General features: G+C 75.3%; 47 protein-coding genes (1 of these 47 cut by a window edge). 17 read left to right on the forward strand and 30 right to left on the reverse strand.

Annotation, left to right across the window (positions count from 1 at the left end):
* Positions 1-124: 124 nt before the first annotated feature.
* Entirely contained in the window at positions 125-2,110 is a 1,986-nt protein-coding gene (locus tag ACZ7JZ_RS30970) for an acetoacetate--CoA ligase (RefSeq protein ID WP_470945203.1), read from the reverse strand.
* Positions 2,111-2,317: 207 nt separating this feature from the next.
* Here ACZ7JZ_RS30970 and ACZ7JZ_RS30975 point away from each other — a divergent pair, with 207 nt between their 5' ends.
* Complete coding sequence (locus tag ACZ7JZ_RS30975; RefSeq protein WP_470945206.1) at positions 2,318-4,732, forward strand: glycoside hydrolase family 31 protein; 2,415 nt, start codon at positions 2,318-2,320, stop codon at positions 4,730-4,732.
* Positions 4,733-4,887: 155 nt separating this feature from the next.
* Here the strand turns inward: ACZ7JZ_RS30975 and ACZ7JZ_RS30980 are convergent, their stop codons facing one another.
* Positions 4,888-5,463, reverse strand: a complete 576-nt coding sequence (locus ACZ7JZ_RS30980) for an NUDIX domain-containing protein (RefSeq protein ID WP_470945209.1) — start codon at positions 5,461-5,463, stop codon at positions 4,888-4,890.
* 152 nt (positions 5,464-5,615) lie between these two features.
* Between ACZ7JZ_RS30980 and ACZ7JZ_RS30985 the strand changes: the two genes are divergently transcribed.
* Genes ACZ7JZ_RS30985 through ACZ7JZ_RS30995 form a run of 3 tightly spaced genes read left to right on the forward strand, consistent with a single transcriptional unit; the run spans position 5,616 to position 8,244 of the window.
* A complete protein-coding gene (locus ACZ7JZ_RS30985) occupies positions 5,616-6,515 on the forward strand; it encodes a M15 family metallopeptidase (protein WP_470945343.1) in 900 nt (299 codons plus the stop codon).
* A gap of 32 nt (positions 6,516-6,547) precedes the next feature.
* Complete coding sequence (locus ACZ7JZ_RS30990) at positions 6,548-7,057, forward strand: Zn-ribbon domain-containing OB-fold protein (protein WP_470945212.1); 510 nt, start codon at positions 6,548-6,550, stop codon at positions 7,055-7,057.
* Positions 7,054-8,244, forward strand: coding sequence for a lipid-transfer protein (locus tag ACZ7JZ_RS30995; RefSeq protein WP_470945215.1), 1,191 nt, complete (start codon positions 7,054-7,056; stop codon positions 8,242-8,244). The genes ACZ7JZ_RS30990 and ACZ7JZ_RS30995 overlap by 4 nt, the downstream gene beginning before the upstream one ends.
* A gap of 451 nt (positions 8,245-8,695) precedes the next feature.
* Here the strand turns inward: ACZ7JZ_RS30995 and ACZ7JZ_RS31000 are convergent, their stop codons facing one another.
* From ACZ7JZ_RS31000 to ACZ7JZ_RS31015, 4 genes are read right to left on the reverse strand one after another with little or no spacing between them, the layout of a single operon-like run.
* Positions 8,696-9,331, reverse strand: coding sequence for a GTP-binding protein (locus ACZ7JZ_RS31000; protein ID WP_470945216.1), 636 nt, complete (start codon positions 9,329-9,331; stop codon positions 8,696-8,698).
* Complete coding sequence (locus ACZ7JZ_RS31005) at positions 9,312-9,827, reverse strand: DUF742 domain-containing protein (protein ID WP_470945218.1); 516 nt, start codon at positions 9,825-9,827, stop codon at positions 9,312-9,314. The genes ACZ7JZ_RS31000 and ACZ7JZ_RS31005 overlap by 20 nt, the downstream gene beginning before the upstream one ends.
* A gap of 10 nt (positions 9,828-9,837) precedes the next feature.
* Positions 9,838-10,278 (reverse strand): roadblock/LC7 domain-containing protein, encoded by a 441-nt coding sequence (locus ACZ7JZ_RS31010; RefSeq protein ID WP_470945220.1) that lies wholly within the window; start codon positions 10,276-10,278, stop codon positions 9,838-9,840.
* Positions 10,275-13,214, reverse strand: coding sequence for a nitrate- and nitrite sensing domain-containing protein (locus ACZ7JZ_RS31015; protein WP_470945223.1), 2,940 nt, complete (start codon positions 13,212-13,214; stop codon positions 10,275-10,277). The genes ACZ7JZ_RS31010 and ACZ7JZ_RS31015 overlap by 4 nt, the downstream gene beginning before the upstream one ends.
* 322 nt (positions 13,215-13,536) lie before the next feature.
* Between ACZ7JZ_RS31015 and ACZ7JZ_RS31020 the strand changes: the two genes are divergently transcribed.
* The gene (locus ACZ7JZ_RS31020; RefSeq protein WP_470945225.1) at positions 13,537-14,112 is read left to right on the forward strand and encodes a hypothetical protein; all 576 of its coding nucleotides are present in this window, start codon (positions 13,537-13,539) and stop codon (positions 14,110-14,112) included.
* Positions 14,113-14,202: 90 nt separating this feature from the next.
* On the opposite strand, the gene ACZ7JZ_RS31025 is transcribed toward ACZ7JZ_RS31020, so the two are convergent.
* The 3 genes from ACZ7JZ_RS31025 to ACZ7JZ_RS31035 form a co-directional block, all read right to left on the reverse strand.
* On the reverse strand, positions 14,203-18,960 hold the full coding sequence (locus ACZ7JZ_RS31025) for a hypothetical protein (protein WP_470945228.1): 4,758 nt from the start codon (positions 18,958-18,960) through the stop codon (positions 14,203-14,205).
* Positions 18,961-19,048: 88 nt separating this feature from the next.
* Positions 19,049-19,960, reverse strand: coding sequence for a hypothetical protein (locus ACZ7JZ_RS31030; protein WP_470945231.1), 912 nt, complete (start codon positions 19,958-19,960; stop codon positions 19,049-19,051).
* 85 nt (positions 19,961-20,045) lie between these two features.
* Positions 20,046-21,551 carry a hypothetical protein gene (locus tag ACZ7JZ_RS31035; RefSeq protein ID WP_470945234.1) on the reverse strand — a complete coding sequence of 502 codons (1,506 nt, stop codon included), beginning with the start codon at positions 21,549-21,551 and terminating at the stop codon, positions 20,046-20,048.
* A 176-nt stretch (positions 21,552-21,727) separates the two neighbouring features.
* On the opposite strand from ACZ7JZ_RS31035, the gene ACZ7JZ_RS31040 reads away from it, so the two are divergent.
* From ACZ7JZ_RS31040 to ACZ7JZ_RS31050, 3 genes are read left to right on the forward strand one after another with little or no spacing between them, the layout of a single operon-like run.
* Positions 21,728-22,480 (forward strand): LamB/YcsF family protein, encoded by a 753-nt coding sequence (locus ACZ7JZ_RS31040; RefSeq protein WP_470945346.1) that lies wholly within the window; start codon positions 21,728-21,730, stop codon positions 22,478-22,480.
* Positions 22,477-23,133, forward strand: coding sequence for a 5-oxoprolinase subunit B family protein (locus ACZ7JZ_RS31045; protein WP_470945236.1), 657 nt, complete (start codon positions 22,477-22,479; stop codon positions 23,131-23,133). The genes ACZ7JZ_RS31040 and ACZ7JZ_RS31045 overlap by 4 nt, the downstream gene beginning before the upstream one ends.
* Positions 23,130-24,005 carry a 5-oxoprolinase subunit C family protein gene (locus tag ACZ7JZ_RS31050; protein ID WP_470945239.1) on the forward strand — a complete coding sequence of 292 codons (876 nt, stop codon included), beginning with the start codon at positions 23,130-23,132 and terminating at the stop codon, positions 24,003-24,005. The genes ACZ7JZ_RS31045 and ACZ7JZ_RS31050 overlap by 4 nt, the downstream gene beginning before the upstream one ends.
* A gap of 1,187 nt (positions 24,006-25,192) precedes the next feature.
* Here the strand turns inward: ACZ7JZ_RS31050 and ACZ7JZ_RS31055 are convergent.
* Complete coding sequence (locus ACZ7JZ_RS31055) at positions 25,193-26,698, reverse strand: HEAT repeat domain-containing protein (RefSeq protein WP_470945241.1); 1,506 nt, start codon at positions 26,696-26,698, stop codon at positions 25,193-25,195.
* A gap of 279 nt (positions 26,699-26,977) precedes the next feature.
* On the reverse strand, positions 26,978-27,400 hold the full coding sequence (locus tag ACZ7JZ_RS31060) for an ankyrin repeat domain-containing protein (protein ID WP_470945244.1): 423 nt from the start codon (positions 27,398-27,400) through the stop codon (positions 26,978-26,980).
* 414 nt (positions 27,401-27,814) lie between these two features.
* Between ACZ7JZ_RS31060 and ACZ7JZ_RS31065 the strand changes: the two genes are divergently transcribed.
* Positions 27,815-28,009: a hypothetical protein gene (locus tag ACZ7JZ_RS31065; RefSeq protein ID WP_226733415.1), complete on the forward strand. Its 195-nt coding sequence runs from the start codon at positions 27,815-27,817 to the stop codon at positions 28,007-28,009.
* Between the two features lie 49 nt (positions 28,010-28,058).
* Complete coding sequence (locus tag ACZ7JZ_RS31070; RefSeq protein WP_470945247.1) at positions 28,059-29,819, forward strand: P-loop NTPase family protein; 1,761 nt, start codon at positions 28,059-28,061, stop codon at positions 29,817-29,819.
* Positions 29,820-29,901: 82 nt separating this feature from the next.
* Here the strand turns inward: ACZ7JZ_RS31070 and ACZ7JZ_RS31075 are convergent, their stop codons facing one another.
* Entirely contained in the window at positions 29,902-31,401 is a 1,500-nt protein-coding gene (locus ACZ7JZ_RS31075) for an SCO1417 family PLP biosynthesis transcription factor (RefSeq protein WP_470945249.1), read from the reverse strand.
* Positions 31,402-31,546: 145 nt separating this feature from the next.
* On the opposite strand from ACZ7JZ_RS31075, the gene ACZ7JZ_RS31080 reads away from it, so the two are divergent.
* The 3 genes from ACZ7JZ_RS31080 to ACZ7JZ_RS31090 all read left to right on the forward strand — a co-directional run bounded on the left by ACZ7JZ_RS31080 (position 31,547) and on the right by ACZ7JZ_RS31090 (position 34,475).
* On the forward strand, positions 31,547-32,317 hold the full coding sequence (locus ACZ7JZ_RS31080) for a glycerophosphodiester phosphodiesterase (RefSeq protein WP_470945251.1): 771 nt from the start codon (positions 31,547-31,549) through the stop codon (positions 32,315-32,317).
* A gap of 64 nt (positions 32,318-32,381) precedes the next feature.
* Positions 32,382-33,845 carry an MFS transporter gene (locus tag ACZ7JZ_RS31085; protein WP_470945254.1) on the forward strand — a complete coding sequence of 488 codons (1,464 nt, stop codon included), beginning with the start codon at positions 32,382-32,384 and terminating at the stop codon, positions 33,843-33,845.
* Positions 33,846-34,100: 255 nt separating this feature from the next.
* A complete protein-coding gene (locus tag ACZ7JZ_RS31090; protein WP_470945256.1) occupies positions 34,101-34,475 on the forward strand; it encodes an RNA polymerase-binding protein RbpA in 375 nt (124 codons plus the stop codon).
* Between the two features lie 291 nt (positions 34,476-34,766).
* Here the strand turns inward: ACZ7JZ_RS31090 and fxsA are convergent, their stop codons facing one another.
* The 4 genes from fxsA to ACZ7JZ_RS31110 form a co-directional block, all read right to left on the reverse strand.
* Entirely contained in the window at positions 34,767-35,360 is a 594-nt protein-coding gene (fxsA, locus tag ACZ7JZ_RS31095; RefSeq protein ID WP_470945259.1) for an FxsA family membrane protein, read from the reverse strand.
* Positions 35,361-35,458: 98 nt separating this feature from the next.
* On the reverse strand, positions 35,459-36,241 hold the full coding sequence (locus ACZ7JZ_RS31100; protein ID WP_470945260.1) for a polyprenol monophosphomannose synthase: 783 nt from the start codon (positions 36,239-36,241) through the stop codon (positions 35,459-35,461).
* 444 nt (positions 36,242-36,685) lie between these two features.
* Positions 36,686-38,341 (reverse strand): amidohydrolase, encoded by a 1,656-nt coding sequence (locus tag ACZ7JZ_RS31105; protein WP_470945262.1) that lies wholly within the window; start codon positions 38,339-38,341, stop codon positions 36,686-36,688.
* Positions 38,342-38,736: 395 nt separating this feature from the next.
* Positions 38,737-39,177 carry an Lrp/AsnC family transcriptional regulator gene (locus ACZ7JZ_RS31110; protein ID WP_470945349.1) on the reverse strand — a complete coding sequence of 147 codons (441 nt, stop codon included), beginning with the start codon at positions 39,175-39,177 and terminating at the stop codon, positions 38,737-38,739.
* A 214-nt stretch (positions 39,178-39,391) separates the two neighbouring features.
* Here ACZ7JZ_RS31110 and ACZ7JZ_RS31115 point away from each other — a divergent pair, with 214 nt between their 5' ends.
* Entirely contained in the window at positions 39,392-39,844 is a 453-nt protein-coding gene (locus tag ACZ7JZ_RS31115) for a hypothetical protein (protein WP_470945263.1), read from the forward strand.
* Between the two features lie 47 nt (positions 39,845-39,891).
* Here ACZ7JZ_RS31115 and ACZ7JZ_RS31120 read toward each other — a convergent pair whose 3' ends face one another.
* Positions 39,892-40,983 (reverse strand): phosphotransferase family protein, encoded by a 1,092-nt coding sequence (locus ACZ7JZ_RS31120; RefSeq protein WP_470945265.1) that lies wholly within the window; start codon positions 40,981-40,983, stop codon positions 39,892-39,894.
* Positions 40,984-41,090: 107 nt separating this feature from the next.
* Entirely contained in the window at positions 41,091-42,224 is a 1,134-nt protein-coding gene (locus ACZ7JZ_RS31125) for an Rv3169 family protein (RefSeq protein ID WP_470945266.1), read from the reverse strand.
* A gap of 187 nt (positions 42,225-42,411) precedes the next feature.
* Here ACZ7JZ_RS31125 and ACZ7JZ_RS31130 point away from each other — a divergent pair, with 187 nt between their 5' ends.
* Entirely contained in the window at positions 42,412-42,624 is a 213-nt protein-coding gene (locus ACZ7JZ_RS31130; RefSeq protein WP_470945267.1) for a hypothetical protein, read from the forward strand.
* A gap of 49 nt (positions 42,625-42,673) precedes the next feature.
* Here ACZ7JZ_RS31130 and ACZ7JZ_RS31135 read toward each other — a convergent pair whose 3' ends face one another.
* From ACZ7JZ_RS31135 to ACZ7JZ_RS31155, 5 genes are all read right to left on the reverse strand, one after another.
* Positions 42,674-43,846 (reverse strand): acyl-CoA dehydrogenase family protein, encoded by a 1,173-nt coding sequence (locus ACZ7JZ_RS31135; protein ID WP_470945269.1) that lies wholly within the window; start codon positions 43,844-43,846, stop codon positions 42,674-42,676.
* 188 nt (positions 43,847-44,034) lie between these two features.
* Positions 44,035-44,682 carry a TetR/AcrR family transcriptional regulator gene (locus ACZ7JZ_RS31140; RefSeq protein WP_470945271.1) on the reverse strand — a complete coding sequence of 216 codons (648 nt, stop codon included), beginning with the start codon at positions 44,680-44,682 and terminating at the stop codon, positions 44,035-44,037.
* Positions 44,683-44,765: 83 nt separating this feature from the next.
* Positions 44,766-44,933: an SCO1431 family membrane protein gene (locus tag ACZ7JZ_RS31145; protein WP_470945272.1), complete on the reverse strand. Its 168-nt coding sequence runs from the start codon at positions 44,931-44,933 to the stop codon at positions 44,766-44,768.
* 143 nt (positions 44,934-45,076) lie between these two features.
* The gene (locus ACZ7JZ_RS31150; RefSeq protein WP_470945274.1) at positions 45,077-45,496 is read right to left on the reverse strand and encodes an SPW repeat protein; all 420 of its coding nucleotides are present in this window, start codon (positions 45,494-45,496) and stop codon (positions 45,077-45,079) included.
* Between the two features lie 96 nt (positions 45,497-45,592).
* Complete coding sequence (locus ACZ7JZ_RS31155) at positions 45,593-47,005, reverse strand: C39 family peptidase (protein ID WP_470945275.1); 1,413 nt, start codon at positions 47,003-47,005, stop codon at positions 45,593-45,595.
* A 237-nt stretch (positions 47,006-47,242) separates the two neighbouring features.
* Here ACZ7JZ_RS31155 and ACZ7JZ_RS31160 point away from each other — a divergent pair, with 237 nt between their 5' ends.
* Together ACZ7JZ_RS31160 and ACZ7JZ_RS31165 are read left to right on the forward strand one after the other, a co-directional pair.
* Positions 47,243-47,851, forward strand: coding sequence for a uridine kinase family protein (locus ACZ7JZ_RS31160; protein WP_470945351.1), 609 nt, complete (start codon positions 47,243-47,245; stop codon positions 47,849-47,851).
* 341 nt (positions 47,852-48,192) lie between these two features.
* Entirely contained in the window at positions 48,193-50,148 is a 1,956-nt protein-coding gene (locus ACZ7JZ_RS31165) for an AAA family ATPase (RefSeq protein ID WP_470945353.1), read from the forward strand.
* A 46-nt stretch (positions 50,149-50,194) separates the two neighbouring features.
* Here the strand turns inward: ACZ7JZ_RS31165 and ACZ7JZ_RS31170 are convergent, their stop codons facing one another.
* The 7 genes from ACZ7JZ_RS31170 to ACZ7JZ_RS31200 form a co-directional block, all read right to left on the reverse strand.
* A complete protein-coding gene (locus ACZ7JZ_RS31170) occupies positions 50,195-51,289 on the reverse strand; it encodes a hemolysin family protein (protein WP_470945277.1) in 1,095 nt (364 codons plus the stop codon).
* Positions 51,286-52,641 (reverse strand): hemolysin family protein, encoded by a 1,356-nt coding sequence (locus ACZ7JZ_RS31175; protein ID WP_470945279.1) that lies wholly within the window; start codon positions 52,639-52,641, stop codon positions 51,286-51,288. The genes ACZ7JZ_RS31170 and ACZ7JZ_RS31175 overlap by 4 nt, the downstream gene beginning before the upstream one ends.
* 179 nt (positions 52,642-52,820) lie before the next feature.
* Positions 52,821-53,285, reverse strand: a complete 465-nt coding sequence (locus tag ACZ7JZ_RS31180) for a PH domain-containing protein (protein WP_470945281.1) — start codon at positions 53,283-53,285, stop codon at positions 52,821-52,823.
* 44 nt (positions 53,286-53,329) lie between these two features.
* Positions 53,330-54,178 (reverse strand): ATP phosphoribosyltransferase, encoded by an 849-nt coding sequence (gene hisG, locus ACZ7JZ_RS31185; RefSeq protein ID WP_470945283.1) that lies wholly within the window; start codon positions 54,176-54,178, stop codon positions 53,330-53,332.
* Between the two features lie 119 nt (positions 54,179-54,297).
* Complete coding sequence (locus tag ACZ7JZ_RS31190) at positions 54,298-54,570, reverse strand: phosphoribosyl-ATP diphosphatase (RefSeq protein ID WP_030199108.1); 273 nt, start codon at positions 54,568-54,570, stop codon at positions 54,298-54,300.
* Between the two features lie 35 nt (positions 54,571-54,605).
* Positions 54,606-55,091 (reverse strand): 6,7-dimethyl-8-ribityllumazine synthase, encoded by a 486-nt coding sequence (ribH, locus tag ACZ7JZ_RS31195; RefSeq protein ID WP_470945286.1) that lies wholly within the window; start codon positions 55,089-55,091, stop codon positions 54,606-54,608.
* Positions 55,092-55,162: 71 nt separating this feature from the next.
* A protein-coding gene (locus ACZ7JZ_RS31200) for a bifunctional 3,4-dihydroxy-2-butanone-4-phosphate synthase/GTP cyclohydrolase II (RefSeq protein WP_470945290.1) crosses the window boundary here: on the reverse strand, positions 55,163-56,164 show its 3' portion. It continues 297 nt past the right edge of the window; 1,002 of the gene's 1,299 nt are visible here — the last part of the coding sequence; its start codon lies off the right edge, out of view; its stop codon occupies positions 55,163-55,165.

Below are 56,164 nucleotides of genomic sequence, written 5' to 3' on the forward strand. Positions count from 1 at the left end.
TCCGACAACCGCTCACCCGCAGGCGACTTGACCTGCCCCACCCTCGCCACACCACAACCAACGAGCACAGAACATCTAAGTCACCAGCATTGGGGTTAGGCCGGCTCCGCCGGGCGGGCCGGGTTCAGGGCTTGCGGGTGCGGGCCAGGTCCTCGTAGAAGCGCAGCAGGTCGAGGTTGTCCACGGAGCCGGGGTTGACGGCCTTGGCCAGGGGGGTGCCCTGGAGGAGGCGCTTGACGGGGACCTCGATGCGCTTGCCGGTCAGGGTGTGCGGGATGGCGGGCACCTCGATGACCTCGTCGGGGACGTGGCGCGGGGAGAGCTCCTCGCGGATGGTCGCCTTGATGCGGGCGCGGAGGCCGTCGTCGAGCACGGCTCCGGGGGCGAGGTGGACGAACAGCGGCATCCAGTAGCCGCCGTTCGGCTCCTCCAGGCCGATGACCAGGGACTCCTTGATCTCGGGGAGGCGTTCCACGGCCTCGTAGATATCGGCGGAGCCCATGCGGACGCCCTGCCGGTTGAGGGTGGAGTCGGAGCGGCCGTGGATGACCACCGAGCCGTGGCCGGTGATCGTGATCCAGTCCCCGTGGCGCCAGGCGCCGGGGAACATCTCGAAGTAGCTCTCGCGGTAGCGGCTGCCGTCGGGGTCGTTCCAGAAGTGGATCGGCATGGACGGCATGGGGTTGGTGACGACCAGTTCGCCGACCTCGCCGGTGAGGGGCTTGCCGGAGGGGTCCCAGGACTGGAGGTCGGTGCCGAGGCAGGCCGCCTGGAGCTCGCCGATGTGGACGGGGAGGGTGGGGACGGCGCCGGCGAAGCAGCTGCAGACGTCGGTGCCGCCGCTGACGGAGGCGATCCACAGGTCCTCGGCGACCTCGTCGTGCAGCCAGCGGAAGCCGTCGGGCGGCAGCGGGGAGCCGGTGGTGGCCACGCACTTCACGGCGGAGAGGTCGAAGTCGCGGGAGGGGTGGACCCCGGCCTTCTTGCAGGCCATGACGTACGCGGCGGAGGTGCCGTAGAAGGTGGCGCCGGTGCGCTCGGCGATCCGCCACTGGGCGCCGGTGTCGGGGAAGCCGGGGCTGCCGTCGTACAGGACGACGGTGGTGCCGGTGAGGAGGCCGGAGACGAGGAAGTTCCACATCATCCAGCCGGTGGAGGTGTACCAGAAGAAGCGGTCGTCCGGGCCGAGGTCGCAGTGCAGGCCGATCTGCTTGAGGTGCTCCAGCAGGATGCCGCCCTGGGACTGGACGATGGCCTTGGGCAGGCCGGTCGTACCGGAGGAGTACAGGACCCACAGCGGGTGGCCGAAGGGGACGGGCTCGAAGACCGGCTCGGTGTCCGCCGCGGTCAGCTGGTCCCACGCGAGGGCGCCCTCGGGGGCCGGGGTGCCGAGCAGCGGGATGTGGACGACGGCGCGCAGGGAGGGCAGCTCCCGGCGGAGTTCGGCCACGGTGTCGGCGCGGTCGTGCTGCTTGCCGCCGTAGCGGTAGCCGTCGACGGTGAAGAGGACCACGGGCTCGACCTGCTGGAAGCGGTCCAGGACGCTGCGGGCCCCGAAGTCGGGGGCGCAGGAGGTCCAGACCCCGCCGACGGCGGCGGTGGCGAGGAAGGCCGTGACGGCCTGGGGGATGTTGGGCAGGTAGCCGCTGACGCGGTCGCCGGGGCGGACGCCGAGGGCGCGCAGTTCGGCGGCGAGGGAGCCGACCTGGCGGCGCAGCTCCGCCCAGGTGACGGGGACGGGCTCGTGCGTCTCGTCCACGTGGAGGAGGGCCGGCGCGTCGGCGCGGGCGGGGTCCTCGGCGGCGCGCAGGGCCTGCTCGGCGTAGTTGAGGGTGGCGCCCTCGAACCAGCGGGCGCCGGGCATCTCGCGGGCGGCGAGCACTTCCTGGTACGGGCTGGTGAACCGCACGTCGAACCAGGCGGCGACGGCCTCCCAGAAGGTGTCCAGCTCGTCCACGGACCAGCGGTGCAGGGCCGCGTAGCCGCCCTCGGCGGGGGCGCCGTAGCGCTCTGCCGCCCAGTCCTGGAAGCGGGTGACGGCGGCCGCGGAGATCCGCTCCGGGCCGGGCGACCACAGGGGCTCGGGCGTGGCGGGGGTCGCTGAGGTCATGGGTCGGCTCCCGGTTGTGCGGCTCGGCGCTTCGTGTGCGTACGGTGCCACCGCGCGGCGGGTGGTCGCGCGAGGCTCACAGGGACGATGCCATGTGATCGTCTTCCGCACCAGAGCCGTCATCCACAGCCGGAACCGGTCGGGGTGTGGGTGAACGCCAGCTGAACGGGCCCCGCCGCCGGGGGTCGCGGTGGCAGGGTGATCGCCATGGACGCTCGGGACGTGCTGCGGACGGTGAAGGGCCTGGGATCGGCGGGCGGGCTGCGGGCCTGGGGGACGGCCTGGCGGCGGATGAGGGCCGATGCGGCGGCGCTGCCGCCGCGGGGGCCGGAGCGGGCCCGGGTGCCGGGTCCGCTGGCGGGGGCCGAGCCGCGGCCGGGCGGCGGGGTGCTGCGGTTCGCGCGCTCGGAGCTGGAGGTCCGGGTGGCGGTGGGCGGGGCGGTGTTCTGGGGCTGGGACGGGGCCGGGCCCGAGCCCTCGTACGCCCTCGCCGGCGCCGCGCCGGAGCCGGACGCGCGGGCGGTGCTGGAGCCCGATACGGACGGGGGCTGGCGGGTGGTGTCGGAGCGGGTGACCGTGGCGGTCTCCCGCAACGGGGCCGTGGAGGTCCGCACCCCGGGTGGTGCGCTGCTCCGGCGGGAGCTGCCGCCGCGCTGGTGGGAGCCGGTGTCGGGGGCGGGCGGGGCGCGCTGGGTGCAGCGGGCCGAGGTGGCGGCCGACGCGCGGTTCTTCGGGCTGGGCGGGCGGGCGGCGGGGCCGCGGCTGCGGGACGGGGCGTACCGGCTGTGGAACACCGACCCGAAGGGCGGTTTCGGGCCGGGGGACGATCCGCTGTACATCACGATGCCGGTGCAGCTGGTGGTGGCCGACGCGGGCACGCACCTGGTCTTCCACGACAACCCCCGGGACGGCCGGGTCGTGCTGCGGGAGGGCGAGGAGGGGGCGGGTTCCGGGCCGGACCGGGCGGGCTCCTGCGAGCTGCGGATGGCCGGCGGTCCGCTGCGGGCCTGGGTGCTGGTGGGCACGCCGGCCCGGGTGCTCCAGGGGTGGGCGGGACTGACGGGCGGGGCGGCGGTGCCGCCGTCGTGGGCGCTGGGGTACCAGCACGCGCGCTGGGGCTTCGGCAGCGGGCAGGAGGTGCGGCGGGTGGCCGACGGGTACCGGGCGCACGGGCTGCCGCTGTCCGCCCTGCACCTGGACATCGACCACTACGACGGGCACCGGGTCTTCACCGTGGACCGCGAGCGCTTCCCGGAGCTGCCGGAGCTCGCCGGGGAACTGCGGGAGCGCGGGGTGCGGCTGGTGTCGATCGTCGATCCGGCAGTGAAGGCGGAGCCGGGCCATCCGCTGTACGAGTCGGGGCGGGCGGCCGGGGCGTTCGTACGGGACGCGGAGGGGCGGGAGGTGCGGGGCGCGGTGTGGCCGGGGACCTGCGTGTACCCGGACTTCACGCATCCGCCCGCGCGGGAGTGGTGGGGGGAGCAGTACGGGGAGCGGCTCGCGCAGGGCTTCTCCGGAGTCTGGCACGACATGAACGAGCCCGTGTCCTTCGCGCCGTTCGGGGACGCGACGCTGCCGCTGTCGGCGCGGCACGCGCTGGAGGGTGCGGGCGGGGACCACCGGGAGGCGCACAACGTGTACGGGCTGGCCATGGCCCGCGCCGGGTACGAGGGGCTGGTGCGGCTGCGGCCCGGCGAGCGGCCCTTCCTGTTCTCGCGCTCGGGGTGGGCGGGGATGCAGCGGTACGGGGGCACCTGGTCGGGGGACGTGGAGAGCAGCTGGCCGGGGCTGCGGGCCTCGCTGGCGCTCGTCCTGGGGCTGGGGCTGTGCGGGGTGCCGTACTCGGGGCCGGACGTGGGCGGGTTCGGCGGCGACCCCTCCCCCGAGCTGTACCTGCGCTGGCTCCAGCTGGGCGCCTACCTGCCGCTGTTCCGGACCCACTCGGCGATCTGGGCGGGGCGGCGGGAGCCCTGGGAGTTCGGGCCGCAGGTGCTGGAGCACGCGCGGGCGGTGCTGGCGGAGCGGGAGCGGCTGCGGCCGTACTTCGTGACGCTGGCGCAGCTGGCGCGGCGGACCGGGGCGCCGTACGTGCGGCCGCTGTGGTGGGGGGCGCCGGAGGACCGGGCGCTGCGGGACTGCGAGGACGCCTTCCTGCTGGGCGATGCGCTGCTGGTGGCGCCGGTGCTGGAGTGCGGGGCGGACCGGAGGGCGGTGCGGCTGCCGCGGGGGCGCTGGTACGACACGGCGACGGGGGCGGCGCACGAGGGGCCGGGGCAGGTGCTGCTGGACGCTCCGCTGGGGCGGATTCCGGTGCTGGCGCGGGCGGGGGCGGTGTTGGCGGTGCGGGGTGGCGGGGGCCGGGGGGATGGGGGTGACGGCCGCGGGGCGGGTGCGGGTGCGGCGGGGCCTGCGGGGTCGGTGGAGGCGGGGTCGGTGGAGCTTGAGGTGTGGGCGCCGGTGCCGGGGCGGACCGGGGGTGGGCTGGTGGTTCGGGATCCCGGGGACGGGTGGGAGGCGGGGCGGGTGGAGCGGGTCGTCACGCGGTGGCGGGACGGGCGGGTTGTGGTGGAGGGCGAGGACGGGGGCGCGGTGGGGTGGGCGGTGCGGGTGCGGGGGGTTTAGGGGGCGGCTTCTGTTGCGGGGGTGGGGCGGGCGGCGTTGTGCTGTGCTGTGGTGGTGCGCTGCGCGGGGCCTCTCCCCTACCCTCCCCTTCCCGGACTGGGGCTCCGCCCCGGACCCCGCGCCTCAAACGCCGGCGAGGCTGGGGTGGGCTGGATTTAGCCGGGGTGGGGGGTGGACTGGGGTGGGTGGGGGGTGGATGGGGTGTAGGCGCCGGTGAACCAGGCGGCGGCGGCTTGGGTGTGGAGGGGGAAGGCCAGGGCTGCGGGGGCGTGCAGGACGTGCCAGCCGGTGGTTTCGGCGGTGGGGGTGGACGGGGGCAGGTCGGCCGCCGGGCGGGCGGGGAGGAGGCCGAAGAGGAGCAGGTGGCCGGCCGGGGAGCTGAGGGCGTCGGCGAGGGTGACGTCGGCGGCGGGGGCCTCGATGCCGGTCTCCTCGCGCAGTTCGCGGACCACTGCGTCGCGCCAGTCCTCGCCGTGGTCGATGAATCCGCCGGGCAGTGCGGTGCCGCCGCGGGCCGGTTCGATGGTGCGCGTGATGACGACGAGCCCGGCGGCCGCGGGGTCCGGGTCGCCCGGAGCGGCGGCCCCGGTGACGGGGAGCAGGGCGATGGCGACCGGGAGCGGGTTGCGGTAGGCGGCGGTGCCGCAGGCGGGGCAGCGGCGCGGCCAGCCGGTGGCGCCGTACGGGGCTCCGCAGGCGGAGCAGTGCGAGTCCTTCACGGGTGCAGACACCCGGCGATGGTAAGCGAAGGGGCATGAGGATGACGGTTGTTGCTGTCGTGCTGGTCTCCGCCGCCGCTCTGGCCGTGCCGGGCGCCCCTGCCCCTCCCGGCCCGGTCGGGACTCCGGGCACTTCCGCCCCTGCCACCGCCGCCACCGGTTCCGTGGCCGCCGGGGCTGCTGGGGCTGCTGGGGCTGCTGGGGCTGCTGGGGCTGCTGGGGCTGCTCACACTCCCGCGGCGCTCGCGGCTCCTGGCGTTCCCGCTGTTTCCGCGGGTGCCGCGGCTGCCACTGCTCCCGGGGGGCCGGGTGCGGTGGCGGGGGGTCCGTTCGTGGATCTGTGGGAGGTGGATCCGACGGTTGGGCGGGAGATGCGGTATGCGGGGGCGCGGAACTTCACCGGTGGGCCGGTGGACGGGTACGAGGAGCCGGTGTGTCTGCTGGCGCGGCCCGCGGCGCTGGCGTTGCGGCAGGCGCAGCGGGGGCTGTTGGGCCGGGGGTACTCGCTGAAGGTGTACGACTGCTACCGGCCGCAGCGGGCCGTCGACCGGTTCGCCCGGTGGGCTCTGGAGCCCGAAGACCCGCGGGTGCGGGCGGAGTTCCATCCCCGGGTGCCGAAGAGCGAGCTGTTCGCCCGGGGGTACATCGCGGCGCGGTCGGGGCACAGCCGGGGCAGCACGGTCGACGTGACCCTCGTACGGGTGCCCCGGGGACCGGCGGCGGGGGTTCCGGGCGGGGGCGGGGGCTCCTGTTTCGGGGAGCCCGCGGTGCGGTCCGCCGACGATTCCGTGGACATGGGGACGGCGTACGACTGCTTCGACCCGCTGGCCCGCACGGACTCCCCCGACCCGCGGATCGGTGCGGAGCAGCGGCGCCACCGGAAGCTCCTGGCGGAGGCGCTGGCGGCCCAGGGGTTCGTCAACCTGCCCGAGGAGTGGTGGCACTTCACGCTGCGGCCGGAGGCCTACCCGGACCGGTACTTCGACCTGCCGGTGCGGGGGCGGCGGGCAGGTGCTGCGGGCGGCGGGCTCGCCGGGGGCGGGGGCCCCGTGGCAGACTTCTGACGTTCCGTCAGGTACGTTTCCGGGGAGGGGTCTTGGCCCGTACACGCACACCCGTGGTCGCAGGGTGGTTCACGAGCGCGCCGCCGTCGGACGGGGAGGGGGCGGAAGGGTTCCGGCTGCTCGGGACCCGGTGCGGGGCCTGCGGCTCCGTGTTCTTCCCACGCGAGGACTCCTTCTGCCGCAACCCCCGCTGCACCGGGGGCGAGTTGGCGGAGCATCCGCTCTCCCCCCGCGGCCGGGTCTGGTCCTACACGGACGGCCGGTACCGGCCGCCGGCCCCCTACGCCTCCGATCCGGACGCGCCCTGGGTGCCCTACACGATCGTGGCCGTGGAGCTGGAGGCCGAGCGGATGGTCGTCCTCGGGCAGGCGGCGCCCGGGGTCACGGTGGCCGATCTGGCCGTCGGGATGGCGGTGGAGGTGGTGCCGGGGGTGCTCAACACCGAGGGCGGGGACGGCACGGACGGCGCGGAGCCCGGTACCGAGTGGACCACCTGGCACTTCCGGCCTGTGGCGGCGGAGCACGGGGAGGCGGGGCGGTGAGCGGCGAGATCGCGGTCCTCGGGGCCGGGATGCACCCCTGGGGGAAGTGGGGGCGCAGCTTCGTGGAGTACGGGACCGCCGCCGCGCGGGCCGCGCTCGCCGACGCCGGTCTGGAGTGGACGGACGTGCAGTCGGTGGTCGGGGCGGACACGGTGCGCGGCGGGTATCCGGGCTACGTGGCCGGGGCCACCTTCGCGCAGGCGCTCGGCTGGCAGGGCGCCCGGGTGACCAGCGTGTACGCGGCCTGCGCCTCGGGGGCCCAGGCGGTGGGCGCGGCGCGGGCGCAGATCCTCGCGGGCCTGGCGGACGTGGTGCTCGTGGTGGGGGCGGACGCGGCGCCGAAGGGGTTCTTCGCCCCGGCCGGCGGGGACCGGCCCGACGATCCGGACTGGCTGCGCTTCCGGGTGCTGGGGGCGACGAATCCGGCGTACTTCGGCCTCTATGCGCGGCGACGGATGGCGCTGTACGGCGAGACGCCGGAGGACTTCGCCCTGGTGAAGGTGAAGAACGCGGCGGCGGGGGCGCTCAATCCGCTGGCCCGCTACCGCAAGCCCGTCACGGTCGAGGAGGTGGCCGCCTCGGCGGTGGTCGCGGACCCGCTGCGGCTGCTCGACATCTGCGCCACCTCCGACGGGGCCGCGGCCCTGGTACTGACGAGCATGGACTTCGCGCGCTCGCGCGGGGTGGCCGATCCGGTGCGGATCAGGGCGGTGTCGACGGTGACCCCGACCTACCCCAGGACCGTACTGGACCTGCCCGATATCGCCACGGACTCGGCGGTGGCGGTCGAACCCGCCGGGGAGTCCTTCAGGGCGTCGATCGCGCGGGCCGCGTACGAGGAGGCGGGGATCGGGCCGGAGGACCTGTCGCTCGCCGAGGTGTACGACCTGTCCACCTCCCTGGAGCTCCAGTGGTACGAGGACATCGGCCTGTGCGGTGAGGGCGAGGGGGCGAAGCTGGTCCGGGACGGGGCCACGGCGCTCGGCGGCCGGATCCCGGTCAACACGAGCGGCGGGCTGGCCTCCTTCGGGGAGGCGGTGCCCGCGCAGGCCGTCGCGCAGGTCTGCGAGCTGACCTGGCAGCTGCGCGGGACGGCCGGGGCGCGGCAGGTGGCGGGGGCCCGGGTGGGGGTGACGGCGAACCAGGGGCTCTTCGGGCACGGTTCGGCGATCGTCGCCGTGAAGTGAGCCCGGGGGCCGCCGCCGGTCGGGGCAGATCCCGGCGGGTGCGAATCCCGGCGGGGCGGATCCCGGCGGGTGGATTCGGGCGGGTGCAGGCCCCGTCGGGGTGCGGATCCCGCCGGGTGCGGGTTTCCGTACGGCCCGATTCTGGTCGGGGAAGGGCAGCGGGAGGGCCGCTGACGTGGGGCGGCGGCCGGTGGGGCCGTACGGGGCCGTATACGGAGCACAACCTTCTGTGCCGGGGTTCTTGACGGTCCCTCACGGCAGGTGAACACTGCCTCCACAGTCCGCGTACCCCCTCGGGGCCCGCGGACGACGGCCCCCCGCGAGAGCCGCGGCCCGTACCCCAGTCGGCGGGGGTACGGGCCGCCTCCGTGCCCGCGGGCGGGCGGCACCCGGGAGGCGCTGCGGCGGACGCGGGCCGGGACCGGGCGGCCGGCGTGGACGCGGCGGGCGGTCAGGCGTGGGCCGGGCGGCGGCTGCGTGCCATCGACATCGCGTGCTCCACCACCCCGACCAGGACCTCCTTCACCGACTCGCGGGCGCGGGCGTCGCAGAGCAGCAGCGGGACGTGCTCGTCCAGGTCGAGGGCCTGGCGCACCGTCTCGGCGGGGTGGCGGTCCGCCCCGTCGAAACAGTTGACCGCGACCAGGAAGGGGATCGCGCGCCGCTCGAAGTAGTCGACGGCGGCGAAGCAGTCCTCCAGGCGGCGGGTGTCGGCGAGGACCACGGCCCCCAGGGCGCCCTGCGCGAGCTCGTCCCAGAGGAACCAGAAGCGGTCCTGGCCCGGGGTGCCGAACAGGTACAGCACCAGGTCCTCGCGCAGGGTGATCCGCCCGAAGTCCATGGCCACGGTGGTCGTGGACTTGGCCTCGACCCCGTGGGTGTCGTCCACCGGGCGGCCCGCCTCCGAGAGGGTCTCCTCGGTGCGCAGCGGCCGGATCTCGCTGACCGCGCTGACCAGCGTCGTCTTGCCCACGCCGAAACCGCCCGCGACCAGGATCTTCAGGGTCAGGGGCTCGACGGGTGGGGTTGCGGGACCGGTCCCCGTACTGGGTACGGCGGTGAGCCGGCTAGAGCGCCCGAAGGCCATCGATCACCTCACGGAGAATGGATTCGTCCGGCAGTTCGGCCGGGGGTACGGGCCGGGTCACGTGCACCAGCTCGTCCTCGACCAGGTCGCCGATCAGCACCCGGACCACCCCGATGGGGAGGTCGACCTCGGCCGCGAGCTCGGCGACGGACTGGGGCCGCAGGGTGCACAGGTCGAGGATGTCCACGTGCTCCGGCGACAGGGTCTGGTCCCAGACCGGGTCCGCGGCCGCCGGTTCGGCGACCACGAGCGCGATCAGGTCCAGCCGGTGCTGGCCGGTGCTGCTGGTGCGGCCGCGGGTCATCGCGTACGGGCGGACGACCGGGCCCGCGTCGTCGTCGAACCAGTGGTGCGCGGGGTCCGCGGGGTCGGCGGGCCCGGTCCGGGCGCCCGCGGGGGCGCCGGGGTGGGGGAGGTCCCCCGGGTCGAAGGGACGCCGGGGGTCCGCGGGGTCAGGGGAACCCGGCGGGAACTGGTCCTGGCCTGATGCGCTCATGCGGACCGACTCACCCGCCGGCGGGCAGTCCGGTGCGCGGGGCGGTCGCGAGGTGGTCGCCCACCCGCTTGACCATCAGGGTCATCTCGTACGCGACCTGGCCCACGTCGGAGTCGGCGTCGGCCAGCACGGCCAGGCAGCTGCCGTCGCCCGCGGCGGTCACGAAGAGGAAGGCGTCCTCCAGCTCCACCACGGTCTGGCGGACCTTGCCCGCGTCGAAGTGCCGGCCGACTCCCTTGGCGAGGCTGTGGAAGCCGGAGGCCACGGCGGCGAGGTGCTCGCTGTCCTCGCGGGTCAGCGCCCGGGAGGCGCCCGTGGCGAGGCCGTCGCCGGAGAGGACCACCGCCTTGCGGATGCTGCCGACCCGGTCGACGAGCTCGTCCAGGAGCCAGTTGAGGCGGCTGGAGTCGCGGCCAGCGGCGTCGTGCGGTGCGGTGTGCGGTGCGGTCATCGACCGTCCCCCTCCGAAGTGGTTCGTGGTGCGTTCTGAGCATCGTCTCGGGCGGCGGCGTCCCCGTGCCCGCCGCCGCTGTCCGCGCGGTCGCGGTCCTCCGTCTGCCGGCGGGCGGCCGTCCAGCCGCGCTGGAGCGCGGACATGCGGCTGCGCACCAGTTCGGCGTCCCGGTCCTCGGCCGGGCCGTGGTCTTCGGCCGGCCGGGCGGGGGCGTCCTTGAGCTGCGGGGCCAGGCTGGCCTGGCGGACCCGGCGGGGCAGCCCGCCGGTGCCGCCCGCGCCCCCGGAGCCCCCGGAGCCGCCGGTGCCCCCCGGTCCGCCCGTGCCGACCGGGGATCCGTCGCGGTCCCGCCCGCCGCCGCCGGATCCCGGCGCGGAGCCGGAGCCCGGGAGGGTGCCCGTAGCGGAAACTGCTCCGGACCCGCCGGAGTTCCCGGTTCCGCCGCCCGTACCGGGCTCGTGGGCCGGCTGCGGTACGACGGCCACCGGGCGGGTGCCGACGCGGCGGCCGTGCTCGGCGACGAGGGTGGGCGTGCGGCGGCGCCGGGGCAGCGGCACGGGGCCGCCGGGCGCGGGCCGGCCGGAGTCCGGCCGGGCGGAGTCCGGCCTGGCGCTGTCGGGGCGTACGCCGTCCAGGCGCACCGGGCCGCCGGGCACGGCGTCGGACTGCTCGCGTCCGGCGGGGCCGAGGAGGCCGCCGCGCGGGCCGCCCGTGCCGTCGAGGTCGAAGCCCGGGACCGGGCCGAGGATCCCGGCGTCGGCGAGGCCGTCCGCGAGACCGTCGGCGGAGTCCAGGCCGGCGATCGGGCCGAGGGCGTCCACCGGGTCCAGTCCGGCCGCGCCGACGGGGGCTTCGAGCTCCACGGGACCGTCGATCGGGCCGGGCAGTACGACCGGCGCGAGGCCGGGGCGCTCCTGGGCCGGGATGCCGGTGAGGCCCGGGCGGCGGGTGCGCGCGGTGAGGGTGCGGCCTGCGGGGGCGGCGCGGCGGGCGCTGCGGTCGGGGCCCTCGACGCGGAAGCCTGCGCCGTTGGTCTCGGGTGCCTCGGTGAGCAGGGCCGCGGGCAGGAAGACCACGGCCGTGGTGCCGCCGTACGGGGAGGGCTGGAGGGAGACGCGGACGTTGTGGCGCTGCGCGAGGCGGCTGACCACGAACAGGCCGAGCCGGTCGGTGTCGGAGAGCTCGAACTCGGGGGTCTCGGCGAGCCGCAGGTTCGCGTCGAGGAGGGCTTCGGCGGTCATGCCGAGGCCCCGGTCGTGGATCTCCAGGGTGAAGCCGTTCGCCACGCGCTCGCCGAGCACCTGCACGGCCGTGTGCGGGGGCGAGAAGACGGTGGCGTTCTCGATGAGTTCGGCGACGAGGTGGGTGACGTCGGCGACGGCCGGGCCGGTGATGCCGAGCCGCGGCAGCCGCCGGACCTCGATGCGCTCGTAGTCCTCGACCTCGGCGACGGCGGCCCGTACGACGTCCATGAGCTGGACCGGGCGGCGCCACTGGCGGGAGGGCGCGGCGCCGGAGAGGATCACAAGGCCCTCGGCGTGGCGGCGCATGCGGGTGGTCATGTGGTCGAGGCGGAAGAGGTCGGCGAGCTCCTCGGAGTCCTCGGTGCGGCGCTCCATCGTGTCGAGCAGGGTGAGCTGGCGGTGCAGCAGGACCTGGTTGCGGCGGGCGAGGTTGACGAAGACCTCGGCCACCCCGCGGCGCATCTCGGCCTGCTTGACGGCGGCTTCGACGGCGGCGCGCTGGAGGGTGTTGAGGGCCTGGCCCACCTGGCCGACCTCGTCCTGCTCGTACTCCAGGCGCGGGGCCTCGGTCTCCACGTCGACCTGCTCGCCGGCGGCGAGCCGGCGCATCACCGCGGGCAGGCGCACGCCGGAGGCCTCGTGGGCCTCCTTGCGCAGCCGGGACAGGTCGCGGACCAGTTCGCGGCCGATGCGCACGGAGAGGAAGACCGAGAGGCCGAGGGCGGCGAACCCGAGCACGCCGGCGAGGGCGGCCCTGGCGAACACGGCCTCGGCGACGGGCTCCACGCGGGCCTGGTAGCGGTCTCCGGCGGCGGTGCCCATCGCGGCGAGGTCGTCGAGCACCTTGCCCGCGGCGGCGTCCCACTGGGAGGCGCTGATGGCCCGCGGCCGGCGGGTGGCGCCCTGGGTGACGAACGCCTCCTCGGCATCGCGCAGTTGACGCGTGTCAGGGCTGCGCCAGTACTGCTCGAACTCGACGCGTTCGGCGGCGGGGAGGATCGCGAGGTTGAACTCGTAGAGCAGGGTGCGGTGGGCGACGTAGTCCGAGACGAGGCGGGCGTCCTGCACGCTGACGCTGCGGGCGGCCAGGGCGGCGGCGATCACGGCGTCCTGGCGGGAGAGGGTCTCGCGGGCGCGGGTGATGCCGACGAGGGCGCGGCCCTGCTTGTCCATCTCCACGTTCTCCAGGGCGTGGAGGTTCATGAGGAAGTAGTAGCAGGGGTCGACCAGGCGGTTGTACGACTCCAGGGCCTGGGCGGGGTCGATCTCGGTGCGGTCGACGGAGCCGCGGAGGGCGGCGATGCCCTCCAGCCCCTCGATGATCGAGCGCAGGCGCCGGGCGGAGCCGGGCGAGAGCTCCTCGGCCACGTCGGGGTTGAGGGCCTCGGCGCGGATGGAGGCGACCACGCGGTCGGTGTCCGTGCGGCGGCGCTGGAGTTCGGAGGCCGCCTCGGAGGTGCGCGGGTCGCCGAGGAGGACGAGCGTCTGGCGCCGTTCCTTCTGCAGGACGCGTACGACGTCCTCGACGGGGTAGCCCACCTTGTCGATGACGAAGGCCACGTCGAGGAGTTGGGCCGCCTCGCGGCCGGTGATGACGGTGGAGAAACCCCAGAGGGCGGTGAGGGAGACGAGCGGCACGATCAGCAGCGCCACGATCTTCCGGCGGATGGACTTCCCGCGAAAGCGCATGGCCTCCCCCAGCTCAACCCCCGTGAACGGGGTCGGTGTTCCGTCAATAAACGGCGTGAGCCTACTACTGCCCCGGAAGCAACTCGAAGGCGTGTCCGGACGTTTTCGGCCGCCGTCCTGGACGAAGATCACCAGTTGTCCGATACTTCCGGTCAAGAGCGGCCCGAATTGTGGCACATGACACCTGGTGGGGTCCCGGTCGCCGAGACGGGGCAGATGGCTGGAATTCTTCGTTCCGCGGGAATCCCCGGCGGGTGCCGTTCGTCTTTCATGACAAGGCGGCACCGGGGAGCCGCGCGTGGGTTTGGGGAGTGAGCGGGCCATGGGTGGCAAGCAGCAGTACGGATACCGGAGCGACGGGACGTTCGGGTACGTGATCCGGGAGGACCGGGAGGTTCAGGCGGGCCAGGGGGTTCAAGGGGGCCGGGAGGTTCAGGTCGACCGGGAGGTGCAGGAGCAGGTGACGCCGCGCGTGCTGCCGCGGGGCGGTGGGCCGCTGCCCGGGGCGGCGGACGCGGAGCCGGACCGGCGGCCGCTGTGGGCGGAGGAGCCGGTGGGGCTGCGGCGGATGCCGGACCCGGTGCGCGAGGCCGCCGTCCGGGCGGTGTTGCTGGTCGCGGTGACGCTCATCCAGGCGACGGTGACCTTCTACCTGGCGGTCACGGGCTCCTGGCTGGCCTTCCCCATGGTGCTCGGCTCCGTCGCGGCCACGATGGTCGCGACCTGGGGCGTCCTCGACGTGTGGGTCACGCGCCAGATGTGGCACCAGCGGTACGGGGTCGTGTCCGTCCCGAGCAGTTCGGCGCGCCGGCTGCGGCGGGAGCGCCGCCGGGCCCGGCGCGCCGAGCGCCGCGCGGAGCGCATACGGCAGCGCGGCGGGCGGCTCAAGGAGGCGTGACCCCGGGCCGGGGCCGGGGTCACGCTGCCCGGGCCCGGCGGCCGGGCCGCCCGCCGGGTCGGAACGGTCGTTTCCGGCCTTCGTCCCGGGTCAGGCCGGGGCGCCCGTACGCTCCCCGCTGCGGTCGGCGCCCGGTTCGGCGCTGCGGTCGGGCCCGCGGTCCGGGCCGCGGCGGAACATCCGCGTCGCCGTGATCTCGCCGTGCACGGTCTCCCCCGCCGGGTCCGCCTGCGGCAGGCCCGGGCGCAGGTGCTCCTCGACGCTGATGTACTTCAGCCCGGCCCGCAGGTCGGCGTCGTTGCGCAGCCGGATGACCAGCGGGAACTCCGCGAGGGCCGTGGTGTCGAAGAGGCCCGTGGTGTACAGCAGCTGGACGCCGAGGGCGTCGGAGACCGCCCGCTGGAGCTCCAGCAGGTACGTGGCGTTGGCCCGGCCGATCGGGTTGTCGAGGAAGAGCGTGCCCGCGTGCCGGTGCCGGTCGCGGCCGCGGTCGTTGCTGCGCAGGGCGGCCATCGTGCAGTAGAGGGCGATGGCGGCGGTGAGCAGCTGGCCGCCGGAGAAGACGTCGCCCATCTGGCCCACGGGGACCCGCTCGGCGCGCAGGACGGCGTCCGGCTTGAGGATCTCCACGGCGATCCCGCGCGGCTGGAGGGCCGCGTGCACGCCCCGCAGCAGCAGGGACATGCCGTCGCGGCGGCCCTCGCCGAAGGAGGCGTTCTTCTTCACGGCGGAGCGGGTGGCCTCGTCGATGACCTCGCCGAGCCGCTCGGTGAGCACGGCCTGGTCGGGCTCCTCGAAGCGGATCCGCAGGAACTCCTGGCCGGACCACTCGCCGAGGCCCTCGGGCAGCCGGGACAGCCGCTGCGCCGAGCGCAGCGTGGCCAGGGCGGACTCCACGAGACCGCGGAGCCTGTCGACGATGCTGTCGCGGTTGCGCTCCAGCTGCGCCAGCTCGTCGGTCAGGACGCGCAGCCGCGGGGCGAAGGCGGCGGCCCAGGAGGCCGCGTGCTCGGGCAGGGCCGCGGCGGGGAGCTCGCGGATCTGCTGGCGGGCGGGGGTGCGCACCTGCTCGTAGCGGGTGGCGTTGGCGTGCCGTACGAGGACGTCGCTCGCCTCCCGGACGGCGGCCTCGGCCGCGGAGAGCTCGGCGGCGCAGCCGCGCAGGGCGCGGCGGGCCTCGGTGGCCGTCTGCCGGGCCTCGGCGAGGTCGCCGGGGTAGGGGCCGGGCTGCTGGTCCTCCTGCTCCGGGTGCGGGTGCGGGTCGCGCAGGAGGTCGCGCAGGAGGGCGGCGGTCTCCTCGAAGCCGCCGGCGCCGTCCTCGGCGGTGCGGTGGGCGCGCAGCAGTTCGGCGTGGGCCGCCCGGGCGGTCTCCACGGCCGCGCTGTGGGCGGCGAGCTGGGCGGTGGCGGCGCGCAGCAGGCCCTGGGCCTGGTCCACGTCGGCGGGGGTGCGGTCCTCGGGGAGCTCCGTGTGGGACCCGCCGTCGGCGGGGGCGTGCCGCTCGGCCTCGCCGCGCAGCCGGCCGAGCTGCTCGCTGGCGGCGGAGGCGCGGGATTCGAGCATCTGGACCAGGGACTCGGCGCGGGCCGCGGCGGCCTGGCGAGAGGGGCCGTCGGCCCCGTCGGTGCCTTCGAGCAGCTGGGCGGCGCGGGTGCGGACCTTGTTGGTGAGCCGGTCGAGTTCGGCGGTGGCGGCGCTCTCGTCGCTCTCCGCGCGGGCCTGTTCGGCGCGCAGGTCGGCGCCGACGCCCACCTTCTCGTACAGCTGGGACGCGGCCCGGTAGGCCTCGCGGAGGGCGGGGAGCGCGGCGCGGGGGGCCTGCCCGTCCGGCTCGGGGAGCTGTTCGGGGGCCCCGGCGATCTCGGCGCGCTCGGCGCGCAGGGCGCGGGCGGTGCGGCGGGCGTCGTCGCCGGCGCGCTGGGCGGCGCGGCGGTCCTCGTCGGCGGCGCGGGCGCGGTCGAGGCAGACCTCGGCGCGGGCTTCGGACTCGGCGGCCTCGTCGGCGAGTTCGCGGAGCCGGGCCTGCCAGGCGGAGCGCTCGCGGAGTCGGTGGGCGAGTCCGGAGAGGGCGTCGGCGGCGCGGCGGGCCCGCTGGGCGGCGTCCTGACGCTCGTCGCGGATGCGGGTGGCGTCCGCGGCGGCCTCGTCGGCTTCCGCGCGGGCGGTGCGCAGTTCGGTGAGCTCGGCCTCGGCCTCCTGGGCGAAGGCGCGGGCGGCGGCCGCGGCGGCGGCGAGCTCGGCGAGCCGGCCTGCGGGGCAGCCGGTGCGCCAGGAGGCGAGGCGGGCGGCGAGGGTGCGGTCGCCGGCCAGGCGGGCGGCGAGTTCGCGGATCTCGGTGTCGCGGGCGGCGGCGCGGGTGCGCAGGGCCTGCCGCTCCTCGTCGGCGGCGTGCTCGTCGTGCATGGCCGGGTTCGGGGGCACGAGGAAGACGTCGGGGCGGGCCGCGGGGTCGCCGGCGCCGGGTACGGGGGCGAGGAGGGCGGCGGCGGTGCCGACGGCCACGGCGGAGCGGGGCAGCAGGGCGGCGGAGCCGAGGACTTCGCGGGCGCGGCCGTGGGTGTCGGGGTCGGTGATGACCACGCCGTCGACGAGCTCGGGGCGGGCGGCGAGTACGGCGGCGTGGTCGGCGGGGTCCACGGACTGGGCGAGGTAGCGCCAGCCGGGGAGGGCCGGGATGCCGTGCTCGCCGAGGTACTCGACGGTGGCGAGCACGTCGGGGCCGGGCGGCAGGAGGCCGCCGTCGCCGAGGGCGCCGAGGATGCGGGAGTCGTCGGCTGCGGCGGTGCGCAGGTCGAACAGCTGGCGTTCGGCGGAGGCGACGGTGGATTCGAGGAGTTCGCGCAGGTCGTCGGCGTTGCGGTCGAGGTCCTCGGCGCCCAGGCCGGCGCCTTCGGCGGCGTCGTGGGCGGCGCTCTCGGCGGGGCCTGCGGGGGATTCGGCGGAGCGGGGGCGGGGCAGGCCGGGGGCGGCTGCGGCGGCCGGGCCCGCGCCGCGGCCCGCGGCGGCCGGCAGGCCCAGCAGTTCGGCCAGGCGCGGTTCCCGGCCCAGGGAGTCGGCGGCCCGCTGCTCGGCCCCGTACGCGGCCTCGGCCGCATCGGCGGCGTCGGCGGCGCGGGCGGCGGTCAGTTCGGCGCGGGATTCGGCGGTGGCGGCCTCGCGGGCCGTCTCGGCGGTGCTGCGGGCGGCCTCGCGGGCCTCGTCCCAGGCGGCCACGGCGGTCTTCTCGGCGTCGCTGGCGGCGAGGGCGGCGCGCGCCGGGTCGGCGTCGGGGGCCGTGTCGTCGAGCCAGCCGGCCCGGACCGCCTCGGCGGTCTCCTGCTCGACCTCGGCGAGCCGCTGGCGCAGGTGCCCGGCCTCGCTGCGGGCGCGCTGGGCGGCGGTGGCGGCGGCGGTGGCGTCCCGGTGGGAGCTCTCGGCCTCGGCCTGGAGGACGGCCGAGCGCTCCTCTTCCTCGTTGGCGACGCGCTCCCCGTCCTCGGCGGCCGTGTGGAGGGCGCGTACGAGGTCGGCGGCGGCGGTGGCGCGGGCGGCCAGGGCCGGGGCGGCGTCCCGCTCGGCCTCCAGGATGGCGGCGGCGACGCGCGCGGCGCGGTCGGCGGCGGCGCGGTGGCGCAGGACGGCCTCGGCGGCCTGCCAGGCGGCGTACAGGGTGCGCGCGTCGGCCAGTTCGCGCTTCTGGGCGGCGGCGGCCTTCTCGGCCACGCCGAGGGCCAGGGAGGCGTGCCGGTAGGCCAGTTCGGCGGCGATGAGGGAGCTGCGGCCGCGGGCGGACTCGGCGGAGGTGACCTCGTGCGCCGCGGCGGTGACCTGCTGGGCCAGTTCGGCGGCGCGGCCGCGCTCCTCGGCGGCGCGGGCGGAGAGCCGCCGGGCGAGGGTGCGGGTGCGGCGCTCGGCCCCGGCGTGCACCTCGCGCGTACGGGCGCGGGTCCCGGCGGCCTCGACGATCCGGCCGAGCAGGTCCACGGACCCGGCCGTGAACTCGCGCTCGGCCATGAGTTCGGCGCGGCGGCCGAGCTTGTTGCCGAAGCCGTGGACGAGGTCCGCGAGCCCGTCGGTGTCGCGGGTGTCCGTGACGGCGCGCAGCAGCAGGTCGGTGAAGTCGGAGTCCTTCTTCACCGCGAACAGGCCGGCGGCCTCGCCCTCGTCGGCGTTCATCTCCCGCTGGTAGCGGAAGAGTTCGGGGTCGAGTCCGAGGTCGCCGAGGTGCTCGTTCCAGCGGTCGTGGATCTCCTCCCAGCAGACGTCGAGGTGCGGGTAGGCCTTGCCCGCCTCGGTGACGGCGTCGCGGAAGCCCTTCATCGTGCGGCGGCGGCCCTGGGCCCCGGAGGCGCCCTCGGCGGTGGGGCGGACGGCCGTGGCCTCGGCCACGGGCAGGGAGTCGAGGCTGAGGCCCGGGCCGGGGCGGAAGGAGTACCAGGCCTCCGCGAACTTGCGGGGGTCGTTGGACACCTGCCGGCCGCGCCACTCGCTGACCTTGCCGACGACCACGCACTCGCCGGTCTGGGTGTGCTGCCACTCCAGCGCCACGTGCCCGCAGTCGTCGGCGAGCAGGAACTTGCGCAGCACGCCCGAGCTGGCCCCGCCGAGGGTGTTGCGGTGGCCGGGCAGCATGACCGAGAAGATCAGCTTGAGCAGGACGGACTTCCCGCCGCCGTTCTCCAGGAAGAGGACCCCGGCCGGGGCCGGGCGGCGCGGCGGGCCGACCGGCTCCGCCGCGAAGAACTCCGCCTGCTGGGGCGCCGGGTGGGGCACGGGCTCGCCGACTCCGCGCAGGTCGAGCACGGTGTCGGCGTAGCGCGCACCGGCGGGACCGATGGAATAGAGGCGGATGCGGGACAGCTCGTACATGGCGACGACTCTCGTGGTGGCTGCGCGGTGTGCGTGCGTGGGGCTGTGGGGTCTCGGGGGCTGCGGGCCGGTCGGGCCGGCCCGCAGGTCAGGCGTGGAAGGGCAGGCCGGCGTCCGCGGCGAGCTCCAGGTCGTCGCCCTCAGGCGGCGGGAGCAGGCTGGCCGTGCCGTCCGTCACGGGGACCACGCCCAGGTCGAGGAGCTCGGCCATCGCCGCGCTGCCGGCCATGTCGCGCACCTGGAGCTGGTAGCGCGCGGTGGTCCGGTACGCGCCCCCGGAGTCGTCCCCGGTCCGCTGGAGGAAGCCCGAGTCGGTGAGGAAGGCGACGGCCTTGCCGACGATGCCGGTGGTGGACCCGGCGAGGCGGCGGGCGTCCTTGGTGGCACCGGTGGCGCTGCGGCGGGCGTAGACCCGCCAGGCCGCCTCCAGGCCCGGGGCGTCGGAGGCCGGGTCGGTGTTCTCCCCGAGCGCGGCGGCGCGCTCCTCCAGGCGGTGGCAGGCCTGCCGGACGAAGGCGTCGACCCCGTTGACCGTGATCCGGCCGATGTAGCCGTCGTCGGCGAGGTCCTCGGGGCGGGGGAAGGCGAGCGCGGCCACGGCCAGGTGGGCCAGGCCGTGCAGGAAGCGGTCGCCGGAGTCGGCGGTGGTCCGGCGGGCGTAGTCGCCCATGCGGACCGCGAAGACCGAGTCCTCGGCCGCGGCGACCGCCATCCCGGCCCGCGTCGAGACCTCCAGCACGACCAGGCCCAGGCCTGCGGCCACGGCGTCGGCGATCCGGGCGAAGGCCGGGTCCTCGCGGTGGCGGCGCAGCAGCTCGGCGTACTCCGCGTCACGCGCGGGCAGCAGCTTGGGCTGGAGGCCGAAGGCGACGAGCCGGGCCGCGTCCGCGGCGTCGGCGGGGGTGACTCCCGCACCTGCGGGGGCCGGGCCTGCGGGGGCCGCGGCGGGCGGGCCGTCGGGCTCGCTCCACGCGGGCTCTTCGGCGTGGTGGTCGCTCACGGCTGCTGCTCCTCGGCTGGCACTGCGGTCGGTCGGAAGGGGTTCGTCGGAAGGGGCGCGTACGGGGGCCTGGGCCCGGGCGGGGTCATGCGGCCTCCGTACGGTCGGCCGCCATGCCGGCGGCGTCGAGCAGGGCCGTGCCCACGATCAGGTCGGCGCCGCCGAACTCCGGGTCCTCCAGCTCCGTGCCGTCGTCCACCGCGAACACCAGCCGCTCCTCGCCCTGCCGGTACGCCGTGCCCACCGCCGGGCTGGCCGCGTGCACCGCGAGCAGGGCCACCAGGTACGGCAGGTCAGGATCCCGACGGCGGGCCTCGGCCAGGAGTCCGGACAGCCGGCGGGGGGCGTCGTGGGGCAGGTCGAGGAGCTGACGCGCGGCGGCGAGCTGTTCCTCGCTGAAGCGGCTGTCGTCGGGGGTCGCGACCAGGTCGGGCTCGGGCATCTCGGCGCCGAGGTGCTCGCGCTCCAGGGGCGGGGTGAGCAGTATCTCGACCAGGTCGGCGACGCGGACGGACACGGGGGTGCGCAGGCCCGTACCGGCCGCGAAGAAGGCGTCCGTCACGCGCGTGGCCTGCTCCAGGGGCAGGGGCAGGACGGGGGCGACGAGCTGGCCGTACAGGTCGATGCCGGAGCGGGGGGCCGGGGCGGCGAAGGCCTGCCGGTCCTGCTCGGCGCGGAACAGCGGGCCGGCCTCCAGCAGCCGCGACTGGAGCTGGGTGTGGCGGCGGATGCAGTCCTTCACGATGTCGACGAGCTCGGCTGCGCGGCGCTTGTGCCCGGGGTCCTCGGCCTCGTCGCGGGCCTTGCGGATGTTCGTGAGGATCGCGTTCTCGTGGCGGTAGCGGTCGGCCACGTGGTCCAGGGCCTCCGCGATCATGTCGGGCACGGCCTGGAGCCAGTCCACCGCGCGCACGTTGCGCCGGGTCGCGTCGAGGGTCTTGCGGAGGGTCTCGGCGTACTGGACCGTGCGGTACCGGGCCTGCTCGGCCGCGAGCTGGGCGTCGGCCAGCCGGCCGCGGCTGATCAGCACCTCCAGCTTCACCTCGGCGGCGATCTGGGCGCTGGTGACATCGGTGTCGAGCGCTCCGACGAGCACGTTCACCGCCTCGTCCGTCGTGCGCAGGTAGACCGCGCCCCCGTAGCCGGGGACCTCCTCCAGGAGCTTGAAGTCGTAGTCCCTGCGGACGTAGACCCCGTCGGGCCCGAAGGTTCCGTAGATCGCGCGGAAGCCGCGGTCCACGCTGCCGACGTTGATCAGGTTCTCCAGCACCCAGCGGGCCACCCGCTCGTGCTCCGCCGCGGGGCGCCGGGGGGCCTGGGCAGCGACGCGGGGCAGCAGCCGGGCCACGATCTGCTCGTGGTCGGCGCCGGTGTCGAAGTCCATGTTGAGCGTGACCAGGTCGATCGCGGCGAGCGCGACCTCCGCCATGGCGTAGACGCCGTACTCGCCCGCGAGATTGGCCTTGCGCACGTCGAGGTCGTGCAGCGGGGCGGTGCAGGCCAGGGCACGCAGGCGCCGGGCCAGGCCCTCGTCGGCGGCCGGGCCCGGAGCCGGGGACGGAACGGTCTTCACCGGGGCAGGAATGGTCACGACGAAAAGATTAGGCGCTCCCACGGACAACGACCCAAACGCACGGTTTCGCCCGACTCGGCTACACCCCCGGATCCGGACCGCGGCCCGCCCCCGGACCCGCCTCCCCCACACCCTGCCCCTCTACCCCCGCCCGTCCCCCCTGTCCCCTGCCCTACGCTCACGCCATGGCATCCATGATCGACCTCAACGCCGACTTGGGCGAGGGCTTCGGGCGCTGGACGCTCACGGACGACGAGGCCCTGCTGTCGGTGGTCACGAGCGCGAACGTCGCCTGCGGCTTCCACGCCGGCGACCCGTCCACCATGCGCCGGGTGTGCGCGCTCGCGGCCGAGCGCGGGGTCCGGATCGGCGCCCAGGTCGCGTACCGGGACCTCGCAGGCTTCGGCAGGCGCGCGATGGACGTGCCCGCGCAGGAGCTCGCGGACGAGGTGGCGTACCAGATCGGGGCCCTGGAGGCCTTCGCGCGGGCGGCCGGTTCCAGGGTGTCGTACGTCAAACCGCACGGGGCCCTCTACAACCGCACCGTGCACGACGGGGACCAGGCCGCCGCCGTGGTCGCCGGGGTGCTCCTGGCCGCCCCGGGGCTCCCGGTGCTCGGCCTGCCCGGCTCCCGGCTGCTCGACGCCGCGGCCGCGGCGGGCCTGCCCGCGGTCCCCGAGGCCTTCGCGGACCGCGCGTACACGGCCGCGGGGACCCTCGTACCGCGCACCGAGCCCGGCGCGGTGCTGCACGACCCGGACGCGGCCCTGGCCCAGGCCCTGTCCCTCGCCTCGACGGGCACGGTCACGGCCGCGACGGGCGAGCGCATCGCCGTCCCCGGCCGCTCGCTGTGCCTGCACGGCGACACCCCCGGAGCCGCCGCCCTGGCCGCCCGCGTCCGCGCGGCCCTCGCGGACGCGGGCGTACGCGTGGAGGCCTTCACGTGACCGACCAGCCCACAGCCGTGCCCCCCGGCCCCCGCGTCCTCCCCTTCGGCAGCACCGGCCTCCTCCTGGAACTGGACTCCGGCGCCGAGGTGGCCGCCTGGCACGCCGAACTGCTGAGGCGGCGCGCGGCGGGCGAGCTGCCGGGCGTACGCGAGATCGTCCCCGCGGCCCGCACCGTTCTCCTCGACGGGATCACCACCCCCGCCGCCCTCGCGGCCCTCACCGCGCGGCTGTCCACCTGGTCGGCCCCGCCGCTGGAGCCCTCGGAGGGCCCGGAGGTCACCGTGCCGGTCCGGTACGACGGCCCGGACCTGCCGGAGGTGGCCGCCCTGTGGGGCCTCCCGCCGCGCGAAGCGGTCGCGGTCCTGTCCACGACGGCATTCCGGGTGGCGTTCTGCGGTTTCGCCCCCGGCTTCGGCTACCTGACCGGACTCCCCGCGCACCTGCACGTACCGCGCCGCGCCACACCCCGCACCCACGTCCCCGCGGGCTCCCTCGCGCTCGCGGGCGAGTACGCCGGGGTCTACCCGCGCTCCTCCCCCGGCGGCTGGCAGCTCGTCGGCACCGCGGAAGCCGTCCTGTGGGACCCCGCGCGCGACCCCGCGGCCCTCTTCGCCCCGGGCACCCGCGTCCGCTTCCCGGAGGCACCGTGAACCCGCCCCCCGCCGCCCTGGACGTGGTGCGCCCGGGAGCCCTGACCACGGTCCAGGACCGGGGCCGCCCCGGCCACGCCCACCTCGGCGTCCCGCACTCGGGCGCACTCGACCTGCCGGCCCACACCCTCGCCAACCGCCTCGTCGGCAACCCCACCGGGGCCGCCACCCTCGAAACCACCCTCGACGGGGTCGCCCTGCGGGCCACGGGCCCGGTCACCGTGGCGGTCACGGGCGCACCCTGTCCGGTCCGCGTGGACGGCCGCCCGGCCGCCTGGGGCGCCCCGGTACGCGTCCCCGCAGGCGCGGTCCTGGACCTCGGCCGGGCCACCGCCGGAGTCCGCTGCTACGTCGCCGTACGCGGCGGCATCGACGTCCCGCCGGTCCTGGGCAGCCGTGCCACGGACCTCCTGTCGGGCCTCGGCCCGGCCCCCCTGGCCCGGGGCCACCGGCTGCCCGTGGCAGACCCCCGGCCCGACCCCGGCCCCACCGCCGTGGACGTCGTCCCCCTGCCCGCCCCGCCCACGGAACTGGTCCTCCCCCTCCTCCCCGGCCCCCGCCGGGACTGGTTCACCGCCGAAGCCCTCGCCACCCTGGTGACGGCCGTCTACCGCGTCTCCCCCTCCGGCAACCGCATCGGCCTCCGCACGGAAGGCCCGCCGCTGAGCCGGGCCCGCGGCGGCGAGCTCCCCAGCGAGGGCATGGTCCTGGGCGCGGTCCAGGTCCCCCCGGACGGCCTCCCGGTCGTCTTCCTGGCCGACCACCCGGTAACCGGCGGCTACCCGGTCATCGCCGTAGTCCCGCCCCACGCCCTCCCGGCAGCAGCCCAGTCCCGCCCGGGCACCCCGATCCGCTTCACCTGGCTCACCTGACCACGTCCGGCGACCCCGAGTCCCGCCGCTCGGACCGCAGAACACGGGACCCGGGTCCGCCGCACCCCCCGGCCGCCCGTCGCGGCTCCGCCGCGCGCGCAGTTCCGCCCAGCGGGCCACGGGACACGGGTCCGGCTGCCGCCGGGCGGCGGGGGCCCGTAGCGGTCGCTGGCGGCTTCTGCCCAGCCGAGGCCGGCCCGCAGGCCGCTGAGACCGCTGAGACCGCTGAGACCGCTGGAGGGCGTAGCGATCGCTGGCGGCCTATGCCCAGCCGGAGCCGGCCCGGAGGCCGCTGAGACGGCCGCGGCTGTGTAGCGATCCTCCGCGGCTTGTGGTCTTTCCGCCCAGCGGAACGGGATGCGCCTGGCCGACACTGACCGCCCGTGTCCCTGGTCCCCCTGCTGCTTTTTCTCCTGTGGCTGCTGGCAAGTCTGGGACTTGACGTCCCGTGGTGGCCTGTCAAGGGCGGAGCGAAGCGGAGTCGCGCAGCGACGCGAAGCGCCCTTGACAGGGTGCCGCGGGACGGCCGCACCCTCAGACATGCGAGCAGACACCGGAGAACCCCTCCTACCCGGACCGGGGGCTGGAGAGGTGGGCCGGGGTTAGAGGTCCGCTGCGCGGAGCAAGGTCCCCTACCCGCCCCTTCCCGAACTGGGGCTCCGCCCCAGACCCCGCGCCTCAAACGCCGGCGAGGCTGGATAGACGGGACCCCTGGTGGGGCTGGATAGCCGGGGTCGGGTGGGACCCCTGCCGGGGTGGATAGCGGGGGATGCAAGGGCCTCGGGCGGGCCCGACCCGGTGCCTCGCACGCCGACGTGGCTGGATACGCGGGGTCGGGGGGACCCCCTGGCGAGGCTGGAGGGCCAGGGTCGGGTGAGACCCCTGGCGAGGCTGGATGATCGGGGCCGGGCGGGACCCCCGCCGGGGTGGATAGCCGGGGTCCAGACGGGACTCGGGGTGGCCAGGCCCCGGGCCGGGAGCGGGGTCCGGATCCGAGCCCGTACGGGGTGGTCCCCGTACCCCGGCCCGCCCAGGGGGTGGTGGGCAAAGACCGGTCGGCCGGGGCGCTGAGGCGGGGGAGGAGACCCCGACCCGCGAAGCACCGTCCACCGGAGACGCACGGGCAGGGGGAGGAGACCCGGGCAAAGCCCTGACCCCCGCACCCCAGCCCACCCCCACCCCACCCCCTACAACGGCATGATCCGGCTCCGTACAGCCGACTGGACTTCCTCCTCCTCGGCCGGGTCGGCGGCCAGGCGGCGGAGGCGGTCGACTACACGGGCGTCGCCGGTGGCCGCGTGGTGGGCGGCCAGTTCGCGGGTGGTCTCCTCGCAGTCCCACAGGCACTCCACCGCGAAGCCCGCGGCGAAGGACGGGTCGGTGGCGGCCAGGGCAGCGGCCGCGCGGCCGCGGAGGTGGGAGGAGGCCGTCTCGCGGTAGACGTGGCGCAGGACCGGGGCCGCGCAGCCGATGGAGAGCCGGCGGGCGCCGTCGACGAGGGCGAAGAGGCCTTCGGCGTCGGGGCCCTCGGAACGGACGGTCTCGCGCAGGGCGCCCAGGACGAGGGTGGCGTCCGCGGCGGTGCCGCGCGCGGCCAGGGTGCGGGCTGCGGCGGCTCCGAGGGCGTCGGGGCGGTGGATCCAGCCGCGGGCCCGGTCGAGGGCCGCGGGGCTGCACAGGCGTTCGTAGGCGGCGACTACGGCCTCGTCGCCGGATGCGTCCCCGGTGCCGACGGCGTCCCCGACCGCGGCTTCGATGAGGTCGAGGACGGCCGGGTTCTCCGGCTCGGCCACGACGAGGTGGTGGAGGGCGGTGGCCCGGGCGGCCGCCCCGGCGTTTCCGGCGGCGGCGGCGAGGATCTCGGCGCGGTCCTCGGGGGTGGCGACGGCCGCCAGGCAGCGGGCGGCCGGCACGTGCAGGGGGGTGCCGCGGCGCAGTCCGTCGGCGGCCCACTCGAAGACGGCGGCGACTCCCCAGCCGGGCTGCGGGCCCGAGGGGCTGAGCTGGCGCTGCCAGCGGTCGAAGGAGCCCTGTTCGCGGGCGGCGCGCAGCCGGGCCCCGTGCTCGGGCAGCTCCTCCCACAGGCGCCAGGGGCGCGGCTCGTAGGCGTCGCGTACGGCGGCGGCCAGCCGCGCCTCGCCCCCGGCTCCGGCCGGGAAGCGGGCGAGGACGGGTCCCGCGAGGGCGCGGAGCCCGGCGTCGTCGTCGCGCAGGGCGAGCTCGTCGAGGGCCCAGGACCAGTTCGCGCCGGAGGCGGCGTACCGGCGCAGCAGGGCGAGGGCGTCGGCGCGCCCGTAGGAGGCGAGGTGTCCGAGGACGGACAGGGCGAGCCCGGTCCGCGCCTCGGCCTCGGCCGCCGCGGCGCGGTCGTCAGCGCATCCGCCGCCGCCACTGCCGACGCCGACGGCGCCGTCGAGCCCGTCCCCGGCGATGCCGTCGAGGACGTCCTGGGCGGAGAAGAGGTGCGCCTCGATCTCGCCGAGGTCGCCGGCCAGGTCCAGGTAGAGCCGGGCGTAGTACAGGGAGCGGTTCTCGACCTGCCAGTCGCCGCGCGGGTCGCGCAGGACGCAGAGGTTGAGGGCCGCCAGCGCTTCCGCGCGCGGCGCCGCGAGGGCGTGCAGCGTGCCGTCGCCACGGCCCCTCTGGAGGAGGCCGAGCAGCGTGCCGCTCGGAGCTATGACTGGTTCGAACATGGGAGTGGCCTCAAATCAAGCTGGGGACGCGACCGGGAATCGGGATTCACGTGGCCGCGTAACAGCATGTCGGGGCGCCCGCCGTCTTCCGCTCGATGTAGACCATTTCCTTCTCTCTTTCGTCGGTGACCGGAGCTCCCCCGTACCCCGTACTTCGGGGTGCTCTCCGGATCCGTCGCCATGATGGCCCAGGCAGTTTGCACGCCGCGACCACATTTACGGCTTCCCTTGCGGTGGACTCTGCGGCGGAACCCTTGGAGGAACCGCCTGGCAGGGGCCTCAGCGGGCTTCGAAAAGCTCCACGAGATCGGTCTTGCCGAACATCCGGGCGGTGTCCACGGCGGACGGCGTGCCCGCCTCCGGGTCGGCTCCGCCGGCGAGGAGGGCGCGGATGACGGCTTCCTGGCCCTTGAAGACGGCTCCGGCGAGCGGGGTCTGGCCGCGGTCGTTGGCCCGGTCGGCCTCGGCGCCGCGTGCGAGGAGGGCGGTGACGGCCTCGGCGTGGCCGTGGTAGGCGGCGAGCATGACGAGGGTGTCGCCGCGGTCGTTCGTCAGGTTGGCCGGGACACCGGCGTCGACGTAGGAGGCGAGGGCGGCGGCGTCCCCCTGCCGGGCCAGGTCGAAGATCTTGGTGGCGAGCTCCACCACGTCCGCGTCGGGAGCCTGTCCGGCCGGGCCGGACTGGGGCTGCTGGTCGCTCATCGGATGCGCTGCCTTTCTGCGTGTGTGTACGCGCTCCTGCACGCCTCTGCGCGCTTCTGCGCAGTTCTGAACGCCCTACGCGTTCTGCGTGATGGTGCCCGCCGCTCGACCTGCGCCGGATCCGTCCGGGCGCGGGGCGGTACGGCGCCGGGGCCGTACGGGTGAATCGACAGGGTACTGCCCGTCACGGCACATGGCGGGACCTGTCCGCGGTAAAGATCAGCAGGCGTCCGGGCCGGTCGCAGCAGGCGGCGGCAGGTACGGACCACCTGGGGGCCCGTCGCGCCAGTTGAGCTGAGCCGGTCAAGTGAAAACCCGCAGGATTCACCCTTATGCACCTTTTGTCGCATTGATACTTGCTGTGAGCCTGGAAGTACTCATGGTGACTGTCCCCACCAACCAGGAGAACTTCTGATGGTCCTCAACATCTCGGGCGTGGTGCTCCTCGGCATCATCTGCTTCCTCTTCTTCCGCAAGGACGGAATGAAGCTGTCCCACGCCTTCGTCTGCGCCCTGTTCGGCTTCTTCCTCGCGGGCTCCGCCATCGCCCCGAGCATCACGGCCAGCACGGCCAGCATCGCGTCGCTCCTCGGCGGCATCAAGCTCTGATCCCGCCCCGCTCCACCGACAGCTCCACCGACAAGTCCAGGAGACGCCCGTGGCCCGGCGACCACTCCCCCGCATCCTCACCGGCGGCACCGCTTCGCTGGCCCGGGGCCGCGAGATCGCGCGCACAGCGGCCGACAGTGCCACGGACGTCCTCCATCCGCTCCTCACGATCGGGCGCGGACTGCGCCTCCTGGCGGCCGCCGGCCGCCGCAGGTGGGCCGACACGCCCAAGGACAAGCGCGGTCCGACGCTCTTCCTCTCCGCCGCCTGCCTCCTGGCGGTGGCACTGGTCCCCTACGGGCCCCTGCTGGCCCTGGTCGCCCTGATGGCCGCCGCCGCCTGGCAGGGCCGCGACCGCACCCCCGCCCGCACCGGGCCGAGCGAGGCCGAGACCGAGCGCCTCGCCGCCCTGTACGAGGCCCTGGTGCCCTACTTCTCCCTGCCCGAGGACCCGGCTCCGCTCTTCGCCCACGGCGGTGAGTGGGACAAGGCCTTCAGCGGCTACGCGTTCGACGGCGCGGGCCGCATCACCCGGCTGCGGATCCGCTACCCCGCCTACTTCACCGACGGGGAGCCCGCCTCACGCGCCCGCATCGAGCAGCTCCTGCACACCAAGTCCGGCCGCGGCCGCGAGTACCTGTTCGCCTGGGACGAGGAGGCCAACCGCCTCGACCTGAGCGTGCTCTCCCCGCTGCCGGCCACCGTGGCCGCCCAGCGGTTCGTCACCTCGCCCTCCGAGACCGTCCTCGGTTTCACGGACCCGGGCGGGGTGCCGCGCACCCTGCCGGTGCTCGACGGCGGCGAGCAGCGGGACGCGCCCGCGGTGGTGTGGCGCACCGGCCCGCGCTCCGCCGAGCCGCACCTGCTCGCCGTCGGCCACCCGGGCAGCGGCACGTCCACGCTCCTGCGCTCGCTCGCCCTCCAGGCCCTCCACCACGGCGGCGAGGTCCTGGTCGTCGAGGGCGGCGGGCACGGCGAGTACGCCTGTCTGACCGGCCGGACCGGAGTGCTGGGCGTCGAGTGCGGACTGACCGGGGCCCTGGCCACCCTCGAGTGGGCGGCGCACGAGACCGAGCGGCGGCTGATCGCCGCGCACCGGGCCCGGCAGGCGGGCCGCCCCGACCCCGAGGACGTCCGGCGGCCGCTGTGGGTGCTCCTGGACCGGCCGAGCGTGTTCGGGCACCTGGCCGCGGCCGAGGGGCGGCCCGATCCGCTGTCGCTGCTCCAGGTCGTCTTCCGGCACGGCCGGGCCGTACAGGTGGCCGTGGTCGTGGCCGAGCAGTTCGAGAACCTGGAGCTGCTCGGGGACACCGTCTTCGCCCACACCCGCGCCCGCGTCGTCCTCGGCCCGGCGAGCGCCGGGCAGATCGCCGCGGTGCTGGGCGCGCCCCCGCACACCACGCCGACGGCCGAGGTGCCGCCCGGCCGCGGGTACGCCCGGATCGGCGCGGGGCCGGTGCACCGGCTCCAGGTCCCGGCCACCCCCGACCCGTACGACGACACGGCGAACGCCGCCCAGCGCCAGGCCGTACTGGACCTCCTGCCGCCCGCACCCAGCGCGCCGGACCAGGACGGGACGGAGCCCCCCGCGGGCGCGCCGGAGGCCCCGCAGGCGGCGCCGGCCGCGGAGGGCTGCGGGGCCGCGGAAACGGAAGGAGCCGCTCAGGTCGCCGGGGTGCCGGCCGCGGCGGCCGTCGAGACCTTCAAGGCGGTGGAGGGCCTCAAGGCCCTCGACGCCCTGCGGTCCTCGGAGACCACGCACACCGTCCCGCTCCCGGAGCGGGGCGCGGCCCCCGAGACGGCCCACTGACCGCACACGGCTGGCAGCGGCGACAGCCTCCCGCCCCCGGCGTCACCCCGCACCCCACGTCTCACAGATCACGCCTCACGCCTCACGCGACGAAGGTCCGCGGGCCCTCCGAGCCCGCGCCGGCCCCCGTGGCGACCAGGCGGGCGGCCGTGGCCAGGCGGACGGCCGCCTCGTCGGCGACCGGGCCGCCGACCGTGAAGGGCAGCCGTACGTACCCCTCGAAGGCCCCGTCGACGCCGAAGCGCGGGCCGGAGGGGACGCGGACCCCGACCCGCTCCCCCGCCTCCGCGAGCCGCGAGCCGGACAGGCCGCCCGCGCGGGCCCACAGCGTGAGCCCGCCGCGGGGCACCTCGAACTCCCAGTCGGGCAGCTCCCGCCGGACGGCCGCGACGAGCGCGTCCCGGTTCTCGCGGGCCTGTTCGCGGCGCAGCTCGGCGGCCTGCTCCCAGCCGCCGGTGCCCATGAGCCAGGTCACGGCGAGCTGCTCGACCACCGGGGTGCCCAGATCGGCGTACGCGCGCGCCGCGACCAGGCTGCGGATCACGTCGGGGGCGGCGCGGACCCAGCCGATCCGCATGCCCGCCCAGAAGGCCTTGCTGGCCGAGCCGACGGTGACGACCGTCGAGCCCGCGGGGTCGAAGGAGCACACCGGCCGCGGCATCTCCATGCCCGGCTCCAGCCACAGCTCCGACATGGTCTCGTCCACGACGAGCACGGTCCCGGCCGAGCGGGCCGCCTCGACCAGGGCCCGCCGCTGGTCCTCGTCCGCGAGGGCGCCGGTCGGATTGTGGAAGTCCGCGACCACGTAGGCGAGCCGCGGCGCGGAGTCGCGCAGCACCTGCCGCCAGACCGGCAGGTCCCAGCCGCCCAGCGCGTCGGCCATGGCGACGGGCACGAGCCGGGCCCCGGCGGCGCGCATCAGCTGGAGGATGTTCGCGTACGAGGGGGACTCGACGGCGATCCGCTCCCCGCGCCCGGCGAAGAGGTGGCAGATGGCGTCGATGGCGCCCATGGCCCCGGTGGTCACCATGATCTGCTCGGGCATGGTCGGGATGCCGCGGGCGGTGTAGCGGTCGGCGAGCATCCGGCGCAGGACCTGGAGCCCGGCCGGGTAGTCCCCGTGCGTGTGCGCGTACGGCGGCAGCTCCTCCAGCGCCCCCTGGACGGCGCGGGTCAGCCAGGGCTCGGGGGCCGGGAGGGCCGCGCAGCCGAGGTCGATCATCGAGCCCAGGGCCTCGGGCGGCAGCGGTTCGAGCCCGCGCGCGGGCAGCGGGTTCCCGGCGGGTACGGAGGTCCAGGAGCCGGCCCCGCGGCGGGATTCGAGGAAGCCCTCCGCGCGCAGGGCCTCGTAGGCGGCGGCGACCGTGGTGCGGCTGACCTCCAGGGCCACGGCGAGCTCGCGCTCGGCGGGGAGCCGGGCGGCGACCGGGATCCGGCCCTCCAGCACCAGCAGCCGGATGCCGTCGGCGAGGGAGCGGTACGCGGGCGGCTTGCGGGTGCCGGCGGCGACGGGGCGCGGCTGCTGGGAGGAGATCAGCCGGGCGAGCTGGGCCGCACCGACGGCAGAGGTCCACTGGGCCATGATTGCGGTCCACCTTCGGGAGATTGGCCTGCCTTCGCCTGCCACGGGACATGAGTGGAGGGGTTCAGCGTGCCACGCGCCGGTCCACTCGCACCAGGGGACCCTTCCTTCACCGCGGCGGCCCGCGAGGGTGGATACTGCCGCCGTGACCCACGCACTCCCCCGCCACCCGTACCTCGACCACCCGTCGCCGCTCGCCTTCGCCCACCGGGGCGGGGCCGCCGACGGCCTGGAGAACACGGCGGCCGCCTTCCGCCGGGCCGGGAAGCTCGGCTACCGCTACTTCGAGACCGACGTGCACGCCACGGCGGACGGGAAGCTGGTGGCCTTCCACGACCCGACCCTCGACCGGGTCACCGACGCCGCGGGCCGGATAGCCGAGCTGCCCTGGCGGGAGGTGGCCGGGGCGCGGGTGGGGGGCCGGGAGCCGCTGGCGCTCTTCGAGGACCTGGTCGGGGAGTTCCCGGAGGCCCGCTGGAACATCGACGTGAAGGCCGAGTCCGCGCTGCACCCACTGGTGAACCTGATCGCCCGGGCGAACCTGTGGGACCGCGTGTGCGTGGGCTCGTTCTCCGAGGCCCGGGTGGCGCGGGCGCAGCGGCTCGCGGGCCCGCGGCTGGCGACCTCGTACGGGGTGCTGGGGGTGGCGGCGCTGCGGCTGCGGTCGCTGTCGGTGCCCGCGCGGCTGCGGCCCGGGGCCGTGGCGGCGCAGGTTCCCGAGTCCCAGGCGGGCGTGCGCGTGGTGGACCGCCGGTTCGTCCGGGCGGCGCACGCCCGGGGCCTGCAGGTGCACGTGTGGACCGTGAACGATCCGCAACGTATGGAGGCTCTCCTCGACCTGGGGGTGGATGGCATCATGACCGACCGGATCGACATCTTGCGCACCGTGCTGGAGCGCCGCGGGGCCTGGGCCTGACACGTCCCGGGGTTCGCGCGCGGCCGGCCCGCGGCGCCGTTACGGGGATCAGCGAGGGGGCACCGTGAGTGCGGGGAACACGGATCCGGCGGGCACGCCCGGGGGATCCAGCGGCGCGGAGGGGCACCCCGCGGGGTCCGGGTCCGCCGCGGAGGCCGGGGTCCCTGCGGGGACCGGCCACCCGGCGCCGGGAGCGCCCGGGGCGGACGCGGCCGCCGAGCGGCGCCGCGAGCAGCACGGCTGGTACTTCTACGACTTCGCCTGCTCGGTGTACTCGGCGAGCGTCCTGACGGTGTTCATCGGCCCGTACCTCACCTCGGTGGCGAAGGCGGCGGCGGACGCCGAGGGCTTCGTGCACCCGCTGGGCATCCCGGTGCGGGCCGGCTCCTTCTTCGCGTACGCCGTATCGGTCTCGGTGATCCTCGCGGTGCTGGCGATGCCGCTGGTCGGGGCGGTGGCGGACCGTACGGGCCGCAAGAAGCCGCTGCTGGCGGCGGCCGCGTACACGGGTGCCGCCGCGACCACGGCCATGTTCTTCCTGGGCGGGGACCGCTACCTGCTCGGCGGGCTGCTGCTGATCGTGGCCAATGCCTCGATGGCCGTGTCGATGGTGCTCTACAACGCCTACCTGCCGCAGATCGCGGAGCCGGACGAGCGGGACGCGGTCTCCTCCCGGGGCTGGGCCTTCGGGTACACCGCGGGCTCCGTGATGCTCGTCGTGAACCTGGTCCTCTACACCGGGCACGAGTCCTTCGGCCTCTCCGAGGGCATGGCGGTGCGGATCTGCCTGGCCTCGGCGGGCCTGTGGTGGGGCGCCTTCGCGATCATCCCGCTGCGCCGGCTGCGGGACCGGCGGGTGGGCCCGGCCGGGGCCGGCGGGCATGCGGGCAGCGGCTGGAAGCAGCTCGTGGCCACGCTGAAGGACATGCGCAAGCACCCGCTGACCCTGTCGTTCCTGCTGGCCTACCTGATCTACAACGACGGGGTCCAGACCGTGATCTCCCAGGCCTCCATCTACGGCTCGGAGGAGCTGGGCCTGGAGCAGGGCACGCTGATCGCCGCGGTCCTGCTGGTGCAGGTGCTGGCCGTGGCCGGCGCGCTGGCGATGGGCCGGGTGGCGCGCGTCCACGGGGCCAAGCGGACGATCCTCGGCTCACTGGCCGCCTGGACGGTGACGCTGGCCGCGGGGTACTTCCTGCCGGCCGGGCAGCCCGTGTGGTTCTTCGTGCTCGCGGCGATGATCGGGCTGGTGCTGGGCGGCAGCCAGGCGCTGTCGCGCTCGCTGTTCTCGCACCTGGTGCCGCGCGGGAAGGAGGCCGAGTACTTCTCGGCGTACGAGATCAGCGACCGCGGGGTGAGCTGGGTGGGGCCGCTGGTGTTCGGTCTCACGTACCAGCTGACGGGGAGCTACCGGGACGCCATCATCTCCCTGGTGGTGTTCTTCGCCGTGGGGTTCGTGCTGCTCGCGAGGGTGCCGGTGCGCCGGGCCGTGGAGGCGGCCGGAAACCCGGTTCCGGACCGGATTTAGACGTCGAACTAAAAGGCCGGTAGTATACGCCTTTGGCCTGCCAGGCGGAGCGTTACTGCGTGCTCGCAAAGTGAAGACGTTGGGTGACATCTGCTGCCAGATGTGACAAAACGGGCATTGGTGGGTACAACAAGGGGCGGCACGACGGGCGACGCATGAGCGGGAGCGGGAATCTATACCGCCGACCGGACGTTGACCGGATGACGACGACAGCGACACCTGTCCTGTGGGCGACAAGCCCGGGAGGCACGATTCATGAGTGAGCGAGCTCTCCGCGGCACGCGACTCGTGGTTACCAGCTACGAGACGGACCGCGGCATCGATCTGGCCCCGCGCCAGGCGGTGGAGTACGCATGCCAGAACGGACATCGATTCGAGATGCCGTTCTCGGTTGAGGCGGAGATTCCGCCGGAGTGGGAGTGCAAGACCTGCGGTGCGCAGGCACTCCTTGTGGACGGGGACGGGCCCGAAGAGAAGAAGGGCAAGCCCGCGCGCACGCACTGGGACATGCTCATGGAGCGGCGTACCCGCGAAGAGCTGGAGGAGGTCCTGGCCGAGAGGCTGGCGGTCCTTCGGTCCGGCGCCATGAACATCGCGGTGCATCCGCGAGACAGCCGCAAGTCCGCCTGACGGCGGACTCGCACCGCGCCCGCACCGGCGCACATCGAGAGCCGCGGGGCTCCACCACGCCATGTGGTGGAGCCCCGCGGCTTTTCCGTGTGCCGGAACCGGTGCGTCCGGGTGGCCGTACGGACGCACGGGGACGGGGAGGGCGCGGCGGGACCGACCCCGGAATGCAGGAGACCCGGCCCGCCGGGGTACGGCGGACCGGGTGCGGGGCGCAAGGGCGCCAGGAGACGGGTTCGGGGGCCCGGCCTGAGGCCGGTCGGATCAGGTCACGTCAGTCACGACCGCCGGCGCTCACTGGCCGAGCGGCGGGTACTGCTGCTGCGGGGCCCGGGGGCCGGCCCCCGGGCCGTCCTCGCGGATGACCTCGCCCTGGACGACCTTGCCGTCGGGGTAGTGGATCCGGGCCTGCTGGAAGGCGTCCCCGAGGCTGCCGGGGGACGCCTTGGCCATCCGGCGCTCCAGGGTGCGCCCGGCCCGCCGGGAGACCAGCGCGCGGACAGGGGGCACCAGGAGCAGCAGTCCGGCCAGGTCCGAGACCAGGCCGGGCATGATCAGGAGCAGTCCGGCCAGCATGGTCAGGCCGTTGCCCTGCCCCGCGGGGCGCTCCGGGGGTGTCCCGGGTCCCGCACCCGCGGCGGCCGCCTGGGCCTGCTGGAACGTTTCCGTCAGGTTCTTGAAGGCCCGGCGTCCGGCCCGCTTGATGACCACGGCACCGAGGACGACCCCGCCGGCCAGCAGGGCGAACACCCCGAGGCCTCCGATGAGGTCTCCGACCACGGTCAGCAGCCAGATCTCCAGCAGGAGCCAGGCGGCGACGGCCAGGGGGGCGAAGGTGCGGGCGCGCGGGCGCCTGCGGGCGGTCGATGCGGTTGCGCCGGTCGTCATGCTCCCAGTGTGCCCGTACCGCCGTAAAAGCGGCTTCAGGGAGGCACCGGGGGCCCGGGGGACCCGCGGCTCCCGCCCCGGAGGGGCCGCCGCGGCCCTCAGGGCCGCCTGTCCCCGCCCCTGGCCAGCCGGAGCACCTGGGAGGCGCGCGTGCCCACGCCCCAGGCCGTGACCCGCCACAGCGCCTCGACGACGATGTCCCGGCTCATCTTGGAGTCGCCGAACTCGCGCTCGACGAAGGTGATGGGCACCTCGACCACGTGGAAGCCCGCCTCGACGGACCGCCGGGCCAGGTCGACCTGGAAGCAGTAGCCCTGCGAGGCCACCTCCTCCAGGCCCAGCCCCTCCAGCGTCTCCTTGCGGAAGGCCCGGAAGCCGCCGGTGACGTCGCGGATGGGCACGTCGAGCATCAGGCGGGAGTACGTGCTGCCGCCGCGCGAGAGCAGCATCCGGTGCCTGGGCCAGTTGACCACCCGGCCGCCGGGCACCCAGCGCGAGCCGAGGACCAGGTCGGCGCCCTTGAGCGCGGTGAGCAGGCGGGGCAGCTCCTCCGGCTGGTGGGAGCCGTCGGCGTCCATCTCGACCAGGACGCCGTAGCCGTGCTCGATGCCCCAGCGGAAGCCGGCGAGGTAGGCGGCGCCGAGCCCCTCCTTGCCCTTGCGGTGCAGCACGTGGACGAACCCGTCCTCGGCGGCCAGGTCGTCGGCGATCTTGCCGGTGCCGTCGGGGCTGTTGTCGTCGGCCACGAGGACGTGCGCCTCGGGCACCGCGGCGCGCACCCGGGACACGATCGGCCTGATGTTGTCCGCCTCGTTGAAGGTCGGAATGATCACCAGGGCCGTGCCGAGCGGTCCGTACCGCCGTTCACCGCCGTCGCTCACTGAATCCCCTTTGCCGTCCGTTCACAGGAACCCCACCTTAGCGAGCGCTCAGAGCCGCCTTCGCGCCGACGCGGGTTCCCCGGCGCTCGGGGGTCCGCGGCGGCGGGACCGGGGCCCGGAGTCCTTCGGGCCGGCCCCGGGGGCCCGCCGGCTGCGGGCGGCCGAGGCCGTTGTCTACTGGACGCCCGGGCCCCACCCGGGTCGCACCCGCCGACCCGGCGAAACCTTCCCTCGCCCCCGAGGCGCGGGAGCGCGGCAGCGGCCGGTTCGACGGTGTCGGACGTCCTGTGGTGGACGCGGCCGAACCTACCCGCCCCCCGCCGCCTGCTGTCAACACCCTTCCGACCTGCTCTTTTACCTGAAAGGGCCAGGTCAGTACGGGAGGCCCCGGGATCCGGGTCCCGGGGCCGCGCACATCGATCGGCGCAATGCCCGCGGGTGCCGTCACCCCTGCGGGCGCGCGTACACCTCCCGGCCGCCGACGTACGTGCCGAGGCATACCGGCAGGTCACGGCCGGGGGTGAGGTCCGGCAGGCCCGGGGTGCCGGAGCGCGGGTCGGTGGACCAGCGGGCCACCCGGTCGTCGGGGGCCTGGACGACGAGCTCGTCCGTACGCCAGAGCGCATAGTCGGCCGGGGCCCCGGGGACCAGGACGCCCGCGTCGTCGCGCCCCAGCGCCCGCCAGCCGCCGCGGGTGTGGGCGGTGAAGGCGGCGCGCACCGAGATCCGGTGCTCCGGGGTCCGGTGGAAGGCCGCGGCCCGGACGGTGCCCCAGGGGTCGAGCGGGGTCACGGGGGCGTCCGAGCCGAAGGCGAGCGGGATGCCGGCGCGGAGCATGGCGGCGTACGGGTTGAGGGTGCGGGCGCGGTCGGCGCCGAGCCGGTCGGCGTACATGCCCTCCGCCCCGCCCCAGGCCGCGTCGAAGGCGGGCTGCACGGAGGCGGTCAGGCCGAACTCGGCGAAGGCCGCGATGCTGTCCGCGTCCATCATCTCGGCGTGCTCCACACGGTGCCGGGCGGCCCGGATCCGGGCGGCGCCGACCTGCTCGGCGGCCTTGCGGACCCCCTCGACCACCGCGCCGACGGCCGCGTCCCCGATGGCGTGGAAGCCGGCCTGGATCCCGGCCTCGGTGCAGGCGGCCACGTGGGCCGCCACGTCGGCGGCACCGAGGTACGCGGTGCCGGTGTGGCCGGGGTCCCCGGCATCGGCGTACGGGGTGTGCAGGCAGGCCGTGCGGGAGCCGAGGGCGCCGTCGACGAAGAGGTCCCCGGCGGCGCCGACGGCGCCGAGGGCGCGGGCCCGGTCCACGTCCTGCTCGGCCCAGTAGCCGAAGACCCGCGGGCCCGCGGTGCGGCGGGCCAGCTCCAGGAGGGCGGTGAAGTCCTCCGGGGAGGAGATCCCCGGGCCGCCGCACTCGTGGAGGGAGCCGATGCCGAGCGAGGCCGCCCGGTCCAGGGCCGCCCGCTGGGCCTCCTCGCGCTGCGCGGGGGTGACGGCGGCCAGGGCGGCGGCCCGCACGGTGTGGTGGGCGTCCCGGGTCAGGGGCTGCTCGGGGTGGAAGCCGGGCTGGTCGCGGACGCCGGGGACCAGGTCGAGCAGGGCGGTGGTGGTGACGGCGGAGTGCACGTCGATGCGGCTGAGGTAGAGCGGGCGGCCGGCGGCTGCCTCGTCCAGCTCGGCCCGGTGCGGGGCGCGGCGCTCGGGCCAGCGGGCGGCGTCCCAGCCGTGGCCGAGGAGGACCCGGTCGGCGGGGCGCTGCGCGGCGTGGGCGCGGACGAGGGCGAGGGCCTCGCCGAGGGTGCGGGCGCCGGTGAGGTCGAGGCCGGTCAGGGCCAGGCCGGTGGCGGTGGTGTGCACGTGGGCGTCCGTGAACGCCGGGGTGACCAGGGCGCCGTCCAGGTCGACGGTCTCGTCCACGCCCTCCGCGAAGGCGTCCGCGGCCCCCTCCGAGCCGACCCAGGCGATACGGCCGCGCTCCACGACCATGGCGGTGGCGAAGGGGTCGGCGGGGCTGTGCACCTCGCCGCGGCGGAGCAGGACGGTGCGGTGGGGGGCGGCGGCTCCGGCTTCTTCGGCGGGGCCTGCGGGGGTATCGGTCATGCGGAACAGTCTCGCGGGTGTGGGGGGTGCGGAGTGCACGGGGTGGGGGCGGGGTCCCGGGGGCGGGGGTGGGCGCCGGTCGGGTGGGCCGGGGGGTGGGCCCGGGGGGGGCCGCGGGGGTGGGCGGCCGCTGCGCGGGGCTTTCCCCTACCCGCCCCTTCCCGATCCCGGGGCTCCGCCCCGGACCCCGCGCCTCAAACGCCGGCGGGGCTGGAATGGGTCCGGGCGGGACGGTGGGTGGCCCGGGGGTGGGGCTTGGGTGGCTCAGGTTGGACGGTGGGTCGTCCTGGTGGGGCTGGGGTCGCCTGGGTGGGGCTGGGTGGGTCGGTCGGCATCGAGGCAAGCCGGTGGAGCGAGGACGGGGTGGGGTGGCCGGTGGAGTGGGGGTGGTTCGGTCAGATGCGGGGTGGGCGGGATTCGTACGGGGTGGAGAGGACGACCGTGGTGCGGGTGGCGACGTGGGCGAGGGCGCGCAGGCGGCCCAGGAGGTCCTCCAGTTCGAGGGGGGTGGCCACGCGGACCTTGAGGATGTAGTTCTCGTCGCCCGCGACGCTGTGGCAGGCCTCGATCTCGGGCACCCCGGAGAGCCGCTCGGCGATGTCGTCGGGCGCGCTCGGGTCGAAGGGCTTGACCGAGATGAACGCCGTCAGCGGCAGGCCGACGGCCTCGGGGTCGACGACCGCCGCGTAACCCCGGATGACACCGCGCTGTTCGAGCCGGCGTACGCGCTGGTGGACCGCCGACGTGGACAGTCCGGTGGCCTTGCCCAGATCTGTGTAGCTCATCCGCCCGTCCTTGACGAGCAGGTCCACGATCTGGCGGTCCAGTTCCTCCATTGCACTCATAGCGGCCAAACCTATGGCCCCGGGGCACTCCAGGCACAGCGCCGGCGGCCCCGGAGGGGCACCTGCACCGGGCATGTGACGAAGGCCACAACGGTAAGTGGGCGTACACCGGGGTGTTGTGGTTACTCGTGCCGCGCGACGGGAAGTGCTTGCTGTGGCCGGGGCCGAACAGGCCAGCCCGGCCCACCCAAGGGGGAGTACATCCATGCCGAACACCATGCGCGCCGGCCGCACCGAGCCGGAACCCCTCGATCTCGCCGACTCCGCCGAGGAGGACGGCCCCGACGCGGACGGCCTCTGGTCCGCGGAGTCCTTCGAGGTCCACCACGCCCTGTGCCCCGACTGCGGCCAGTCCATCGCGCTGGTCGCGGACGAGGAGTTCCTCCCGGAGCACGCGCTCTGCCTGACCCCGTGGAACCCCTTCGGGCTCACGGTCTGCCCCGGCACCGGGCGCCCGGCGTCCGCCGCCGACGGGGCCTGGGACGAGGAGGACGGCCCCGAGGAGGGCCGGGAGGCCGACGCCTTCGCACTCCTGACACTCCCTCAGGGCCTGGACTGGCGGACGCAGCCGTTCTCGCACGTGGGCGGCCCCGGCTCGCACCCGGTGCGCCTGGTGCAGCCCGTGCTGGGGCAGCGCCAGCACGCCAAGGCCGCCTGAGGCAGGCCCCCTCCGGCGCGCCGGGCGCCCCGCGGCTCCCGGCCCGCCTACCAGTAGGTGCCCTGCACCATGGCGGCCAGGCTGGCGTGGTGCAGGATCAGCCCGTCGGGGTCGGCGGGCACCTCCACCTCCCCGAAGTATGCCTGCCGGTAGGCGATCCGCAGCATCACGACGGCGTGCCGCAGCGCCGCGTACAGCGTGTGGAACTCCATGTCGCGCGGGACGTGCCCGGTGAGTTCGGCGTACCGGCGCTCCACGTTGGCGCGCGACAGGAAGTCCGGCAGTCCCGGCTGGCCGAATCCGACCGTCAGGTCCTGGAAGAAGCGGTGGAGGTAGACGGTCCAGCCCAGGTCCACCTCGCGCGGGGCGAACGCGGCCATCTCCCAGTCGAGTACGGCGACCGGGTCGAACCCGTCGTAGACCACGTTCCCGATGCGCGCGTCGCCCCAGTTGAGGACCGCGGGCCCCTCGTCCGCGGGCCAGAGCTCCTCCAGCCGGTCGAAGGCCCGCTCGATCAGCGGGGACCGGGACAGCCCCCTCACCACCCAGTCGTAGTAGGCCCGTTGGGACTCCACGTGCCGGCGCAGCGGGCTGCCCTCCCCCTCCGGCAGCAGGAACTGCGCCTGCTCGGCGGGGAACTGGTCGTGCAGCCGGGCGAGGAGCGAGACGCTCTGCTCCTCCAGGTGGGCGCGCTCGGCGTCGGTGGCCGCGTGCAGCCAGTTGCCCTCGTACGTGTAGGGCATGACGTCGGGCGGGACCCGGCCCTCGGCCCGCTCCATGACGAAGAAGGGCGAACCCAGCGGCTCGGGGTCGGTTTCCAGCCACTGCACCCGGGGGACGGGCAGGTCGGTGTGCTCGGCCACCAGGCTCATGACCCGGTGCTGGCGGGGCATGTCGTACGAGGGGAAGACGGTGTACGCGGCCGGGTCGGCGGCCAGCCGCAGGGCGCAGGCGCGCAGGGGCGTGCCGGGGTGTTCGATGTCGAAGAGCAGGGTCTCGCTGGACATCCCGTTGGAGCCGGGTACGGAGATCCCGGTGACCCGGGCCCCGGGGAGGCTGCGGCCCAGCCAGGCGGCGAGCCTGCGGCCGAGCTCCTCGGGCTCGCGGGTGGACGTGCGGGGACGTGGTGCCGTTGCCATGGGTGCTCCTGTCCGCTGCGGGGGTGCCGGCCGCCGGGCCGGGCGGGATCCGGAAGACCGTTCAGGACCGCTCGGGGGCAGCTCGGGGCCGTCCCGGAGCAGACCGCCTACGGCGCCGTGGACTCGTAGCCGCTGAAGCCGCTCGGGTCGTGGCGGCCGAAGCTGCCGTGTTCGAAGATCCCGTAGCCGGTGCGCCCGTCGAGGGTGAAGCGGGCGGAGTGGTCGGTGACCCCGTAGGCGGCCAGGGGGTGGGCGGCCGGGTCGGAGAGGTCGTAGACGCGCCGGTCGGTCCAGCCGCGGCCCCGCCAGCTGCCGTGCTGCCAGTCGGGGGCGGGCGGGTAGCCGGCGCCGATCGCGAGCGGGGAGGAGGCGAGGATCTCGACGCCCATCTCCAGGGGTTTGCGGGCCTGGTCGGTGAGGTGGACGACGGCGCTCTCGGGGTGGCGGGTGCCGGAGCGGTAGCGGATGTCGGTCTGGGGCCAGCCGAGCTGCCGGTCGGGGCGGCCGGCGGCCTCGGGGTGGACCAGGAGGGCCTCGTTCAGGATGCGGTGGCCGTCGGCGTCCTCCTGCACGATGACCATGACGAACCGGTCCTCGAAGCGGACGGGTATCCAGAGCCAGTGGAAGCCCTCGGGCCGCTGCTCCTCGGCGGCCCGGCCGCCCTCCTCCCCGGGCAGCGGGCGCACGCCCCAGCTGCGGTCGCGGGTGCCGGTCCACTCCCCCTCGGCGAGCCGGATCTCGCGCCCCCCGGCCCTGATGGTGCCGGTGACCGCGCCGGCCTGGACGAAGCGGCGGCCCTCCAGCATGAGCCGGTCGCCGCGGCGCTGGACGTGGTGGGGCTCCCAGACGGCGGGGAAGGCCGCGGTCCAGGTGAGGTCGTACGAGAGGCCGCCGGGGTCCCCGGGGTCGGGGTCGCAGTGCAGGGTGAGCCTGCGCAGCGGGGTGTCGACGGTGATCCGCAGGGGGCCGACGGACAGGTCCGTGCGGTCCTCGCCGAGGGCGTCGGAGGCGCGTACGGCGAGGAGTTCATCACCCAGGCGCAGGGTGGCGTAGGCGTCGACGACCCCGGTGTTGGGGTAGACCCCGAGGCCGAGGATGAGCAGGGCCCGGCCCTCGTGGTCGAAGACGTGGAAGATGCAGCGGTCGTAGGCGTTGCGGTCGCCGGTGGCGACGTGCTTCATCGACAGGGGCACCTGGTGGATCGGGTACTCGTCCAGGGCGACGGGACGGTCCGCGGGCATGACGCACCTCCTGGGCAGGGATGGCCCGAGCGGAAATGACGGTACGTCAGAAACCGGCTACGGGACCATACTCGTGTCACCAGGCGGCGTGAAAAGGCGGACGGCCGGGCAGGCCGGGGACACCTCGAACTCATCCCCGACCCCCGGGGCCGATTACCCGCACCGGCGCGGGCGCGTTGGCCCAGACATGACCATGATGGACACCCCCGTCGGGCGTCGCCGCAGGCCCGTGCCCAGCGGCTTCGAAGAATCGGTTCAGCGGCTGCCCGCGGACCCGCCGATCTACCGGGCCCTGCTGGACCGCTGGGCCTCGGACGGCCGCACCCTGCCGGGCCGGCGCGACCCGGAGTGGGCGCGGCTCACCAGCACGCCCGTATGGCCGGGCGGCGGGCTGTACTGAGCCGCCGCCCGGATCCCGGACCGGTCCCTGCGGACCGGCGCGGGCGGCCTCAGCGCGTCTCGGGGCCCGCGAGGTGCCGGGCGATGACCATGCGCTGGATCTGGTTGGTGCCCTCGACGATCTGGAGCACCTTCGCCTCGCGCATCAGGCGCTCGGCTGGGAAGTCCGCGGTGTAGCCGTAGCCGCCCAGGACCTGCACCGCGTCCGTCGTGACGCCCATCGCCGCGTCGGTGCAGAAGAGCTTGGCCATGGCGGCCTGCCGCGAGAAGGGCCTGCCCGCGTCGCGCAGCCGCGCGGCCGCGAGGTAGAGCGCGCGGCCCGCCTCGATCTTCGTGGCCATGTCCGCGAGCATGAACCGCAGCCCCTGGAAGTCGGAGATCGGACGGCCGAACTGCCGGCGGTCCGCCGCGTACGCGAGCGCCTCGTCCAGGGCCGCCTGGGCCACGCCGATCGCGCAGGCGGCGATCCCGAGCCGCCCGGAGTCCAGGGCCGACAGGGCCAGGGTGAAGCCCTGCCCCTCCTCGCCGAGCCGGCGGCGGTCGGAGACGCGGACCCCGTCGAAGTGGATCTGGGCGGTGGGCGAGCCCTTCATGCCCATCTTCTTCTCGGGGGCGGCAGCGCTCAGGCCGGGCGCGTCACCGGGCACCAGGAAGGCCGTGATCCCGCGGGGGCCCTCGCCGCCGCTGCGGGCCAGGACGGTGTAGAAGTCGGCGACGCCGCCGTGGGTGATCCAGGCCTTGGTGCCGGTCAGCACCCAGTCGTCGCCGTCGCGGACCGCCTTGGTGGCGAGGGAGGCCGCGTCGGAGCCCGAGGAGGGCTCGGAGAGGCAGTACGCGCCGAGGAGGCCGCCGCCGAGCATGGCGGGCAGGAACTCCGCCTGCTGCTCCTTGGTGCCGAAGCCGGCCAGCCCGTGGCAGGCCAGCGAGTGCACGCTCACCCCGAGGCCCACGGTCAGCCGCGCCGCGGCCAGCTCCTCCAGGACCTGGAGGTAGACCTCGTACGGCTGGTCGCCGCCGCCGTGCTCCGAGGCGTACGGCAGGCCCAGCAGGCCGGACTCGGACAGCAGGGCGAACAGCTCGCGGGGGAACTCCCCCGCCTCCTCCTGCGCGGCGGCGTGCGGACGGATCTCCCGCTCGGCGATCTCGCGTACGAGTGCGAGGAGGTCCCTGGACTCCTCGGTGGGCAGCTGTCGGTCCACCGGCTGCGGGGCACGGTCGGTCATGGCGGCGCTCTCCTCCCTCGTGGGGCAGTGCGGCGGAGCGCGCCGGGTGTGCGCGCCGCCGGAGTGGGTGCTCGTGCAGCCGATGCTGCCCCTTCGGATCACGAAAGCGGCTGACCTGCGGCTGCGGCGGGGCCGAGTATGCCCGATGACGGCTGTTCCGTCACGGGTTCAAGATCGCCAACTGCCCTTCAGAGGGCCGCCGGCACGGGTGGAGCTGGACATTCCGGAACGAATTCCCCGACCACGTCGAGAGTGGCCCTCAGCAGGCGCACGAGCATCCCGGTCAGCTCCTCGCGGCCGGGCGCCCGCTCGGGGTCCTGTGCGATCCACTCCAGGGTGATGTCCTCCACCCCGCCGAGCCACCCGAGGAGGGCGAGCCGGGCGAGCGGGGGGATGCTCCCGCGGCCGTACGCGCCCTCCGCGACGGCCCGTACGAGCTCCTCGCGCACGGAGTCGCGGATGGCGAGCACCTCCGCGTCGGAGCCCACGCCGCCGGTGGCGATCGTGCGGTACGCGGCCTGGTGCTCGCGGGCGTAGCGGAGGTAGCCGTCCACGGTGCGGCGCAGGTGCTCGGCGCGGGTCAGCCCGGCTCCGGCGCCGGCGCAGGCGACGAGTCCGGAGACGGAGTCCTCGACGATGGCGAGGTAGTAGCCGCGTTTGCTCTTGAAGTAGTAGTAGACGAGCCCCTTGGCGACCCCGGCCTGCCGGGCGATGTCGTCCATGGAGAGCGCGTCGTACGCCGTGTCCGCGAACAGGCGGCGGCCGATGGATATGAGCTCGGCCCTCCGGTTCCGGGACCGCTCCGACGCACCGCGCTGGTGCTGACTACTGTTCATCCGGCCTCAGACCTCGAACTGCCACAGGATGCCCCGCAGTATGGCAGAGGGGTCCGGGCCGGACTTCCCGTACGGGCCGGCGGCTACATCAGGCCGGTCTGGGTGACGAACATGGCGAGTACGACGACGAGGGTCCAGCCGAGCACGTGCTCCAGCCACTTCGGGGTCCCGTCGGGTCCGCCGGTGCGCTCGCGCCTGCGGGCGCGGACACGGTCGCCGGTGGCGGTGGGGGCTGCGGTGCTGCTGGTCATGGTGGCTCGCATCGGTCGTCTGGCAGTGGACGTCCCCCCGGTCCGTCCAATGTGCCAGCACCGGCCGCCCCCGCGGTAGAGAGCTTGGTCACTCCGGCGCCCGCCGGGGGTCCTCCCGGCGGGCGCCGTCCGGCACGGGGCGGTCAGGTCCTTCGCCGGTCGGCGGTGGACATCGCCAGGCCGAGCAGCAGGGCGACCGCGCCGGTGACCACGTTGGTCCACACGCTGCGCGTGGTGGACACGTCGCCCGCGATCACCCACGGGGACACGATGGTCCACGCGCCGATCGCGATGGCGGCCCACGCCATGGCGTGGGTGCGCTCGTACGCGGAGCCCGTGCCGCCCATGAACAGGCAGTACGCGGCTCCGGTGACGAGGTTGCAGACGGCCAGGGCGGTCAGGTCGCTGAACCCGACGATCCACGGCGAGGCCGCCAGGAACACGCCCGTGAGCAGGGCCAGGGTCTCGATGCCCTGGGCCCGGGGGGTGATGGTCGCCGCCTCGAACCGGGAGCGCATCTCGGCGAGGTCGGGGTGGTGCTCAATGGTCGGATGGATGGACATGGCGGGCCGCCTCCTACCGAAGCATTTATCTGCCCTTTATCCCCTATGTAACGCTTGTCGGGGCGGCCTGGTCAACGGGCTGCGGGCGCGGATTTCTCAGTCGGCCCCGAGCACCCCCGCCGCCGCGAGCGCCCGCAGCTGCGCCGGGTCCGGCCGGGCGGGCACGTACAGGTAGCAGATCCCGCCCGAGCCGGAGAGGGTCTTGCCGGCGGCGTCGTACCGCAGGGTCCGCAGCCAGACGTTCTCGAACTCGCGGCGGCGGTAGACGCGGCGGACGGCCGCGTCGGTGGCGGAGTTCGGGTCGTTGGCGACCACGTCCCCGGCGGGGGTGAAGCCGACGACGGCCATCAGGTGCCCGGCGGTGCCGTAGCCCGCCCCGGTCAGCTCCTCCTGCCGGAAGGACTGCGAGGTGATCACCGGGATCCCGGCGGCGACGAGGGCCTCGGCGTCGGTGAGGGAGCACAGCCGCGTCACCACGGCCGCCAGGTCGGGGTACGTGGCGGCGTAGGCGGCGTTGAAGGACCAGTTCCCGCAGCCCTTGTACTGGTGGTCGTAGGTCTGCCGGGCGGCGTGGCACACCTGCGGGTCGTCGTAGGCCGGGTCCACCCAGGCCAGCTCGGCCCGGCTGGGCCGGCGGCCCCAGTACTCGACGGTCATCTGCGAGGAGGTGGGGCTGCACCAGGCCTCGCCGCCGTTGTCGTACTCCGGGTACCGGCCCTTGTGGATCTCCTGCGAGTACCGCGGTACGGCGAGCTCGCGGCCGGGTCCGGGAGCGGTCGCGGGCACGGTGTGACGGGCCGGCACGTCGGAGGCCATCGCGCCCGCGAGGTGGACGAGCGGGGTCAGGCGGGTGCCGGGCCTGCGGTACAGGGTCAGGCGCAGCTGCCAGTGCGTGATGCGCAGCCCCTCGGCGGCGGGGGCCCCGTCCACGGCGAGGGTGTCGGTCCACACCCGGCTGCGGCCGTCGCCCTGGCCGTCGACGGAGGTCCGCCGGATGTCGGCCTCGCCCGAGGCCCAGCGGGCCATGACGTACCAGGGGCTGAGGGTGCCGTCGGTGTAGGTGGCGCGGACCTCGGTCTGGATCCAGGTGCCGGGCGGGGTGTGGGCGTTCCAGGACGCGACGACCTCGGTGGCGGGGACCCCGGAGCGGTGGACCGGGGAGGTCCAGCGGGCGTAGTGCCACGGCGTGGTGCGGCCGGTGTGCGAGTCGGCGTACTCCGTGTCGCCCGAGGTGGCGCCGATGCGCAGGGCGGGGCGGGGGGCGGTCGTGACGGCCGTCCCCTCGTGGGACCCCGCGCGCCAGTGGGCGGCGGTGTGCCAGAAGCGGTTGGAGACGGTGCGGGCCGGGGCTGCGCCGCCGGGGGCGGGCGCGGGGGCTCCGCCGGGCGCGGGCAGCGGGGCGGAGCCGCGGGTGCGGGGGGCGGCCCCGGCCGGGCCGGGGCCCGCGGCGGCCGCGGCCAGGGCGAGGGCCGCGGCCAGTACGGCCCGGCGCGGTGCGGAAGCGGTCATCGGCGGGAACCCCCAGGGTGGTCCGGACGGCTGTCCCGCCACCTTCGCAGGAGCGGAGCGGCGGCGGCCAGGCACAGGGCTCGTGTCCCGCGGAAGTACGCTGGTCGGGTGCCCCTCCCGGACCCGGACGCCGCCTCCCCCGCCGCCCCCGCCGCCTCTTCGGAGCCGTGCTCCTCCGTCTCCGCCGCCCCGCCTGCGGCGGCCGGCCGCGCGGAGGCGCCCGGCCCGCTCGGCCCGCTGGCCGCGTCGCTCGCCGCCGCGCCCCCCTCCTGCGGCCCGGTGCGGCTGGTCGCGGTGGACGGGCACGCGGGGTCGGGCAAGAGCACCTTCGCCGCGCGGCTGGCGCAGGCCCTCGGCGGGGCCCCCGTCCTGCACCTGGACGACGTGGCCACGCACGGGGAGCTGTTCGGCTGGACCGGGCGGTTCCGGCGGCAGGTGCTGGAGCCGCTGGCCGCCGGCCGGGCCGCGCACTGGCGGCCGTACGACTGGACCGCCCGCGGCTTCGGCCCGGAGCGGGTGCAGGAGCCCGTACCGCTGCTCCTGATCGAGGGGGTCGGCACCGGGCGCCGGGAGCTGCGCCCGTACCTGGCGCGGCTCCTGTGGATGGACACCCCGCGCGCCGAGTCGTGGGGGCGCGGGCGGGCCCGGGACGGGAGCGCGCAGGCGGATTTCTGGGACGGGTGGGAGCGCGCGGAGCTCGATCACTTCGCGAGTGATCCTTCGCGCCCCTTCGCCGACACCCTGGTGCGCCAGAGCGGTACGGGATACGAGTGGACTTCGGGGGCGGATGCGACGGCCGGGGCACCCCGTTTCGTCACCCAGAGCGACGAACTGCCCCCGGTTTGATCCACGCTCAAAACTGCCCTCCGGCAGCCCCCCGATCCCGCTTGACCGGGGCGCCGCGGCAGCCTTACGTTCTGAATGTGCGGCCCAGCGGGCCTCACCTCCCCGAAGCCCCCGGTCGTTCCCCCGTGACCGGGGGCTTCGCTCTGCCCCGTACGACCCCCGTCGGCCGCACCCCTCCGGCCCCTCGTTCACCCTGAGTCACGGTCACCCCCCGGCCGCCCGCTCCCCCGAGTGTCCGCCGCGCCCTACGTCGGCGTCTTCGCCGCAGGTACGATGCGAAACTGATTCCGGCGGAGCGGTCTGCACAACTCCCGTCCATGACGCGGAGGTTGGGGGATGCGATGGACTTCGGCACGCAGGGCGGCAGCTACGCCCCGGCCGAACTCGCCTGGCTGCGCGGGGTGGACGCGTACATGATGGGCGCCTACCCGCAGGCCGAGGAGGAGTTCCGGACCGCCGTCCGCTGTGATCCGGCGATGGCCGACGCCTGGCTGGGGCTGCACGCCCTGCGGGTGGACACCACCAACGCGCTGCTGCGCATGTACGCCCACCACGACCGCTTCGGCGAGCAGCGGGCCCGCCACCGGCGCACCCTCAACTCCTGGTACTGGCTGGGCTGGTGGGTGCAGCCCGTGCTGGAGAGCCGGCGCGACCTGCTGCTCGCGCACGCCTCGCACTGGCTGGACGGCCGGCACGTCCCGGAGCTCGACCAGGCCCTCGCCGGGCTGCCTCCGGTGGACGCGGATCCGCAGGTCCGCTTCCTGCACGCCTGCCGCGCGTACCTCGTCAAGGACTGGGACCAGCTGGTGCGGCACACCGAGCCGCTCGTCGACGATCCGCTGCTGGGCATCGAGTCCGGGCTCTTCGGCGGGATGGCCCGGGTCCGCCTGGAGATGTACGGGCAGGCCGAACCGGTGCTCTCGACGGCCCTGATGCGCTGCCGCAGCGAGCAGCCCCAGCGCAAGGAGCTGCGCTACTGGCTGGCCCGCGCCCACGAGGGCACCGGCCGCAGCGCCGCCGCCCTCCCCCTGTACCGCGCCGTGCACCGGGTGGACCCGGCCTTCATGGACACCGCGGCCCGCCTCACCGCCATCGCCGAGGGCGACGGGCTCGACGGCACGCACGGGCTGGACGGGCTGGGGTACGCCGCCGGCGCCGGGGACTACGCGGCGGCGGTGGTCGGCGGCGGCACCGGGCAGGACGCCGCGGAGGGCCAGCCCGATGCGGAACCGCTGCCGGGCTCCGACTCCCCCGACGGCCGCGAGCCGCGGTTCGGGCCGGTGCCGGCCCCGCTGTCCGGCGTACCGGGCCCGCCCGGACCGCCGCTGCCGCCCGACCGGCCCCGGCGCAAGCCCTCCGTACCCCCGCAGTCCGGGCCGCCGGACCTGCCGGCCGGGCCCTCGGACCCCGAACTGCTCGCCGAGGCCCTGGCCGAGCTGGAGCAGATGGTGGGGCTGGCGCCGGTCAAGCGGCAGGTCAAGGCCCTGTCCGCGCAGCTCCACATGGCGCGGCTGCGGGCCGGCCAGGGGCTGCCCGTCCAGCCGCCCAAGCGGCACTTCGTCTTCTCCGGCCCCTCCGGTACGGGCAAGACGACCGTGGCCCGGATCCTGGGCCGGGTCTTCTACGCGCTGGGGCTGCTGGGCGGCGACCACCTGGTCGAGGCCCAACGGGCCGACCTGGTCGGCGAGTTCCTGGGCCAGACCGCCGTGAAGGCCAACGAGCTCATCGACTCCGCCATCGGCGGGGTGCTGTTCGTGGACGAGGCGTACAGCCTCTCCAACTCCGGCTACAGCAAGGGCGACGCGTACGGGGACGAGGCCCTCCAGGTGCTGCTGAAGCGGGCCGAGGACAACCGCGACCAGCTCGTGGTGATCCTCGCGGGCTATCCGGCGGGCATGGACCGGCTGCTCGCCACCAACCCCGGGCTGTCCTCCCGCTTCACCACCCGCGTGGACTTCCCGAGCTACCGGCCGTCCGAACTCACCGCGATCGGCGGGGTGCTGGCCGCCGCCAACGGCGACCAGTGGGACGCGGAGGCCGCCGAGGAGCTCGGCAGCATCAGCGCGCACGTGGTCGAGCAGGGCTGGATCGACGAACTGGGCAACGGCCGCTTCCTGCGCACCCTGTACGAGAAGAGCTGCGCCTACCGCGACCTGCGGCTGACCGGCTACCCGGGCACCCCGGGCCGCGAGGACCTGGCCACCCTGCGCCTGCCCGACCTGATGCAGGCCTACGGAGAGGTCCTCTCGGGCCGCGGCCCCCAGGACCGCGGGCGCCCCGAGCCCCCGCCGTTGTGACGGCGCGGTCCCGGGGGCCGCGGGGCCCGGGAGGATCCGCGGGGACCTACCCGAACACCGCCGCCCCCGGGACCGCCGCCCCCGGCGCGGGGGCGGGCAGGACCTCCCGCAGCCGGTGCGCCGGGTCCCGCACCTCGCCGACCAGCATTTCGAGCACGTCCTCCAGGGCCACCAGCCCCAGCACCCGGCCGGCCGCATCGGCGACCTGCGCCAGATGGGTGGCCTCGCGCCGCATCACGCCCAGCGCGTCGTCCAGGGGCAGGGTGGCGCCGAGCACGGGCATCCGGTGCCAGACCTGCTGCGGCACCGCCCGCTCCCGCTCCTCCAGGTCGAGCACGTCCTTGACGTGCAGGTAGCCCAGGAAGGCCCCGCCCGCGCCGTCCGCGCGGACCGGGAAGCGCGAGTAGCCGGTGCGCACGGTCAGCGCCTCGATCTGCCGCGGGGTGGCGGACGGTCCGACCGTGACCAGCTGGGCCCGGTCGAGGAGCACGTCCGTCACCGGGCGGCTGCCCAGCTCCAGCGCGTCCTCCAGCCGCTCCTGCTCCACCGCCGCCAGCAGTCCGGCCTGCCGGGAGTCCTCGACCAGCCGGCCGAGCTGGGCGCTCGTGTAGGCCGCCTCGACCTCGTCCTTCGGCTCCACGCGGAAGGCCCGCAGCACCAGGCGGGCGCAGGCGCCCAGCGCGGCGGTGACGGGCCCGCAGAGCCGGGCGAAGCCGACCAGCCCGGGGGCCAGCCGCAGGGCGGTGCGCCCGGGGTCCGCCATGGCGAGGTTCTTGGGGAGCATCTCCCCGATCACCAGGTGCAGGAAGACCACGGCGGCCAGGGCGGCCGCGTACCCGAGGGGGTGGACGAGCGCCTGCGGCACGTGCACCGCGAGGAAGACGGGCTCCAGCAGCCGGGCCACGGTGGGCTCGGCGACCGCTCCGAGGGTCAGCGAGCACAGGGTGATGCCGAACTGGGCCGCCGCCATCATCCGGGGCAGGTTCTCCAGTCCGTACAGCACCTGCCGGGCCCGCTTGGAGGCGGCGGCCAGCGGCTCGATCTGGCTGCGCCGCACGGAGACCAGGGCGAACTCCGCACCGACGAAGAAGCCGTTCGCCAGCACCAGCAGCAGGGCGAAGACCAGGTGCAGGGCGTTCACCGGCCGCCCACCGCCTCCGCGATCCGCGGCTCGGCCGCGGCGGGCACGGTGCGCACCAGCCGGACCCGCTCGGCCCGGAAGCGGCCGACCCGGCGGACGGAGAGCTTCCAGCCGGGCAGTTCGGCCCGGTCGCCGGGGGCGGGGATCCGGCCGAGGAGGTCCGCGACCAGCCCGGCCACGGTCTCGTACGGCCCCTCGGGGACCTCCAGTCCTATCCGGCGCAGGGTGTGCACCCGGCAGGAGCCGTCGGCGTCCCAGGCGGGCCGCCCGTCCTCGGCGGGCGCGGCGGCCAGTTCGGGGGTCTCCTCCCCGGCGAGGTCGTGCTCGTCGCGGACCTCCCCGACGAGCTCCTCGACGATGTCCTCCAGGGTGACCACCCCGGCGGTGCCGCCGTACTCGTCGACGACCACGGCCATCGGCTGCTCCTTGCGCAGCCGCTCCAGCAGCCGCTGCACGGGCAGGGTCTGCGGGACGAGCAGGGCGGGTACGGAGATCAGCCCGGCCCGGGTGCGCGCCCGCTCCTGCTCCGGCACGGCCAGGGCGTCCTTGAGGTGGACCACCCCGACCACCTCGTCGATGCGCTCGCGGTAGACGGGGAACCGGGACAGGCCGGTGGCCCGGGTCAGGTTGAGCACGTCGGCGGCGGTGGCCCCGGCCTGGAGGGCGCTGACGCGGACCCGGGGGGTCATCACGTGCTGGGCGGTGAGCCCGCCCAGTGAGAGGGTGCGGACGAACAGGTCGGCCGTGTCCTGTTCGAGGGCGCCCGCGCGGGCCGAGTGGCGGACCAGGGAGACCAGTTCGCCGGGGGTGCGGGCGGAGGCCAGCTCCTCGGCGGGCTCCACGCCGAAGGCCCGTACCAGGCGGTTCGCGACGGAGTTGAGCCCGGAGATGACCGGTCGGAAGAGGCGGGAGAAGGCGTGCTGCGGGCCGGCCACGAAGCGGGCGACCTGGAGCGGCCGGGAGACCGCCCAGTTCTTCGGCACCAGTTCGCCGACCACCATCTGCACGGCGGAGGCCAGCAGCATGCCGACGGCCACGGAGACCCCGGAGACGGCCCCGTGCGGGAGTCCGGTGGCGGTGAGCGGGCCGGCGAGCAGCCCGGCGAGGGCGGGTTCCGCGAGCATGCCGACCACGAGGGAGGTGAGGGTGATGCCGAGCTGGGTGCCGGAGAGCTGGAAGGACAGCTCCCGCAGGGCCTTGACGACCGTGCGGGCGCGGCGGTCGCCCTCGGCGGCGGCGCGCTCGGCGTCCTGCCGCTCGACGGTGACGAGGCCGAACTCGGCGGCCACGAAGAATCCGTTGGCCAGGATCAGGGCGAAGGCCGCCCCGAGCAGGAGTAGCGGGATGGTCATGCCGCCGCCTCGCGGGAGGTGGCGGCGCGGGTACTACCGGACGATCCGTCCATCGCTGGAGGGAGTCACTCCTCTGGTGGCAGGGGGCCGCGGCTGCCGGGGGGCCGGAGCCGGCGGCGGGGCGCACGGCTGCGCCCCGGCACCAGGGTAGTCATTGCGGTCGGGCCCGCAACGGGGGCTCAAGCGGCGGCGGAGCCCGTACCGCGGGTTTCGGCGAGGGCGCGCAGGGCGCGCGCGTCGCCGATGGCCTGGGCGCGGGCCACTCCTGGCTGGATGCCCAGGGCGGGCAGGCTGGTGCCGTCGTTGAGGTCGAGGAACACCCAGGGGTCGCCGGGGCGGAGGTTGACGCGGAGGATCTGCGCCCATTCCAGGCGGCGGGTGGTGGTCAGGTTGACCACGGTCACCCCGGCCTCGTCGGCGACCACCTTGGGGCGGCTGAGCAGGACGAGGACGGAGCTGAGCAGTCCGGCGGTGAAGATGAAGCTGATCTTCTCGCCGGTGCTCAGGCGCTCCAGCATCAGGGCGACCACGGTGATGGTCGCGAACATGGCCGAGCCGACGCCCAGCAGGATCACCCGGGTCCGGGTGGGCCGGAAGGTGACCGGCAGGGCGGGCGGGGCTGCGGGGGCGGCGGACTCGGCCATGGTGTGCGGTGCCTTTGCGGGGTTGCCGTGTGAGGGGGTGCGGGTCAGAGCCGGCAGGCGTGGATCGAGGTGGTGAGGATCGCGCGGGCGCCGAGCTCGTACAGGTCGTCCATGATCCGCTGGGCCTCCTTGGCGGGGACCATGGCGCGGACGGCGACCCAGCCCTCGTTGTGCAGGGGGGAGACCGTCGGCGATTCGAGGCCGGGGGTGAGGGCCACGGCGCGCTCCAGGTGCTCGGCGCGGCAGTCGTAGTCCATCATCACGTAGCTGCGGGCGACCAGGACGCCCTGGAGGCGGCGCAGGAAGGTCTGGATCCGCGGGTCCTCGACTCCGGCGCCGGTCTGGCGGACCACGATGGCCTCGGACTGCAGGATCGGCTCGCCGATGACCTCCAGTCCGGCGTTGCGCAGGCTCGTGCCGGTCTCGACCACGTCGGCGATGATCTGGGCGACGCCCAGCTGGATCGCGGTCTCGACGGCGCCGTCGAGGTGGACGACGGAGGCGTCGACGCCCTGCTCGGCGAGGTGCTTGGCGACGATGCCCTCGTACGAGGTGGCGATCGTCATGCCGCCGAAGTCCTCCGGGCCGCGGGCGGTGCCGGGGCGGGTGGCGTAGCGGAAGGTGGAGCGGGCGAAGTTCAGCGGGAGGATCTCCTCCGCGTTCGCGCCGGAGTCCAGCAGCAGGTCGCGGCCGGTGATGCCGATGTCGAGCTTGCCGGAGGCCACGTAGATCGCGATGTCCTTGGGCCGGAGGTAGAAGAACTCCACCTCGTTCTCGGGGTCGATGACCACGAGTTCCTTGGACTCCTTGCGCTGGCGGTAGCCGGCCTCATGGAGCATTGCCGACGCAGGTCCGGAGAGGGAACCCTTGTTGGGGACGGCGATGCGCAGCATGGGGACGGTTTCCTTTGTTCGCGGTACGTGAGTGCTGTGCGGAGCGTGGGTGGTACGGGGGTGGTGCGGGCTGGTGCCGGGAGGTGCGGGGCCCGGCGGCGGTGCCGCCGGGCGGCCCGTCAGAGGTGCTTGTAGACCTCGTCGAGGGAGATCCCGCGCGCGACCATCATCACCTGTACGTGGTACAGCAGCTGCGAGATCTCCTCGGCAGCCGCCTCCTTGCCCTCGTACTCGGCGGCCATCCAGACCTCGGCGGCCTCCTCGACGACCTTCTTGCCGATGGCATGGACGCCCTTGCCGACCAGTTCCGCGGTACGGGAGGTGCTGGGGTCGCCGGTGGCCGCCTTGTGCTGCAGCTCGGCGAAGAGCTCTTCGAAAGTCTTGTTGGCCATGATGGTCCTCAGAATACGGGGTGCGCCCCGGCCACTCAGCGCCAGGGTTCGCTGACGGTCCGCAGGGTCATGGCGGTGGCGACGGCGGCGGTGACCGCTTCGTGCCCCTTGTCCTCGTTCGAGCCCTCGAGGCCGGCCCGGTCGAGGGCCTGCTCGTCGGTGTCGCAGGTGAGCACACCGAAGCCGATCGGGACGCCGGTGTCGACGGACACCTTGACGAGACCCTGGGTGACGCCCTGGCACACGTAGTCGAAGTGCGGGGTTCCGCCGCGGATCACCACGCCGAGGGCCACCACGGCATCGTAGCCGCGCTCGGCGAGCACCTTCGCGACGACGGGGAGCTCGAAGCTGCCCGGCACCCGCAGCAGGGTGGGCTCGTCGATGCCGAGCTCGTGGAGGGCGCGCAGCGCGCCGTCCACGAGTCCGTCCATGACCTTCTCGTGCCACTGCGCCGCGATCACGGCGACCCGCAGGTCTCCGCAGTTGCGTACGCTCAGTTCGGGTGCGCCCTTGCCGCTCACGGTTCTCCTCGGTGCTTGGTTCTGGGGTGGTGGGTGGTGGGTGGTGGGGTGGCGGGTCGTGCCGGGTGCGGCTACTGGTTGCCGCAGGCGGAGACGACCGAGGCCGCGGCCGCGTCCAGCCAGGGCAGGTCGTGGCCCATCCGGTCCCGCTTGGTGCGCAGGTAGCGCAGGTTGTGCTCGCCGGCCTCGACGGGCATGGGCTCGCGCTGGTTGACGCGGACCCCGCCGCGCACGAGGGCGTCGGCCTTCTCGGGGTTGTTGGTGAGCAGCCGCACGGAGCGGACGCCGAGGTCGGCGAGCATCTGGGCGCCGGCCCCGTAGTCGCGGGCGTCGGCGGGCAGTCCGAGTTCGAGGTTCGCGTCGAGGGTGTCGCGGCCGCGCTCCTGGAGCTCGTAGGCGCGGAGCTTGGACAGCAGGCCGATGCCGCGGCCCTCGTGGCCGCGCAGGTAGACCACGACCCCGCGGCCCTCGGCCTGGATGCGGGCCATGGAGGCGTGCAGCTGGGGGCCGCAGTCGCAGCGCAGCGAGTGGAAGATGTCGCCGGTCAGGCATTCGGAGTGCATCCGGACCAGGACGTCCTCGCCGCCGGCGATCTCGCCGTGGACCAGGGCGACGTGCTCGACCCCGTCGACGGTGGAGCGGTAGCCGTACGCCGTGAAGGCGCCGAAGGAGGTCGGGAGGCTGACCTCGGCCTCGCGGCGGACGGTGGGCTCGGCGCTGCGGCGGAAGGCGATCAGGTCCTCGATGGAGATGATCGTCAGTCCGTGCTTGCGGGCGAAGGGGATCAGCTCGGGCAGCCGGAGCATGACCCCGTCCTCTCCGGCGATCTCGACGATGGCGCCGGCGGGCCGCAGTCCGGCGAGCCGGGCGAGGTCGACGGCGGCCTCGGTGTGGCCGGGGCGGGCGAGTACGCCGCCGGGCTTGGCGCGCAGCGGGAAGATGTGGCCGGGGCGGACGAAGTCGTCGGCTCCGGTGGTGCCGCAGGCCAGGAGCCGCAGGGTGGTGGCGCGGTCGGCGGCGGAGATGCCGGTGGTGACCCCGTGTGCGGGGCCCGCGTCCACGGAGACGGTGAA

This window comes from Streptomyces sp. NPDC038213, assembly GCF_055600495.1.

What these genes read in the sequence shown, in the direction of transcription:
- ACZ7JZ_RS31130 (WP_470945267.1), top strand. Translation starts at nt 42,412, where the DNA reads ATGACCATGATGGACACCCCCGTCGGGCGTCGCCGCAGGCCCGTGCCC.
- ACZ7JZ_RS31120 (WP_470945265.1), bottom strand. Translation starts at nt 40,983, where the DNA reads ATGGCAACGGCACCACGTCCCCGCACGTCCACCCGCGAGCCCGAGGAG.
- ACZ7JZ_RS30970 (WP_470945203.1), bottom strand. Translation starts at nt 2,110, where the DNA reads ATGACCTCAGCGACCCCCGCCACGCCCGAGCCCCTGTGGTCGCCCGGC.
- ACZ7JZ_RS31060 (WP_470945244.1), bottom strand. Translation starts at nt 27,400, where the DNA reads ATGAGCGACCAGCAGCCCCAGTCCGGCCCGGCCGGACAGGCTCCCGAC.
- ACZ7JZ_RS31055 (WP_470945241.1), bottom strand. Translation starts at nt 26,698, where the DNA reads ATGTTCGAACCAGTCATAGCTCCGAGCGGCACGCTGCTCGGCCTCCTC.
- ACZ7JZ_RS31125 (WP_470945266.1), bottom strand. Translation starts at nt 42,224, where the DNA reads ATGCCCGCGGACCGTCCCGTCGCCCTGGACGAGTACCCGATCCACCAG.
- fxsA (WP_470945259.1), bottom strand. Translation starts at nt 35,360, where the DNA reads ATGACGACCGGCGCAACCGCATCGACCGCCCGCAGGCGCCCGCGCGCC.
- ACZ7JZ_RS31010 (WP_470945220.1), bottom strand. Translation starts at nt 10,278, where the DNA reads ATGACCGCACCGCACACCGCACCGCACGACGCCGCTGGCCGCGACTCC.
- ACZ7JZ_RS31190 (WP_030199108.1), bottom strand. Translation starts at nt 54,570, where the DNA reads ATGGCCAACAAGACTTTCGAAGAGCTCTTCGCCGAGCTGCAGCACAAG.
- ACZ7JZ_RS31005 (WP_470945218.1), bottom strand. Translation starts at nt 9,827, where the DNA reads ATGAGCGCATCAGGCCAGGACCAGTTCCCGCCGGGTTCCCCTGACCCC.
- ACZ7JZ_RS31000 (WP_470945216.1), bottom strand. Translation starts at nt 9,331, where the DNA reads ATGGCCTTCGGGCGCTCTAGCCGGCTCACCGCCGTACCCAGTACGGGG.
- ACZ7JZ_RS31165 (WP_470945353.1), top strand. Translation starts at nt 48,193, where the DNA reads ATGGACTTCGGCACGCAGGGCGGCAGCTACGCCCCGGCCGAACTCGCC.
- ACZ7JZ_RS31115 (WP_470945263.1), top strand. Translation starts at nt 39,392, where the DNA reads ATGCCGAACACCATGCGCGCCGGCCGCACCGAGCCGGAACCCCTCGAT.
- hisG (WP_470945283.1), bottom strand. Translation starts at nt 54,178, where the DNA reads ATGCTGCGCATCGCCGTCCCCAACAAGGGTTCCCTCTCCGGACCTGCG.
- ACZ7JZ_RS31175 (WP_470945279.1), bottom strand. Translation starts at nt 52,641, where the DNA reads ATGACCATCCCGCTACTCCTGCTCGGGGCGGCCTTCGCCCTGATCCTG.
- ACZ7JZ_RS31065 (WP_226733415.1), top strand. Translation starts at nt 27,815, where the DNA reads ATGGTCCTCAACATCTCGGGCGTGGTGCTCCTCGGCATCATCTGCTTC.
- ACZ7JZ_RS31090 (WP_470945256.1), top strand. Translation starts at nt 34,101, where the DNA reads ATGAGTGAGCGAGCTCTCCGCGGCACGCGACTCGTGGTTACCAGCTAC.
- ACZ7JZ_RS31135 (WP_470945269.1), bottom strand. Translation starts at nt 43,846, where the DNA reads ATGACCGACCGTGCCCCGCAGCCGGTGGACCGACAGCTGCCCACCGAG.
- ACZ7JZ_RS31020 (WP_470945225.1), top strand. Translation starts at nt 13,537, where the DNA reads ATGGGTGGCAAGCAGCAGTACGGATACCGGAGCGACGGGACGTTCGGG.
- ACZ7JZ_RS31140 (WP_470945271.1), bottom strand. Translation starts at nt 44,682, where the DNA reads ATGAACAGTAGTCAGCACCAGCGCGGTGCGTCGGAGCGGTCCCGGAAC.
- ACZ7JZ_RS31110 (WP_470945349.1), bottom strand. Translation starts at nt 39,177, where the DNA reads ATGGAGGAACTGGACCGCCAGATCGTGGACCTGCTCGTCAAGGACGGG.
- ACZ7JZ_RS30975 (WP_470945206.1), top strand. Translation starts at nt 2,318, where the DNA reads ATGGACGCTCGGGACGTGCTGCGGACGGTGAAGGGCCTGGGATCGGCG.
- ACZ7JZ_RS31075 (WP_470945249.1), bottom strand. Translation starts at nt 31,401, where the DNA reads ATGGCCCAGTGGACCTCTGCCGTCGGTGCGGCCCAGCTCGCCCGGCTG.
- ACZ7JZ_RS31180 (WP_470945281.1), bottom strand. Translation starts at nt 53,285, where the DNA reads ATGGCCGAGTCCGCCGCCCCCGCAGCCCCGCCCGCCCTGCCGGTCACC.
- ACZ7JZ_RS31155 (WP_470945275.1), bottom strand. Translation starts at nt 47,005, where the DNA reads ATGACCGCTTCCGCACCGCGCCGGGCCGTACTGGCCGCGGCCCTCGCC.
- ACZ7JZ_RS31105 (WP_470945262.1), bottom strand. Translation starts at nt 38,341, where the DNA reads ATGACCGATACCCCCGCAGGCCCCGCCGAAGAAGCCGGAGCCGCCGCC.
- ACZ7JZ_RS31025 (WP_470945228.1), bottom strand. Translation starts at nt 18,960, where the DNA reads ATGTACGAGCTGTCCCGCATCCGCCTCTATTCCATCGGTCCCGCCGGT.
- ACZ7JZ_RS31145 (WP_470945272.1), bottom strand. Translation starts at nt 44,933, where the DNA reads ATGACCAGCAGCACCGCAGCCCCCACCGCCACCGGCGACCGTGTCCGC.
- ACZ7JZ_RS31150 (WP_470945274.1), bottom strand. Translation starts at nt 45,496, where the DNA reads ATGTCCATCCATCCGACCATTGAGCACCACCCCGACCTCGCCGAGATG.
- ACZ7JZ_RS31015 (WP_470945223.1), bottom strand. Translation starts at nt 13,214, where the DNA reads ATGCGCTTTCGCGGGAAGTCCATCCGCCGGAAGATCGTGGCGCTGCTG.
- ACZ7JZ_RS31040 (WP_470945346.1), top strand. Translation starts at nt 21,728, where the DNA reads ATGATCGACCTCAACGCCGACTTGGGCGAGGGCTTCGGGCGCTGGACG.